Source organism: Mesorhizobium silamurunense (assembly GCF_014843905.1).
GTDB lineage: Bacteria > Pseudomonadota > Alphaproteobacteria > Rhizobiales > Rhizobiaceae > Mesorhizobium > Mesorhizobium silamurunense.
The window spans coordinates 1-45,310 of the sequence record NZ_LPVS01000078.1; the positions used below are offsets into that span (position 1 = coordinate 1).

Below are 45,310 nucleotides of genomic sequence, written 5' to 3' on the forward strand. Positions count from 1 at the left end.
GCGGCGGCCAGGCGCGCGGCGCGCGCCGGCGGCGGTCCGGGCACCCAGCTCACCTATATCAAGCGCAAGATCAACGTTTATGAGGTCCTCGACGAGGAAGGCCTGGCGCTGATCGAGAAGAACACCGACACGGTGCTGGAAGAGATCGGCATCATCTTCCGCGACGACGCCGAGGCGCTCGCGCTGTGGAAGGAGGCCGGCGCCGAAGTCAAGGGCGAGCGCGTGCATTTCCCCAAGGGGCTCTGCCGCTCGCTGCTCAAGACCGCACCCTCCATCTACACCCAGCATGCGCGCAACCCCGAGCGCTCGGTGCAGATCGGCGGCAATGCGACAGTGTTCGCCCCGGTCTACGGCCCGCCCTTCGTGCGCGACCTCGACGGCAACCGCCGCTACGCCACGATCGAGGATTTCCAGAATTTCGTGAAGCTCGCCTATATGGCGCCGTCAATCCACCATTCGGGCGGCACGGTGTGCGAGCCGGTCGACGTGCCGGTCAACAAGCGCCACCTCGACATGGTCTATTCGCATATCCGCTACTCGGATAAACCGTTCATGGGCTCGGTGACTGCGCCGGAACGAGCCGAAGATACGGTGGCGATGGCCAAGATCGTGTTCGGCGACGATTTCGTCGAGAACAACACGGTGCTGACCAGCCTGATCAACGCCAATTCGCCGATGGTGTTCGACGAGACCATGCTCGGCGCGCTGAAAGTCTATTCGCGCCACAACCAGGCTTGTATCGTCACACCTTTCATCCTTGCCGGTGCGATGAGCCCGGTGACGGTTGCCGGCACGCTGACGCAGGTCCTTGCCGAAGTGCTCGCCGGCGCCTCGTTCACGCAGCTGATCAGGCCCGGCGCTCCGGTGCTGTTCGGCACTTTCGCCTCATCGATCTCGATGCAGTCGGGCGCGCCGACATTCGGCACACCGGAGCCGTCGCTGGTCTCCTATGGCGCCGCACAGCTCGCGCGCCGGCTCGGCCTGCCGTTCCGCACCGGCGGTTCGCTGTGCGCCTCGAAGATCCCGGATGCGCAGGCGGCCTATGAAAGCGCCAACACGCTCAACTCGACCATCCTTGCCGGAACCAATTTCGTGCTGCATTCGGCCGGCTGGCTCGAGGGTGGTCTCGCCTCCTGCTACGAGAAGTTCATGATGGACATCGACCAGCTCGGCATGACGCAGAAATTCTCCGAGGGCGTCGACCTGTCGGAGAACGGGCAAGCCATGGACGCCATCCGCCAGGTCGGTCCGGGCAGCCACTATCTCGGCTGCGACCATACGCAGGCGAATTTCCAGACTGCCTTCTACCGCTCCAACATCGCCGACAACAATTCCTACGAGCAGTGGCTGGCCGAGGGCGAGAAGACGGCGCCGCAGCGCGCCAACGAGCTGGCCCGCCGCTGGTTGGAGAGCTACGAAGCGCCGCATCTCGATCCGGCCATCGACGAGGCGCTGAAGGACTTCATTGCCAAGAAGAAAGCCTCGATGGCCGACGCCTTCACTTGAAAGGAGCCCGAGTCAGGCCGGGCTAAAGTCGCCAACATCATTCACAAGGAAGTCTGGCGGAGCGCGTTCTCCGACCCGGACCGGAAGGGATGATTCTTTCGCGCGGCACGATTGAAGGGATCGCGGCCGCGCTTGCCGCCCATGGCCTGATCCTTCGGGGCGGCTTCCGCTTCGCCAGCGACGAAGCCGCGCCTGCGGGACTTTCGGGTGCGCCCGCGAAGTCCGCGCTCCTGGTCGGGCAAGCGGGCGCGGCGCCTTGGCCGCATTTCCAACGCTGGCTCGAGGGGCAACCGCACCCTATCGCCAATCCGCTCGACACCTGGTCGTGCGAGATGATCGGCGCGGTCGCGCAAGAATTCGGCGCCCGCGCGGTGTCGCCATCCGATCGCCCCTACCTGCCGTTCCAGCAATGGGCGATGCGGGCGGAAGGGTTGAAGCCGTCGCCGCTCGATATCCTCATGCATCCGCAATATGGGCTCTGGCATGCCTATCGCGGCGCGCTGCTGTTCGAGGAGGAAATTTTCCTCCCCGAACCTCGGGAAGCGATTCATCTGTGCGACACATGCGTCGAAAAACCCTGCATGAAATCCTGTCCGGTCGACGCTTACTCGGCGGAGGGTTTCGCACATCAAGCCTGTCTGGCGCATGTGCGCGGCGCCAACGGCTCTCCTTGCCGAACCGGCGGCTGTCTCGACCGCAACGCCTGTCCGTATGGCGCCGACTATCGCTATCCGGCCGAGATCCAGGCTTTTTACATAGCCGCGTTCGCCGGCCTGTGAGCGGTCCTCGCGTCGCACGGAATCTTGAATGCGATTGAGATGTCGTGGCTTGCCCTGACGAGCGGCGCGGATATCTATCGCGGGGCAGCAAGCGGAGCGGGCAATGACGAAGCAGGACATCGAGATCAAGACCCAGGACGGCACGGCGAAGGCGCGGCTGTTTCGTCCAGCCGCACCCGCCAAGGCCGGCGTCATCCTCTACATGGATATTTTCGGCCCGCGCCCGGCGCTCGACCTCATGGCCGAGCGCCTCGCCGAGCATGATTATGCCGTGCTCGCGCCAGACCTGTTCTATCGCAGTGTGCCCTATGGTCCGTTCGATCCCAAGACTGCGTTTGGCGACGACAAGACCAGGGCTCAGCTGACGGCGTTGAGTGGCGGCACGACGCAGGGGATGACAATCCGCGACGGTGCGGCCTTCCTCGACGCGCTCACTGCTGAAGGCATTGATGGGCCGGTCGGCGTCGTCGGCTATTGCATGGGCGGGGCGCGGGCGCTGAATGCGGCGGCAAGCTATCCCGACCGGATCGTTGCGGCCGCGAGCTTCCATGGCGGCAATCTGGCGAGCGATGCCGCCGACAGCCCACACCGCAAAGCGGCGTCGATCAAGGCGCGGGTCTATGTCGGGGTCGCCGGCGTCGATCGCAGCTTCCCGCCCGAGCAATCGGCGCGGCTGGCCGAGGCGCTCCGGATCGCCGAGGTCGACCATACGATCGAGAACTATGTCGGCGTCGGCCATGGCTGGTGCGTCAAGGACCACAGCGTCTACGACGAAGTCGGCGCCGAACGCCACTGGAAGCGGCTGTTGACGTTTTTCGGCGAAACGCTGGGCTGAGGTGTGCCGATAATCAGGTGATGCCGGCCTGCAAGCGGCGGCCTCCTGCGCTTCCGGGTCTCACGTGCTTTAAGTCCGCTCCGCTCCGGTTCTCGGAAGCCACCACTTTGGTCGCTTCGCGCCCGTCTTCGACTCCGGCTCGGCCTGACCTGAATCTCGACACACTTCGTCAGCTGGGCTGACTGGCTCCGCAAAAAAATCTTTCCATCGTCCCAAGGATTGGCCATTAGCCTTCGTCCAACGGGCAAATGACGGCGATGATGCTGGACGACAGCGAAGCCTCCGATGCCGAATTGATCGGGCGGGCGAGGGGCGGAGACAGGGGGGCTTTCGGCAAACTGCTCGAAAGGCACTATGGCTTCGTCTATCGCGCCGCCTATCGCTGGTGCGGCCGCAGGGCCGACGCGGAGGACATCGCCCAGGACGTCTGCGTGCGGCTCGGCCGGGCGATCCGCGACTATCAGGGCAGCGGCGCCTTCACGACATGGCTCTACGCCATGACGCTGAATGCGGCGCGCGACATGATGCGCAAGCGTGCCCGCGACACGGCCAAGACCGAGGCCTTTGGCACCTATGCGCTGATTGCGGGGGAGGGTACGGCGGAAGCCCAGGATCCTGCCGAGGCGCTGTGGGTGGCGGTGCGCATGCTGCCGGACAAGCAGCGCGACGCGGTGCTGCTGGTCTATGGCGAAGGTCTCAGCCACGCCACGGCGGCCGAGGTGATGGCGATCTCGGAGACGACAGTTTCCTGGCACATCCATGAAGCGAAGAAACGGCTGAAGGCGCTCATGCGTTCAGCCGGGGAAGTGTGACCATGGCCGACGACAACGAACTCGAAAGGCTGAGCGACATCGCAGTGCCGGCGCCCGACGGCGAGGCGAAAGCTCGCGCGTTCGCTGCCGCGATGACCGCCTTCGACTGGCAAGAAAAAATCTCGACCGCCCCCCAAGGAACTGCGGCAGGCCTTCGTCTCACGGAGCGAGCACAAATGCTCTGGAGAGAGATCATGCAACGGAAACTCATTGCCACACCGGCCATCACCGCGCTGGTTGCGCTGCCAATCGCCGGATATGCCGCTTTCGAGATGTTGAAGGAGCAGCCGCCCGTCATCGGCGGCAACGGGAAGGTGACCGAAACGGTGGCCGACAAGCCGGCGGCGCAGAAGCCTGCGCCGAACCAGCCTGTGATCAACGAACCGCTGGCCACAGCGCCCGCCAAGGAGAAGAAGGCCGACGCCGATAGTGAAAGACGCGATGAGGCGCAGGTTGAGCCTGCATCGCCGCCGAAGCCGGTGACCGAGGTCGACGGCCTGGTCAAGCAGGAAATGATGCCCGAGGCGCTGCCTGCGCCGGCGCCGGCTGAGACAGCTGGCGGCAAAGCTGCGGCGAGTAACGGGGCGGTTCGAATGGGCTTTTCGGCTCCGGGTGATGCAGCGAAGCTGAAACGCGCGCCTGGCGCGGTCGCCGATTCCAAGCTGATGGTGCAGCCCGTACCCATGCCGGACCAGATGCAGCCGCAGGAGGAAAACCGCGACCGCATCCAGACCTTCAAGACCAATCCGGTTCACGAAGCCGCCCAGGATCCGGTCTCGACTTTCTCGATCGATGTCGACACGGCGTCCTATTCCTTCGTCCGGCGCTCGCTGAAGGAAGGCATTCTGCCCGACCCAGACACCGTCCGGGTCGAGGAGATGATCAACTACTTCCCCTATGACTGGAAGAGACCGGATTCGGCTGCGACGCCGTTCAATTCGACCGTCACTGTCATGCCGACGCCCTGGAACGGGCGCACCAAGCTGATGCATGTCGCCATCAAGGGTTTTGACGTGAAGCCGGCCGAGCAGCCCAAGGCCAATCTGGTGTTCCTGATCGACGTGTCGGGCTCAATGGACGAGCCAGACAAGCTGCCGCTCTTGAAGTCGGCCTTCCGGCTGCTGGTCAGCAAGCTCAAAGCCGACGATACCGTCTCTATCGTCACCTATGCCGGCAATGCCGGCACGGTGCTGATGCCGACGAAGGCGGCGGAGAAGGAAAAGATCCTTTCGGCCATCGACAATCTGGAGCCGGGCGGGTCGACGGCCGGAGAGGCCGGCATCAAGGAAGCCTACAAGCTTGCGCAGCAGTCCTTCGTCAAGGACGGCGTCAACCGCGTGATGCTGGCCACGGACGGCGATTTCAACGTCGGCCAAACCGATGACGACGACCTGAAGCAGCTGATCGAGAAGGAGCGCAAGACCGGCGTGTTCCTCTCGGTGTTCGGCTTCGGCCGCGGCAATCTCAACGACCAGATGATGCAGACCATCGCCCAGAACGGCAACGGCACGGCGGCCTATATCGACACGCTTGCCGAGGCCGAGAAGGTGCTGGTCGAGGACGCGTCCTCGACGCTGTTCACCATCGCCAAGGACGTGAAAATCCAGGTCGAGTTCAACCCGGCCAAGGTCTCGGAATACCGCCTTGTCGGCTATGAGACCCGCGCCTTGAAGCGCGAGGATTTCAACAACGACCGTGTCGATGCCGGCGACATCGGCTCCGGCCATTCGGTGACCGCGATCTATGAGATCACGCCCAAGGGCAGCGGCGCCGAGCAGGTCGATCCGCTGCGCTACGGCCAGGCGAAGGTCGACAATGGCGGCGTCGCCAATGCGGACGAATATGCCTTCGTCAAGATCCGCTACAAGCTGCCGAACGAAGACGTCTCCAAGCTGATCACCACGCCGGTGACGGCCGCCAACGAAGTGTCGTCTTTTGACGAGGCGGGCAGCGACCAGCGCTTCTCGGTCGCGGTCGCCGCCTTCGGGCAGAAGCTGCGCGACGAGGACCAGACCGCGAATTTCGGCTATGACCGCATCCTTGAGATCGCCAATGCGGCCAGAGGCGCCGATCCGTTCGGCTACAGAGCCGAATTCCTGTCGCTCGTGCGGCTCGCCTCGTCGCTGGGAACCAACAAGTAGGACGTGCGGCGCATTTCTTGAACAAAAAGGCCGGCGTTGAGAACCGCCGGCCTTTTTGCCGATCGTTAAATTGCTCGGCTTTTCCGGAACTTCATCGCAATGCCCTCCTGTTAGTCAAAGCTGATAGACGACTTTGAGGGGATGGAATTGCATATCACCGGGAACGTGGCGTCGACTGCGGGTAACCCTCAGGCGCGAGCACCGTCCGCGCCATCGGCTGAATCCGCAGGTATCAAGAACGATGTCGACGCGGCCCGCAACACGGCGCTCTCAGCGCTCAACAACGACCGCTTCCGCGCGATGCTGGAACAGATCAGCGACCCGCGTGCCTCCGGCGAGCTGATGGCGATGGGCGCCGGCAACAAGAACAGCGTCGCTACCGACCTCAATACGGCACTGTCGCGTTACGCCGAAAACAGCGAATAGAGCGGGCCAGCTTTAAGCGCGGCTGCGCCGGCGCTCACGACGACCTTCGCCAGCCTCGGCTGAACCGGCCGAGGCGATCTTGTTGCGCATCGGGCCGATGCGCTCGACGATGGTTTCGACGGTCGGACGCGCCGACTTTTTATGCGCGTCGAGCGCCTTGCGCATGGCGGCAAGGTGGGCGAACGAGGTGCCGCAGCAGCCGCCGACGATTTTTGCGCCGGCATCGACCGCTAACCGGACATAGTCGGCCATCAGCTCGGGCGTGCCGGAATAATGAATCTCGCTGCCGCGGAATTCCGGAATACCGCAATTGCCCTTGACGATCACGGTCGCTTCCGGCTTCGCCTCGGTCATGTCGAGCAGCGAGGACAGGATATCGGCGGCACCGACACCGCAATTGGCGCCGACGCCGAGCGGAGCTTGCGACAGTCCATCGGCGACGCCATGGATGTCCTTCGGCAGCAGCCCCATCATGGTGCGGCCGGCGGTGTCGAAGGAGCCGGTGTAGGTATAGGGCAGGCCGACGCGGATCGCCGCTTCGGCCGCGGCGCGGATCTCGTCTGGCGCCGACATGGTCTCGATCCAGGCAACTTCGGCGCCGCCGGCCTTCAAGCCTTCGATCTGCTCGGCAAAGGCATCGACCGCGTCCTCATAGGTCATGGCGCCGAGCGGTATCAGCAGCTCGCCGGTCGGGCCGACGGAGCCGGCAACAATCACCTTGCGGCCGGCCTTGTCGGCGACCGACCGGGCAATCTCGGCGGCGCGCTTGTTCAGGTCGCCCACCCGGTCCTGAGCGTGATGCAGCTTCAGCCGGTGGCGGGTGCCGCCGAAGGAGTTGGTCAGGATGATGTCGGCGCCGGCATCGACGAAATTCTGATGCAGCGTGGCGATGGTGTCGGGCGCCGTCTCGTTGAGCAGCTCGGGCGCTTCGCCGGCCTCGAGGCCCATGGCGAACAAATTGGTGCCGGTGGCGCCGTCAGCCAAAAGCACGCCTTTTTCGGCAAGCAATGCGTCGATCGGATTGGTCGCGGTCATGGCTTTGCCTTTCGTATCCTGAATTCGGATAACGATATAAAGAAGTCTTTATGTCTAGTCAATGAACTTCCGGTCGCAACAGCGCGCCGAACAACCGCCTTTACGGCCTGGGAATGATCTCGACCTCGATCTCGGTGCAGACGCCGCCATTGGTCGGGTAATGGTCGACCGAGCAAGCGGTGACGACGACGAGCAGGTCTTGTTCGGCTCGCAACGTCACATAGCCGCCGGGCGGATTGATCGAGGCCTCGACAACCAGCGTGCCGTCCGGCTGCGGCATGGAGTTCTGGAAGAGGTCGACCGGGTCGGGCGCGAAGGGCAGTTCGATGCCTTCCGTGCTAAGCGCCTTCATCAGATTGTCGCGGCAGTTTGGATGGTTCGGCAATCCGGCCCGTTCATAAAGTGCGCTGTCGCAGGCAGGGTAAAGCATGTCGTGCGGCCCGGGCGAGGCGTCCTCGATCAAGGTCAGCATCGGCTTGCCGGCGGCGCTGTAGAAATGGTCGCCGGGTTTCGGAAACAGCCTTTCTGTGATGTCGCGGGTCTGTGAGGTGGTCAGCCAATCGAGCCTGCCCTCGGTCGAGAAGGCCCAGAGGTCGGAGACCTGCTGGCCCTTGGGATCGATGATGCGGATGCGGTCGCCGGCCTTGACGCGAAAGGAGCGGCCGGATTGCGGCGGAACGACAACACGATCTGGTTCTTGCATGGATTTCCCTGAAACGATTGTATGCGGCCAGACTGCTGGCCGCATGCCAGGATGACGACGATCGCAGCGTTCAGACAGAGCCTGACGGGAAGGACATACCGGCCAGCTTTTGCGTGAAGCTCGCCGTCTCATGCGCGTTGATGTCGGCGGCGCGGATCAGATTGTCGAAATGGCTGGTCAGGGTGCGGACCGGCTGGGTGGCGTTGAGCACCAGATACATGTCGCCGACATAGATCGCGGCGCGGTAGGGGCCGAAGATCGTGTAGGGGATCGAATAGCGCATGCGGCCGTCGTAGAGGAACAGGCGGAAGGTCGGGTAAAGGTCGTCGAGCAGCGTTGCCATGTGCAGCAATTGCCTGCGGCGTTCGACTTCCGGGAAACGGTCCCAGACGCCGAGACCGCGCGCGAAGATCTCCAGCGTATGACGCGGCATGCAGACCTCCATGTCGGTCTCGGGCCGCCTGTTGTAGTCGATGCGGTATTGCGTTTCGCCGGCCTGTGCCTCGCGGCTCTTGTTGGCAATGCCGGCCTCGTATTCGACCAGCGCCTCGGTGCGCAGGAGGTCCGGAATGCCCGCCGGCACGTAGCGGATCTTGGTGCCGACCGCCTCGGCGTGCCATTTGGCGAGCAGCGTGCGGTCGAAGCCGTCCGGCGCCTCCTCGATTTCCAGGCTTTCGCGAATCTCGCCCGTGACGCCTTCGTCCTGGCTCAGACCCAGCAGCCAGTCGAGCGATACCTTGAACTCGGCGGCGATGTTGAGAAGCGTCTCGGCGCGGGGCAGGCGCGTCGAAGCGCCGGACAGCAGCTGCGACAGCGCCGAACGGTCGATACCGACGGCCGTCGCGAAGGCCGACTGGTTTAAGTCGGAGCGTGTCAAGAGCAATTTCAGGCGCTCCCGAAAGACCGTCGACAGATCGCGCTTGTCCATCACGTCACTCCTGTTCCGAGGAGGAAAAATTTGCGCTGCGGCCTTTCTGACGGCCGCTCAGGCGCAAATGAATCCCCAAGTTTGTTTACAAAGTATAACACATGCGGCCAAGAATGCGCATTCGCAACAGTTTGTGCGCTTTGTCGCGTTGCGACAACGGCAGGCTCCTGACACAATGTTGTCAGGAATCAAACTGGTTCCGGCGACTGGAAGGCAGTGGTCGATAGCATGACTGGCATAAGCAAGAGACGTAGCAGCACACCGGCCGTGGAATGGCCGACGGTATTCCTCATACTCTTCTGCTATGGCGCCTGGCTCGCCACCGGCTTCCTGCTCTGGTCTTCCTATCCGCTGCTGGCGCTCGCAACCCTCACGTTGATACTGGCCCTGCAATCCTCGCTGATGCATGAAGTGCTGCATGGCCATCCGACCCGCAACGCCAGGATCAATGAAGCCCTCGTCTTCCTGCCGATCGGCTTGGTCTGGCCGTTCCGCCGCTTCAAGGCGATCCATCTTCGCCATCATGCCGACGAGCGGCTGACGGATCCGCTGGACGATCCGGAAAGCTATTACCAGGCGCTCTGGATGCATGAGGAAATGCCGCCGGCGATGAAGTTCCTGCTCAAGATCAACAACACCATGGTCGGCCGCTTCTTTCTCGGCCCCTGGTTGTCGTCGATCGGCTTCTTCATCGACGACGTCAGGCAGATGGTCGCGGGCGACAGGGCGATCCGTAAGGGCTGGCTGCTCCATGCCATCGGCCTTGCCGTGGTTGTGCCGATCGTGACCTTCGGCTTCGGCATTCCGCTCTGGCTCTACATTCTGGTGCCGGTGTGGCTCGGCCAGTCGCTGATCTCGGTGCGCACCTATGCCGAGCATCAATGGTCGGAGCACCCGGAGGGCCGCACGATCATCGTCGAGCGGTCGCCGCTGTCCTTCCTGTTCCTCAACAACAACCTGCATTTCGTGCACCACAAGAGCCCGACGGTTGCCTGGTACAGACTGCCGAAGATGTTTCGCGATCGCCGCGAAGAATGGCTGCGGATGAACAATGGCTATGTCTATCCGAATTATTTCGCGCTGATCAAATCCTTTGCCTTCAAGGCCAAGGAACCGGTGGTGCATCCGGTGCTGCGCCGCGCGCCCGGACTCGGCCGCGCCTTCAAGCCGCGCATCAGAGCGCGTAATGTGAATGGACTTGGAACGGCCCCAGTGCCGGCTGAGCCGCCGAAGGAGTGATCTCCGCGACAGCGCTGCCGGCACGCGCTATGCTGGCGCGGGATCTCAATGGTTTCTTCAACCTCTGGACATGGCGGTCAGACTGACGCATGAGTGAATTCATTGCGGCCTTGCCGATGTATGACTGGCCCGAGGTGAGGGCTGAGGTCGATGCCCAATGGGCACGGCTGCGCGATGCCATCAGGCAAAGAGGCATCGAGGCGCCGGAGACCGTCGTGCGCGTCAATGGCGATCTGCCGCCGGTGCCGGGCGGCATTCGCGATGCCGCCGGCAAGATCATTGCGGCTGACCCCGCGACGCTGCCGCCGGACGAACTGAATTTCCCTAGCCTTTGGCTGCATCCGGCGCTGCTTATTGGGCAGACCTGTTGGGGTCCGATGGAATTCGGCCTGTCGAAGCATGTCCAATTAGTTGGCCAGCCGAGTTATGATGCCTATGAGGGCGGTAAGGGTGAACTCTATTCAAGTGCCATCGTCATGCTTGCGGACGGCGGGATGTCGGTACCTTCGCCTACAGACGGTCGGGCTGTAATCCCGATCGATCTGATCCGGGACAAACGATTTGCCTTCAACAGCCTCGATTCAATGTCAGGTATCATCGCCTTGTCTCGCGACCTCGAAGACATGGAAGACATAGAGTTTTCGCAACACCTGCAAAGCGGCGGCCATCGCGCCTCGATCGTCGCCATCGCCGAAGGCAGGGCCGACATCGCCACGATCGATTGCGAAAGCTGGGCATTGGCGCAGCGTTTCGAACCGGCGGCCCAGCGCGTGAAGGTCGTCGGCTGGACGGCGAGGCGCAAAGGCCTGCCGTTCATCACCGCCCTGTCGACGCCGCAAGAGACCGTAGCGGCTCTGCGTGAAGCCGTCGCCAGTCTCGGATATGCTCAGCCGAGCAATCGTTCGTCGAGCGGGTAGGCTGAGAGCTTTTCGTTGCCGGTATCGGTGATCAGGATCTGCTCCTCGATCTTGACGCCCTCGCGTCCGCCCAACCGGCCGATATAGCTTTCCACGCATAGCACCATTCCGGGTTCGAGCACGCCGTCAGGCGTGTCGTCCGTCCAGTCGCTGGCATGCGGCAGAGTCGGATACTCGTCCGCCAGTCCGACGCCGTGGTAGAGCACGCCGTAGCGTGTCGGGAAACAGTCGCCAGGCGGCACCGCCGAGCGTTCGACGAGATCGCGGAAGGAGATGCCCCGCCGCATCAGGCTGGTGTTGTGGGCGATCTGGTCGGCGGCGATGCGGAACAGGTCGCGCTGCTCGTTCGTCGGTCTGCCATCCCCGCAAAGCCAGGTGCGCGAAAGATCGGCGCAAAATCCATAGGGGCCGATGAGGTCGGTGTCGAAGGCGACGAGATCGCCGTCCTCGATGATGCGCGACGAGCATTCCTGGAACCAGGGATTGGTGCGCGGCCCGGATGACAGAAGCCGGGTCTCGATCCATTCGCCGCCACGCGCGATGTTGCCGCGATGGAGTTCCGCCCACAGTTCGTTCTCGGAGATGCCGGGCTTCAGCGCCGCTTCCATCTCGCCCATCGCCGCCTCGCAGGCGACAATGGCACGGCGCATCGCAAGGATTTCGTCCGGCGATTTGATCAGGCGCGCATTCTCCATCACCGCCTCGCCATTGCCGACCGTGATGCCGCGGCGGGCGAGCTCGTCGACGCCTTCGGGATTGATGTGATCGACAGCGATGCGGCGATTGCCGCCGCCGTGCTCGGCAAGGAGCTCGGCGATGCCGGCCGCCCAGCGGCGGACCTTTCGGCCGGTCAACTCGCCGCTGTAGAGATACATCCACGACACCGCCGGCCGCACCTCGTCGACGACGCCCGCATGATCCGATAGATGCTGGCAGGAGAAATAGTCGAACAGCACCACCGGACCGTCTGTCGCCACGAAACAGTGGCGGGTCGGATTGTGTGCGACCCAGGGCTGCATGTTGGTCGAGTCGGTCGCGTAACGGATGTTGACAGGGTCGTAGAGCAGGGCGCCGGCATAGTCGCGGCGCTTGAGCTCGGCGCGAATGCGTTCAAGCCGGAATTTTCGCATGGCAGGCAGGTTGGGAGCGGCAATGCCTGCCGCTGCCCATTCGGCTTCGGCCTGCGCGCCATAGCCCAGCACATGCTGGTTGAGCGCGGCAGCCTTCTCGCGGGACGCCGCGCGCAGCGCGTCGACCGAGCCCGGTTCGAACGGCATGATCTTGCGGTGGCGGCCGAAGCGAAGTTTGTTCATGCAGTCTCCCAGGTGCTTACTGCGCCGTCATCTTGCGCAGCCTGGTGATCGTCACCTGGCGCGGTGCGCCCCCCAGCAACTGCGGCACCGCGATGCGCCGATGGACGGTGTCCATCACATAGCCGGCCTTGGCGATCCTGTCGAAAATGACCGAAGCCGGTTCCTCGTCATCCGCCAGGACAAGCACGGCAGGCTCGCGGATCGACTCGGCGAAATCGGGGATCTCGTCGTCGAGCACGACGAGATCGGGATCGACCAGACGGAGATTGCCGATCCAGAACCAGCTCGACACCACTGTGCCGACCGGCCCGTTGGCCGCCAACTGGCGATGGAGCGAAGCGTAGTCCATCCGCACGATGCCACCGCGGTTGTCGCCGCCGTGGACGTGCATGTACCAGCTCACTGGCAGCACCAGGATGGCGATCACCGCGCCGACAAAGACGATCGTGGCTTGCGTCTTCCTGCCTCGTTCCCCCATCGCGTCCAGCCGCATGGCAAGCGCAGCCGGCAGCAGCACAAACACGGGAAGCATCCAGCGATCGCGAAATTGCGTCACGCCGCCCGCCAACACCACCAGGAGCGTGATCAGCAAGGCGAAGGCGATCGCCCGCCAGACCAGCTTCTCTGGCCACGGTGCGGTCTCGGGCGGCGGTGCGGGTTTCCCGCGTGCCAGGAAAAACGCGACGGCAAAGATCGCCGCCGGAAGCCCGGCGAAGTTGAGTATCGCATTGCCCAGGCCGAGGATGCCGCCAGACAAGCTCTTTGCTACGCTGCCGCCCTCGGCGACGCCCAGGCCACTGCTGTGCGCCAGCAGATCGCTCAGATGCGTGAGGCTCCAGTAGAATGTCGGCAGGCAGGCAAGGATCGCCACAACCACGCTGATCAGGAAACGGCGATCGAAGATCGCCTCACGCGTTTCGCGAAGCGACAGCGCCGCAAGGAACAGCGCGGCGAGAAAGATCACCATATTGTATTTCGACAGCATGGCGGCGGCCGTCGCCAGGCCGAGCAGCACATAGGCGGCTGTCGAGCGCCGTTTCTGCAGCTCGACCAGCGCCAGGAGCAGCAGCGACGAAAAACAAAAAACCGCGACCGAGTGGGTGAGGGCATGCTGCATCTCCCACGCGATCTGCGGAAAAAGCAGCAGGCCGAACATGGCGGCGGTCGCCGCACGGTTCGAGTAGCCCAGGCGGCGCACCGCGGCGAAGCACGCGATCAATCCGCCTGCCAGCAGGGCGTATTTCACGATCTTGAGCGCAAGGACGTCGGTTCCGACCAGCGATGCGGTGAGGATGCCGAGCCAGGTGTATAGAGGCGGCTGCGAGCTGCCGTAGCCGGCCGCGAGGAAGCGCATCGCCATCAGCTGCTCGGAGTCGTCGACGCCGACACCGGTGCCCATAAAGTGCGACGAGAACGTCATCACCACGATCTGGACAAGGCAATATGCAAGGGCAAATGCGATTGCGGCGCTGAAGGGGCCGACCCGTTCATCGCAGAGCCAGTCGGTCCATTTCTCCAGCTGCCGCAAAGGGGTCGTCGTCTCATCTGGTGCGTTAGTGGCCGGTTGCTATATAGCCGACCACCCACACGATCCGAAAGCGGTGCCGGACCTTATGTGCGCATCTTTTCGCCGCTCGGGTCGAAGGGTGGCTCGACATTGATGCGGGCCGGGCGGCGATGGCCGAGGATCTCGATCTCGAACAGGCCGGCGCTCTCGTCTTCCGCGAGGGCCGCCGGCACATAGCCTTGCGCCATCGACTTCTGCACGTAATGCGCATAGCCGCCCGAGGTCACCCAGCCGACGACGCGCCATTCGCCGTCGACGATGCCGCGTACGGCCGAAGCGCCTTCCGCGGCCTTGGAGCCACGCACTTCCTTGCCGGTCTCATCGAAGCGCGGCGCACCGTAGCCATGCGGCTTTTCCACCGTGCCGTAGTCCTTGCTGACCTTGGCCCAGATCGGCTCGTCGCCCATCACGTCGGCGTCGGCAGCATCGACGATGAAGGAGACGCGGCGCAGCTTCGGCCCTTGCGCCTGCTCCTTGGCAGCTGCTTCGCGGCCGATGAAGTCGTTCTTCTCCAGCTTGATGAAGCGGTCCATCGAACCTTCGAACGGCCCATAGATCGGCCGCAACTCGCGGAACCAGGTCGGGAAGTTCTTCTCCAGGCGCATCGACAGCAGCGCGCGCATACCGAAATCGACGAGACCGAATTCCTCGCCGGCTTCCTTGATCGCCTTGTAGACCAGGCGCTGATAGGCCGGCGCCATCCAGATCTCGTAGCCGAGGTCGCCGGTGTAGGTGATGCGGTTGACCATGCAGGGCGCTCCGCCGACCGCCATCTCGCGGAAATCCATGAAGCGGAAGGCTTTGGTGGAAACGTCGACATCGACCAGCTTCTGCAAAAGGTCGCGCGATTTGGGGCCCGCAATCGACAGGCCCACCAGCGTCTGGTCGAAGCGATGGATGCGCACCGATCCGTCCTTCGGCAGATGCTTCTCGAACCAGCGCATATGGTATTTCTGCGCGGCCGACGAGCCCCAGATCATGAAGCTGTCGTCGCCTGATTTGGCGATGGTGAAGTCGCCGATCAGCTTGCCGAATTCGTTGACCATCGGCGTCAGCACGATGCGGCCGGTCTTCGGCATGCGGTTGGTCATCAGCCGGTTGAGGAAATCCTCCGCGCCCGGGCCGGACACCTCGTATTTGGCGAAGTTGGCGATCTCGGTCACGCCGACCTTCTCGCGCGTCGCGCGCACTTCCTCGCCGATCGGACCGAAATCGTTGGAGCGATGGAACGAGACGATGTCCTTCGGCTCGGTGCCCTTGGGCGCGAACCAGAGCGGGGTTTCCAGACCCCAGCTGTCACCCATGACGGCGTTGTTGGCGAGCATGGTGTCGTAGAGCGGCGTCGTCTGCGCCGGACGGGCGGCAGGCAGTTCCTCGTTCGGGAAGCGGATCGAGAAGCGCCGCGAATAGTTCTCGCGCACCTTGGCGTTGGTGTAGCGCAGGCTCGCCCATTCGCCGAAGCGGGCGACGTCCATGCCCCAGACGTCGAAGCCCGGATCGCCATGCACCATCCAGTTGGACAGCGCGAGGCCGACGCCGCCGCCCTGGCTGAAGCCGGCCATGACGGCGCAGGCGCACCAGAAATTGGTCAGGCCCTGCACCGGGCCGACCAGCGGGTTGCCGTCGAGCGCGAAGGTGAAGGGGCCATTGATGATCTGCTTGATGCCGGCCTTCTCGATGCCGGGGAAGTGCTTGAAGCCGATCTCCAGCGACGGCGCGATGCGGTCGATGTCGGGCTGCAGCAGTTCATGGCCGAAATCCCAGGGCGTGTTGACCGGCGACCACGGCTTGCAGGCCTTCTCATAAGTGCCGAGCAGGATGCCGTTGCGCTCCTGGCGAGTGTAGATCTCGCCCTTGAAGTCGAGCACGCCGATCATCTCGCGGCCAGTCGACTTGTTGAATTCCTCGACCTCCGGCATCGGCTCGGTGAGCAGGTACATGTGCTCCATCGCCAGCACCGGCAGCTCGACACCGACCATGCGTCCGATCTCGCGCGCCCACAGGCCGCCGCAATTGACGACATGCTCGGCGTGGACCGTGCCCTGCTCGGTGACGACGTTCCAGGTGGCGTCAGGCTGTTGCGTCAAGTCGACGACACGGTTGCGCAGCACGATCTCGGCGCCGAGTTTCTTCGCCGCCTTGGAATAGGCGATGGTGGTGCCGGAGGGGTCGAGATGGCCCTCGACCGGGTCCCACATGGCGCCGACAAAATTCTTCTCGTCCATCAGCGGAAACATCGCCTTGGCTTCCGAAGGCGTGATCAGCTCGGTGTCCATGCCGAGATAACGGCCCTTGGCGTGGGCAAGCCGCAGGAAGTCCATGCGCTCGGGCGTATCCGCCATCATCACGCCGCCGGTCAGATGCAGCGAGCACGACTGGCCGGAAAGCTCCTCGATCTCCTTGTAGAGCTGGACGGTGTAGGCCTGCAACTTGGCGACGTTCGGATCCCCGTTCAGCGTATGGAAGCCGCCCGCCGCATGCCAGGACGAGCCGGAGGTCAATTCCGAACGCTCGATCAGCATGATGTCGGTCCAGCCGGCCTTGGCGAGATGATAGAGCACCGAGCAGCCGACGACGCCGCCGCCTATGACAACCGCTTTTACGTGGGATTTCATGAAGATAGGTCCGTTTTTGTAGAGACTGAGTCGGGTGAGCAGGGTCCCCCCTCCGGAGGGAGAGGAAGGGGGCCGGTTGGAATAAGCTCACGCCCTTCCTCTACCCCGTCGATCGGGGGAGAGGTGTCGAGCGAAGCTCGACGGAGTGGGGGTCGACTATTCATCAGCCCAATACAGATGATCAGAAGTCGGTCGGCGCGCCGCCTTCGGCGCGGCGCTTGTCGACGAAGTCGTTGAGCTCCTCGCGGACGGCCGGGTCCATATAGGGCTCTTCGTAGGCGGCCAGGCGCTCCTTCCATACCTTGTTGGTCCGCTCCAGCGCCGTCGGCGAGCCGGCTTCGACCCAGGTCTCGAAGTTGCGCCAGTCGGAAACGATCGGCGAGTAGAAGGCGGTCTTGTAGCGTTCCTGCGTGTGCTGGGTACCGAAGAAATGGCCGCCCGGGCCGACCGACTGGATGGCGTTGAAGCCGAGCGCATCCTCGGAGAGGTCGAGCGGGGTGAGGAACTCGGCCACCATCTGCAAAAGATCGATGTCGAGAATGGTCTTTTCGTAGGAACAGCGCAGGCCGCCTTCCAGCCAGCCCGCCCCGTGCATCATCAGATTGCCGCCGCCCTGGATGGCGCCCCAGAGCGAGAAGACGCTTTCATAGGCGGCCTGCGCATCGACCGTGTTGGCGGCGCAGGTGTTGGACGTGCGGTAGGGAATTTGATAGCGGCGGGCGAGCTGCCCGCCGACGAGCTGCGCCTTCATATATTCGGGCGTGCCGAAGGCCGGCGCGCCCGACTTCATGTCGACGTTGGAGGTGAAGCCGCCATAGCCGACCGGCGCGCCCTTCTTCACCATCTGCGCGAAGGCGATGCCCGAGAGCGCCTCGGCGTTCTGCTGCACCAGCGCGCCGGCGACGGTGACGGGCGCCATGGCGCCGGAGAGCGTGAATGGTGTCACGATCACGGCCTGGCCCATGCTCGCCATCTGGATGATGCCTTCCATCATAGGCACGTCGAGCTTGAGCGGCGAATTGGTGTTGATGATGGTGAAGACCGACGGCTCCTGCATCAGCTGCTCGCGGCTGATGCCGCGGGCGATGCGGGCGATCTCGATGCCGTCGACATTGCGTTCCTTGCCGAGCGAATAGATGTGGAAGACCTTGTCGGTCAGCGTGGCGAGGTCGCGGATGCATTCGAGATGCCGGACCGAGGGATGGATGTCGATCGGCTCGACCGGATAGCCGCCGGTGCACTGCAGGATGTTGTGCATCTGCGCCAGGCGCAGGAAGTTGCGGTAGTCGGCCTGGTTGCCGGGCCGCCGGCCGCGATCGAGGTCGGAGCAATTGGGCGCCGAGGCCATCATCGAAAGGATGACGTTGTTGCCGCCGAAGCGCAGATTGTGCGCGGGATTGCGGGCGTGGAGCGTGAATTCGGGCGGGCAGTGCGCAATGAGCTCGAGGATCATGTCGCTGTCGAAGCGTACGCGCTCGCTGACTTCACGCACATCGGCGCCATGCGCCTTCATGATGCGGCGGGCTTCCTCATGCAGAACGTCGACGCCGATCTCCCTGAGCACGCGCAGCGAGGCGATGTGGATCGATTCCAGCTCGTCGTCGGAGACGAACTTCGTCGGCGTCAGCGGGTTCTTCAACTGGCGGAAAGCAGGCTGCTCGAAGGTAGCCGATCCGCCGGCACGCTTTCCCGCACGGCCGCCGCGGCGGGCGCGATCGGTTGCCAATGCCGGTTCGGCAGGATGAAGGGCGGCAGTCATGAGAAGCCTCGTGAGAATGCGAAAGTGGCCGGCATAATGGACCGGCGGCAATGCCGCCGGTAAGGAGGCGGCGACCACTAGGGCGAGGGAAGCGACATGACGGAAGGGCAACCAGCTGACCCCGGTCTGCTAACCCAGTCTCAGGCAGCGCTGCTCTTGAATGTTCGCGCCGCGAACGCGATGTAGGCAGGGCCTGCCAGACGACATCCCGGAGACCCGTATGACCACCCCGATGACCAGAACCCAGCCCGAATTTGCGGCCAAGGATCCTTTCCTGTGGCTGGAAGACCGCAACGGCAAGGAAGCGCTCGACTGGGTTCATCGCCAGAATGCGGTGACGGTCGCCGAGTTGCAGGGCGATCCTTCATACCAGCAGGCATTCGAGACCGCGCTCGACCTGATGACCGCCGAGGACAATATCCCGGTCGGGGCCGCACTTGCCGGCCATGTCTACAATTTCTGGCAGGACAAGACCAATGCGCTGGGCCTTTGGCGTCGCACGCCGGCTGCGTCCTACAAGACCGATAAGCCGGACTGGGAAACGATCATCGACTTCGACCAGCTCTCCGCCAAGGAAGGCGTGAAATGGGTGTTCGGCGGGGCGAGCCGGCTCTATCCCGATTTCGACCTCTGCCTGCTCTCCATGTCGCCGGACGGCGGCGACGCCAGCGAGATGCGCGAGTTCGACATCGCGACGAAATCATTCGTCGATGACGGGTTTCGGGCGCCGGCTTCGAAGTCGGGCTTTTCCTGGCTGGACAAGGACACGGTGATCGTCTCGGCGGCGTTCGAGGAAGAAGACAAAACCCAGTCCGGCTATCCGCGCGTGATCAAGCTCTGGCGGCGCGGCACGAAGCTGGAAGACGCAACGCCGATTTTCGAGGCCGGGAAGGAGGACCTTGCTGTCGGCGGCGGCGTCGAATTCGACGGCGACAAGCGGCACGTGCTGCTGGGCAGAACGATCGACTTCTTCACCTCGCACAGTTTCCTGTGGCTCGCTTCGGGCGAGAACCGGCGCATCCCGCTACCCGATGATGCCACCGACACGGCGATCTTCAAAGGACAGCTCGTCTTCAGCGTTCGTAGCGCTTGGATGGCGCCCGACGGCACGCGCTGCCTGCCCGACGGGCTCTACTCGGTGGATTTCGACCACTGGATCGACACCGGCACGTTCGGACCTTTCGAAACCTTGCTCGAACCGGCGCACCGCGTCTCTATCGCCGGCCTCGCCAGGACGCAGGACCGGCTGTTCATCAACCTGATGGACAATGTGCGCGGCAAGGTCGTCGTTTGCGATCGCATCGACAATCGTTGGTCGCTGAAGTCGGTCGGCCTGCCTGACAACGGCAATGTCGGCATCAGCCATGCCGAACATTTCGGCTCCAGCGTCTCCTTCTCCTTCACCGATTTCCTGACGCCGAGCTCGATCATCTGGTCGGACGACAATGGCGAGGCACTGGCAACCGTGAAGGCGCAGCCGGCCAGATTCGACGCTTCGCCTTACGTTTCCGAGCGGTTCGAGGCGCGCTCGAAGGATGGCACGATGATCCCCTATTTCGTCGTCAGGCGGAGGGATCAGAAAGGGCCGGTGCCGGCGCTGCTTTACGGTTACGGTGGTTTCGAAGTGCCGCTGCTGCCCGGCTATGCCGGCATTCGCGGCAGGCTCTGGCTGGACAGGGGCAACGCCTATGTGCAGGCCAATATCCGCGGCGGCGGCGAGTTCGGCCCGGCCTGGCACCAGGCGGCCCTCAAGGGCAAGCGCCAGAAGGCCTTCGACGATTTCGCGGCGGTGGCCGAGGATGTGGTCAGGCGCGGCATCACCACGGCTGCCCAGCTCGGCATTCAAGGAGGTTCGAATGGCGGCCTGCTCACCGGTGTGTCGCTGACGCAGCGACCGGAGCTGTTCGGCGCCGTCATCATCGATGTACCGTTGCTCGACATGCTGCGCTACACCGAATTGCCGCCCGGCGCTTCCTGGATCGCCGAATATGGCGATCCCTCGAAGCCGGACGAGGCGGCCTGGCTTGGCGCCTATTCGCCCTATCAGCGTGTCGCGGCGGAGGTTGCCTATCCGCCCGTGCTGTTGATGACTTCGACCGCCGACGACCGCGTCCATCCCGGCCATGCGCGCAAGATGGCGGCGCGGCTGCAGGCCGCCAGTCACGGCAAGACGCTGTTCTTCGAGGAAACCGAAGGCGGCCATGGCGGGCGCGGCGATCGCCGTCCGCAGGCGGCGCAAACGGCGATGCGCTATGTCTTTCTGCAGCGGGCGCTTGCCGGTGTAGCTTGAATTTGTGGCCGTTGGCGGCTTAATGTGCCGCCATGGTCCGCATCAGCACTTCAGGCGCCTTCGGGGTCGCGGTGACGCCGTCACCGCGCACGCTGCGTGCCGAGCTTTTGCGGCTATGCGCCCGCATCGGCTATTCGCCGCCCCGTTTCCTCTGACGAATCCGCCCCGGCTGCTGCCGGATTGATTCAAGAGGAAAGATCAAACCAATGACCTATCAGAACTATTCGCTGAAGCAGCTTCAGCAGATCGATGCCGCACATCACCTTCACCCCTTCACCGACCACAAGGAACTGCGCGAGGCAGGCTCGCGCATCATTACCCGCGCCGACGGCCCTTTCATCTACGATTCCGAAGGAGCGGAAATCCTCGACGGCATGGCGGGCCTCTGGTGCGTCAATGTCGGCTATGGCCGCGACGAGCTGGCGGATGCCGCCTATGCCCAGATGAAGGAACTGCCTTACTACAACTCCTTCTTCAAATGTTCGACGCCGACGCCGGTGCTGTTGTCGAAGAAGCTGGCGGAGCTTGCGCCCAAGCATGTCAGCCAGGTCTTCTACGGCTCGTCCGGCTCGGAGGCCAACGACACCGCGCTGCGGCTCGTGCGCCACTACTGGGCGCTGGAAGGCAAGCCCGAGAAGAACCGCATCATCTCGCGCAAGATGGGCTATCACGGCTCGACGATCGCCGGCACCTCGCTCGGCGGCATGGAGCCGATGCACAAGCAGCTCGGCGGCGCCGTGCCCAACATCGTCCACGTCATGATGCCCTATGCCTATGAGCTCGCGCTGCCCGGCGAAAGCGACCATGATTTCGGCATCCGCGCGGCAAAGGCGGTCGAGGACGCGATCCTCGAAGCCGGCGCCGACAAGGTCGCCGCCTTCATCGGCGAGCCGGTGATGGGCGCCGGCGGTGTGAAAATCCCGCCGATGAGCTATTGGCCGGAGGTGCAGCGCATCTGCCGCAAATACGATGTGCTCCTGATGCTGGACGAGGTCATCACCGGCTATGGCCGCACCGGCGAATGGTTCGCGGCCCAGACCTTCGACGTGGAACCCGACACCATCACCACCGCCAAGGCGCTGACCTCCGGCTATCAGCCCCTGTCGGCGCTCCTGGTCGGCGACCGCATCAGCAAGACGCTGGTCGAGCAGGGCGGCGAGTTCTACCACGGCTACACCTATTCCGGTCATCCGGTGGCCTGCGCGGTGGCGCTGAAGAACCTCGAGATCATCGAGCGCGAGGGCCTGGTCGATCGCGTCAGGAACGACACCGGTCCCTACTTCGCGCAAGCGCTGCAGGAACGCATCGCCGGCCACAGGCTGGTCGGCGAGGTGCGCTCGATCGGCCTGATGGGGGCGATCGAGATCGTCAAGGACAAGGCGACCAAGGAACGCTACCTGCCGTCGGGAAGTGCTGCTGTGGTCGTGCGCGACCACGCGATCTCGCAAGGCATGATGCTGCGCGCCACCGGCGACACGATGATACTGTCGCCACCGCTGATCTGGACGCGCGACACAATCGACATGGCCTGCGAGCGCATCGCCAAGGCGCTCGACCTCGCCGAGGTGGATCTGCGGAAGCGATAACCAATGCGCCTGGGCGCCCTTCCACAAGGGCGCCCAGAGATCCGAATTCAGCAGTGCAGCGTGGCCAGTCCGAAACGCAAAAACCGCGTCCCAAAGGGAACGCGGCTTTGCCAGATACGCATGGCGTTTCGCTACAAGAGACTTGCGAAACTTACGGGCTCCGGTACGCGAGACCTGATCCGGAGCGCCGGGCGGTTGCGATGTCCGCCTCGCAGTCCGTTTTAAAGGCACATCGTTACCGGTGCGTTATCGAGAGCTTAAGCAAATCTAAATTTGCCGGCTTTCTGTCGAAAAAATCCGCTAATAACCCTTTGAAAGCCGGCATTTAGTTTTTATCGCCGCGGAGGAAATTTATGATGCCGGAAAAATCGACGCCGGCATTCCCTTGCGCGTTGAACAGTCCGTAGAGTTGCGTCGCCTCGGCGCCCAACGGCGTCACCGCGCCGGCGCTTTGCGCGGCTTCCTGCGACAATTTCAGGTCCTTCAGCATCAGCGCCGCTGCAAAACCTGGCTTGTAGTCGCGGTTGGCGGGTGAAGCCGGAACGGGGCCCGGCACCGGGCAATAGGTGGTGAGCGACCAGCACTGGCCGGAGGAGGTGGAGGCGACGTCGAACAGCGCCTGATGCGAGAGGCCGAGCTTTTCGGCGAGCACGAAGGCTTCGGCTACGCCGATCATCGAGATGCCGAGGATCATGTTGTTGCAGATCTTGGCGGCCTGGCCGGCGCCGTCGCCGCCGCAATGAACGATGCGGCCGGCCATCGGCTTCAGGATCGGCTCGGCAGCGGCAAATGCCGCGTCCGAGCCGCCGGCCATGAAGGTGAGCGTGCCGGCCGCGGCGCCGCCGGTGCCGCCGGAGACCGGCGCGTCGATCGACGGCAGGCCATGCTTGGCTGCGATCGCGTGAGCCTTGCGCGCCGATTCGACATCGATGGTCGAGGAATCGATGAGCAGCGCGCCTTTCTTGGCCTTCGGCGCAATGTCCTCGTAGACCGACAGCACATGCTTGCCAGCGGGAAGCATGGTGATGACGACATCGGCGTCCTTCACCGCTGCGACTGCGTTGGCCATCACAGTGACGCCGTGCTCTTTCGCTACCGTCAAGTTCTCGGGAACGAGATCGAAGCCCAGCACGGCATGGCCCGCCTTGACCAGGTTGGCGGCCATCGGATTGCCCATATTGCCGAGGCCGATGAAGGCGATGGTTGCCATCGTTTTCTCCCGAATTGTTACCGTCAGCGGCCGATCAGCGTGCGTGCGATGATGACGCGCATGATCTCGTTGGTGCCTTCGAGGATCTGGTGGACGCGCAGGTCTCGCACCAGCTTCTCGATGCCGTAGTCGTGCAGGTAGCCATAACCGCCATGCAGTTGCAGCGCCTGGTTGGCGACGTCGAAGCCGATATCGGTGACGAAGCGCTTGGCCATCGCCGACCATTTGCCGGCATCGGGCGCCTTGCGGTCGAGCTTCGCGGCGGCGGCGTAGAGGAAGATGCGGGCGGCCTGCAGCTCCGTCTCCATGTCTGCCAGCCTGAACTGCAGCGCCTGGAACTGGTTGATCTTCGAGCCGAAAGCCTTGCGCTCGGCGGTATAGGCAAGCGCCTCGTCGAGCGCCGACTGCGCGCCGCCCAGCGAGCAGGCGGCGATATTCAGCCGGCCGCCGTCGAGCCCGGCCATGGCAATGCCGAAACCGGCGCCTTCGCCGGCGAGCAGGTTCTCGGCCGGCACCTTACAATCCTCGAAGATCACCTGACGGGTCGACTGCATGTGCCAGCCCATCTTGTGTTCGTTGGCGCCGAAGGAAAGGCCGGGCGCATCCTTCGGCACGACGAGGGTCGAAATGCCTTTCGGCCCGTCGCCGCCGGTGCGCGCCATCACGACATAGAGATCGCTGTCGCCGGCGCCGGAGATGAACTGCTTGGCGCCGTTCAAGACATAGTCGTCGCCTGTCTTCACCGCCCGCATCTTCAGCGCCGCGGCATCCGAGCCTGAACCTGGCTCGGTCAGGCAATAGCTTGCCAGCCATTCCATCGAGGTCAGCTTCGGCAGGAAGCGCTGGCGCTGCTCGTCGCTGGCGAAGCGGTCGATCATCGAGGCCGCCATGTTGTGGATCGAGATGAAGGAGGAGAAGGCCGGATCGGCGTGGGCGAGCGCTTCGAAGATCAGAACCGCATCGAGGCGGCCGAGCGCCGAGCCGCCAACATCGTCGCGGACATAGATGCCGCCGAGCCCGAGCGGCCCGGTCTCGCGGATCACATCGGCGGGGAAGTGCTTTGCCCGGTCCCAGTCGAGCGCGTTCGGCGCCACGCGATCGGCCGCGAAAGCCTGAGCCATCTCCTGGATGGCGCGCTGTTCCTCTGTGAGTTCGAATTGGCCAGTGCCCGCATCGACTGCCGCGTCCATGGCGTGCTCCCTGTCGTTTCAGGCCTTATGGCCTGTCGTTTTTGGCTTTGCGCGCCGTTCAATCTAGACCAATGATGCCGCCGCGCAACCCGGCCCCCTGCGGACCGGCTGTGCATGGAATGATCAACGGAGCCTTGCGTGCCGACAGTCTTCGATCAGTTGCTGGACCGGTTCCACTTCTATCTCGCCGGCGTCGACAGCGATCTGGTCGCGGACGCGGTCGCGTGCATTGATTGGCACATGCCCTTTCGCCCGCTCAAACCGCACACTCTCGACTGCCTTCGCCATCTCGATCGCATCGCGGAACTTGCGCCGCGGGACGCCAAGCCGTTGACGCAATTCGTGGCCGAGCATCGGGACGAGCTGCGCTGGGGGCAGACCTATACCGCTTCCGATTTCGGCCAGGCCTTCATCGACAATTATGGCTGGCTGGAAGTGTTCGGCACGCGCGGGCATTTCGTCAATGACGCGATCGCGGCCGGTTTGCTGATCCTTGGGCCCGGCATCGTCTACCCCGACCATCATCACATCGCCGAGGAGGTCTATATTCCGCTGACCGGCGGCACGGAATGGCGCATGGGCGAGGGCGGTTTTCACGTTCGTGCGGCCGGCGAGGTCGTCCACCACGCGTCCGACGTCAGCCACGCCATGCGCACCGGCAAGGAACCGTTGATGGCGCTGTATATCTGGCGCGGCGGACCGCTGGCGCAGAAGTCGATCATCGGCTCGGAGGGCGGGAACTGATGGCCAAAGCGATCATGCTGCAGGGCACCGGCTCGGATGTCGGCAAGACCGTGCTGGTGGCGGGGCTCTGCCGCGCGGCGCAGAACCGCGGATTGAAGGTCAGGCCGTTCAAGCCGCAGAACATGTCGAACAACGCCGCCGTCGCCGACATTCCGGGCGACAACAGGACGGGCGGCGGCGAGATCGGCCGTGGGCAATGGCTGCAGGCGCTGGCCTGCGGGGTTAGGCCGACCGTGCACATGAACCCCGTGCTGCTCAAGCCGCAGAGCGATATCGGCTCGCAGGTGGTGGTGCAGGGCAAGGTGTTCGGCGAGGCGCGGGCACGCGATTACCAGGCAATGAAGGGCCGGCTGATGGATGCGGTGCTGGAGTCCTGGGCGAAGGTCGGCGAGGGCGCCGACCTCGTCATCGTCGAAGGCGCCGGCTCGCCGGCCGAGATCAATCTCCGCAGCCACGACATCGCCAATATGGGCTTTGCGACGCGCGCCAACTTGCCGGTGATCCTGGTCGGCGACATCGACCGCGGCGGCGTCATCGCCTCGGTCGCCGGCACGCATCTGATCCTGCCGGAGGAAGACCGGTGCATGATCGCCGGCTATCTCATCAACAAGTTCCGTGGCGACGTCTCCCTGTTCGACGAGGGCATAAGCGCAATCAACAAATTCACCGGCTGGCGCTGCTTTGGCGTCGTGCCCTGGCTGAAGGCGGCTGCGCGCCTGCCGTCCGAGGATTCGGTCGTGCTAGAGCGTCTCGCCTCCGGCGAGAGGCAGGCGCTGAAAGTGGCAGTGCCGATGCTGGCCCGCATCGCCAATTTCGACGATCTCGACCCGCTCAAGGCCGAGCCCCAGGTCGAGGTGGTGTTCGTGCCGCCGGGCAAGAAGCTGCCGGAGGATGCGGGGCTGGTGGTCATCCCGGGCTCGAAGTCGACGATCGGCGATCTGATAAAATTCCGCGAGAACGGCTGGGATCGCGACCTCATCGCCCATCGCAAGCGCGGCGGCCATGTGGTCGGCATCTGCGGCGGCTATCAGATGCTGGGCCGGAGGGTAACCGATCCAGACGGTATCGAAGGCAGTGTCAGGGAAGTGGAAGGCCTCGGCCTGCTCGACATCGAAACGGTGATGGAGCCGGAAAAGACGGTGCGCAATTCAAACGCCCGTTCGGTGCAGTTCGGCTTGCCGCTCGAGGGCTACGAGATCCATCTCGGCCGCACCACCGGTCCGGATACGGCGAGGCCATCGGCGATCATCAACGGCGTCGAGGATGGCGCGGTGTCGGCCGACGGCAAGGTGATCGGCACCTATCTGCACGGGCTGTTTTCGGCGGATGCCTTCCGCGCCGCCTATCTGGAGAGCCTTGGCGTCAGAAGCGGTGGCATCGACTACCGCGCCGAGGTCGAGAAGGCGCTGGACGAGGTCGCGGCCGAGCTGGAGGCCCATCTCGACTGCGACGCCATCTTTGATCTCGCGCGCTGAGATTCAGGCTTTCTCCCCGGCCTTGGGCCAATAGGTGCCGAAGGACCAGACATTGCCTTCCGGGTCGAGGCAGGTGAACTCGCGGCTGCCGTAGTCGCGGTCGACCAGTTCCTGAATGATTTTGGCGCCGGCTTTCTTGGCCTTGGCATAGGCGGCATCGGCGTCGTTGACGGCAATGTAGATCGACTTGCCGCCACCGCCGCCAGGCTCCCCGACCATCTTGCCGTAATCGTCGTCGCGGGCCGTGCCCAGCATGATCATCGAGGAACCGAAGGTGAGCTCGGCGTGATGGACGACATCGCCTTCGCCGTAGCGGGCGCGTGTTTCGAAGCCGAAGGCGTCGCATAGCCAGTCGATCATCTTGGCCGCGTTCCTGTAGCGCAAGGCGGGATAAATACGTGGTGCTTCCGTTGCCGTGGGCATGACAAACTCCCTGGTGACTTGATGGAAGCCAGCCTCGGGCAAAAGCGTTCCGGTGTCTTGAAGAAATGTTACCTGCCGCAGACAGCACCCTAGAGCGGTTCGCGTTTCGGAAACGCCGAACCGCTCTATCTCTTTGTTTTTACGCAATTCCGGACGGAAAACCGTTTCACACTTTTCCTGGAATTGCTCTAAGCCAGCGCGGCGAGCGTGGTCGGTGTTTCGCCGGCGAGCTGGCGGAATTCGTGCACGAGATGCGCCTGGTCGGCATAGCCGCAATCGGCGGCGATGCCGGCCCAGTCGTCTTCCTGCCGCTTCGATAGCGAAAGCGCGCGGTTGAAGCGCACGATGCGGGACAACGTCTTCGGGCCGATGCCGATCGCGTCGGAGAATTTTGCCGCGAGGTGCTTGCGGCTCCAGCCGAGTTCTTCGGCAAGCGCCGAAATCCGGGTGCGGCCGCCCGATGCGATGAGCGTCCTGTAGGCCCAGGCGACTTCGGTCGAATGCGCATTCGCCTCCGCAAGCCGGTTGGTGATGAAGCCCTCGGCAATGGCAAAGCGCGTGTCCCAATCCGGTGCTTCGCCAAGCCGTTCTCGCAATGCAATGCCCTCGAAGCCCAGCGCATCGTCGAGGCCAACCATGCGGTCCCGCAGCTCGCTCATCGGCACGCCGAAGAACTGCCTGGCGCCGAGCGGCGTGAAATTGACCTGGACACAGCAGGAGCCGCCGAAGGATTCGATCACGACAGGACCGGCATAGAGGCCGGCGGCGAAGCTGGCGAAACGGTCGTTGTCGCCTGGGTCGCGGCCGAGCCCGATGGCGAAGGCCTCGGCGAAGCTGATCACCAGCGGCACGGTCAGCGAGGCATATTCGACGATGCGGAAATGGCCGAGACATATCTCGCGGTAGCCGCAGATATCGGTGACAATGCCTGCGAGCGAGGCGGCGGGCTCGCGCCGGACCATCTCGAAATGGAGGGCTGGGGACCGATTGTCTTGTCGATGGCGCTCTGTCTCGTCGGACATCGGTTGAGCCTAGCAGACCATGCCCTCAAATCAAAAGCGCCCGGCGGGGCCGGGCGCTTCGAGTTGCCAGAGATTGCCTAAAGCGGTTCACGCAATTCCGGACGGAAACCGCTACACACTTTTCCTGGAATTGCTTTCAGGCGCCGCGCATCAGGCAACCGGCGGCGAGCACGATATAGGCGATGAGCATGATCCACACCGCCGCAAGAGGAATGAACGCAAGCAGGCCAAGAGCGGCGAGAAGGCCGATGATGGCGATGACCAACGAAATAATGAACACGATTTGGGTAGGTGCACTGAGATTCATGTCTGGTCCCTCCAACATGATTCGCAACACCCGAATTCTACCAGCAGGGGCGTCACACACCAATTAGCTGGCGTAGGGGATTGGTTGGATCGGCCAGGAGCTTGACCGCCAGCGCCACGCACACGACCACCAGCAGCGGCTTGATCAGTTTCGCGCCGATCTTGATGGCGAGGCTCGCGCCAAGGCGTGCGCCGAGGAACTGCGCCACGCCCATCATCAGACCGATCTTCCAGTCGATGACGCCGACGGCGGCGAAGACGACGAAGCCGCCGATGTTGGAGGCGAAGTTGAGAAGCTTGGTGTGCGCGGTCGCCTTGAGCAGACCGTAGCCGGCAAGGGTGACGAAGGCGAGCATAAGGAATGAGCCCGTGCCTGGGCCGAACAGACCATCGTACAAGCCGATGGCAGGCACAATCGTAAGCCCGAACAGAAGCGGAGACAGGCGTTCTGCGCGGTCGACGTCGTTCATGTTGGGTTTGAACGCGAAGTAGAGAGCGATCGCGATCAGGAGAACCGGCAAGAGGGCGCGCAGGAAATCGCCGGGCACGACCGTCGCCAGCAGGGCGCCGATGGCACCGCCGACAAGGGCCAGCAGCGCGGAAGGCAGTTGCCGACGCAGATCGACCTGGCCATTCGCGGCATAGTGGATCGTGGCCGAGCCGGAGCCGAACATGCCCTGCAGCTTGTTAGTGCCGAGCGCTGCGACCGGCGAAAAGCCCGCCAGAAGCAGTGCCGGGATGGTGATCAGGCCGCCGCCGCCGGCGATCGAATCGACGAAGCCGGCCGCGAAAGCGGCAGCAGTGAGTATGAGGACAGTCTGCAGCGTAAGGTCGATCATCGGCTGTGGATCAAGGCGAGGGGGAGCCGCAGCTTCCATCATGCCTGCCCAGTTTGCGCAAGACCGATTCCACGCTAGATCGGTTCACCGTTTCACGGAAACGCCGAACCGCTCTATTTCTTTGTTCTCACGCAATTCCGGACGGAAAACCGCTTCACACTTTTCCTGGAATTGCTCTAACAATCAGACCGGAAACGCAAAGGGAGGCTTATGGCGATGGCGCTGCTCGACCAGATACGCTCGATCTTCGACGGCGACCCGGGCGTTCGCAAGGTCGCGGACGATCCGGTGCTGTCGGCGGAGCTTTTGATGCTGTTCCGCATGATCCTGGCCGACGGCTCGGTCTCGGAGAGCGAGATGGTCGCCTTCCGGCGCATCTGCAAGGAAGCCTTCGGCATTCCCGAAGCCTCGATCGACAGCGTCATCGAATATCTCAACGACTACGGCTACGAGACCAACGGCTCGCAAGCGATCGCGCTGTTCCGCGACCTCGATGTCGAGCGGCGCAAGCTGCTTGCGCGCCATATGGCAGAGATCGCCAAGGCGGATTCAAAGTTGGCCGAGAGCGAAGTGAAGCTGCTGCGTCGCACGCTCGACCTGCTCGACATCAGCCCCGTCGACGTCGTTAAGCCGGAGAGCTGAAAGGCGCCGCTCACCCCTGTTCCTGCATACGCCGCGCGATCGCGCGGTGAAGGTCGGGCGCAGCCGCGACCAGCGCCTGCGTGGCTTCCGAGCGCGGGCTGTCGAGCACCTCGGCCGTCCTGCCTCGCTCGACGATCTTGCCTTCATGCATGACCAGCACCTCGTCGGACATGGCGCGGGCAACCGTCAGGTCGTGCGTGATGAAGAGCCAGCACCTCGTCGGACATGGCGCGGGCAACCGTCAGGTCGTGCGTGATGAAGAGGTAGGCGATGCCGAGCTTCTGATTGAGCTCGGCGAAGAGGTCGAGGATCTGGGCGCGGATCGAGACATCCAACGCCGAGACCGGCTCGTCGGCCACCACCAGCTTCGGGCGGGTGATGATGGCGCGGGCGATCGACAGGCGCTGGCGCTGGCCGCCAGAGAATTCATGGGGATACTTGTCCATGTCGCGCCGGCCGAGCCCGACTTCGTCGAGCGCATGCGCGACCATCTCGCGGCGCTCGATCCTGGCCGGTTGCTTCTCCAAAAGATGCAGCGGCTCGGCCACCAGTCTCTCGACCTTCTGGCGCGGGTCGAAGGAGCCGTAGGGGTCCTGGAACACCACCTGCATGTCGCGCCGGGCCGGCCTCAACACTGCCTCCGCCTTGCCGGTGATGGTCTCGCCGCGAAACCGGATCGCGCCGGCCGTCGGCTTGTCCAGCGCCAGGATCATACGGGCAAGGGTGGACTTGCCGCAGCCGGAACGGCCGACGAGGGCCACCGATTGGGCTGGCTCGATGGTCAGCGAGACGTCGTCGACGGCACGGATCGGCTCTGCCGGTCTGAACAACGATTTGCGCCGGCCCGGATAATCCCGGCTGATGCTTTCGACCTCGAGCAAGGGCTTTGCCGAACCGGCAGGGTGCGTTTTAGGCCGCGCCGGCACATGCATGGAAGCCAGCGCCAGCTCACGCGTGTAAGGATGCGACTGCTTCGACAGCGTGCGGGCGGTGTCGCCGGCCTCCATCACCTCGCCGTGGCGCAGGATGGTCAGGCGATCGGCCATCTCGGTCACCACCGCGAGGTCGTGCGAGATGAGCAGCAGGCCCATGCGGTTTTCGCTTACGAGGTCGCGCAGCAGGTCGAGGATCTGCGCCTGCAGCACCACGTCGAGCGCCGTCGTCGGCTCGTCGGCGATCAAGAGCTTGGGCTTCAGCGCGCAGGCAATGGCGATGACGACGCGCTGGCGCTGGCCGCCGGACAGTTCATGCGGGTAGCGCGACAGCGGGAATTTTGCTTCCGGCAGGCCGACGCGGTCGAGCATTTTGCGCGCGCGTTCCTCAGCCTCGGCGCGGCCAGCCTTGGTGTGCCAGCGAATGCCTTCGGCCACCTGCTCGCCGATCGTCTTGACCGGATTGAGCGCCGTCATCGGCTCCTGGAAAACCATGCCGATATCGTCGCCGCGCAGCGCGCACATCTGATCCTCGCTCGCGCCGAGGATGTCGATGCCGTCAAAGGCGACGCGCCCATCGGCGCGCGCCAGATGCGGCAGAAGCCGCATCACGGTCAGCGCCGTCATCGACTTGCCGGAGCCGGATTCGCCGACCAAGCCGACCACTTCGCCGGGCGCGATGGCGAGGTCCACGGCTTTGAGGATCGGCGTCTCGCCGATGACAAGCGACAGGTTCTCGATCTCGAGCAGGCTCATCGCTGCCGCCGTGATTTCGGGTCGAGGATGTCGGCGATGCCGTCGCCGAGCAGGTTGAGCCCAAGCACGGTGATGACGATCGCCATGCCGGGAAAGATCGCCATCCAGGGCGCCGTCACCATGCGGGTCTGGGCGTCGAACAGCATGCGGCCCCAGCTCGGCATCGGCGGCTGTGCGCCGAGGCCAACATACGACAGCCCGGCTTCGGCGAGGATGCCGAGCGCGAACTGGATCGTGCCCTGGACCAGCAGCAGCGTGGCGATGTTTGGCAGGATGTGCTCGACGGTGATCTCAGTCATGCCCTTGCCGGCGGCGCGCGCGGCGAGGATGAACTCGCGCGGCCAGATCGCCAGCGCGCCGGCGCGAGCGACGCGCGCGAAGACCGGTATGTTGAAGATGCCGATGGCGATGATGGCGTTGACGGCGCCGGGGCCGAAGATGGCGGTGATCATGATCGCCGAAAGCAGCGCCGGGAATGCGAAGACGAGATCGTTGATGCGCATCAGCGCCTCGTCGGCAATGCCGCCGCGCGCCGCTGCGAAGGCGCCGAGCGGCACGCCGACGCCCATGCCGATGCCGACCGCGACCAGCGCCACGGCGATCGAGTTGCGCGCGCCGACCATGATCATCGACAGGATGTCGCGGCCGAAATGGTCGGTGCCGAACCAATGAGCCCACGACGGCGCCTGCGTCTTGTCGGCGATCACCAGTTTGGTGACGTCATAGGGCGTCCAGACAAAGGAGAGCAGCGCAATCGCGGCCACCAGCAGCGTGATGGCGAAGCCGACCAGGAACGAGCGGTTGCGGAAGGCCTTGGCCAGAACCCCGGCAAGCGTTTCCTCGGGCAGGTCGACGCGCATCGTCATTGCCGGCCCCTGAGCCGCGGATCAACGACCGCATAGGAGAAGTCGACAAGTAAGTTGACGGCGATCACGGCGGCGACCAAGAGCATCACCACGCTTTCGACGACGATCAGGTCGCGCTGGGTGATGGCCTGGAACACCAGCCGGCCGAGCCCCGGCAGGTAGAAGACATTCTCGATGATGATAGTACCGGCAAGCAGGAAGGCGAATTGCAGGCCGAGGATGGTCAGCACCGGGATCATGGCGTTGCGCAATGCATGACGCCAGAGCACCGCGCGGTAGGGCAGGCCCTTGGCGCGGGCGGTGCGGATATAGTCCTCGTTGAGCACCTCGATCAGCGCCGAGCGGGCGACGCGCGCCAGGATCGCCGCTTGCGGCAGGGCCAGCGCGACGGCCGGCAGCAGCAGCGACTTCACCGCCGGCCAGGCTCCGGCGCCCCAGCCGGGAAAGCCGCCGGCCGGCACCAACCGCAGCCAGACGGCGAAGAGGTAGATCAGCATCAGCGCGAACCAGAAGTTCGGCACGGCGACGCCGAGCTGGGCGGCGCCCATGGCAAGCGCGTCGCCGGCACGGCCTTGCCGGCTGGCGGAGAAAAGGCCGACCGGAATGGCGATGACGGTCGACAGCGCCAGCGCGATCAGCGCCAGCGGCAGAGAAACCACAACGCGCTCACGCACGAGATCGATGACGGGAACCGAGTAAGTGTAGGAGCGGCCGAAATCGAGACTGAGCAGCCCGCCAGCCCAATGCAGGTAGCGCAGGGCGAGCGGCGCGTTCAGTCCCATCTGGTTGCGCAGCAGCTCGATCTGGTCGGCGCTGGCGTTGAAGCCGAGCATCAGGCGCGCCGGGTCGCCGGGCAAAATCTCCATCACCGCAAACACCACCATCGAAGCCAGCACGAGCGTGACGGCCGCGATGATGAAGCGCTTGAGGAGGTAGGCGGTCATGGGAGGCGATCAGGCGATCGCGGCGGCCGTCAGTCCGTCCACTTCACCTTGGTGAGGTCGTTGGCCTGGATCGGCGCGTTCTCCCACAGGCCTTGCAGGTTGGCGTCCCAGACACCGACCTTCGGCAGCTCGTAGAGGAAGCCGACCACGGCGTCGTCGGCGAGGATCTTCTGCGCCTCTCCCAGCAGCTCTTTCCGCTTCGCTTCGTCCGAGGTCAGGTTGAGCTTGGCGATGATGGCGTCGAAGGCCGGGTTGTCGTAATTGAAGTAATAGTCCTTGCGCGAATAGATATCGATGTCGTTGGGCTCGGTGTGGGAGACGATGGTGAGATCGTAGTCTTTCTTGGTGAAGACCTGATCCAGCCATTGCGCCCATTCCACGGGCACGATCTCCAGGTCGATGCCGATCTCGCGAAGCTCGGAGGCGATGATCTCGCCGCCAAGCCGCGCGTAGGAAGGCGGCGGCAGCTTCAGCGTCGCCTTGAAGCCTTTTTCGAGACCGGCCTCCTTCAGCAGTTCCTTCGCCTTGTCGACATTGTGCGGATAGAGGCCGGTGAGGTCGACATAGTCCTTGTTGGCGGGCGACATATGCGAGCCGATCGGCACGCCGAGGCCCGCCGAGGCGCCGTCGATGATCGCCTTGCGGTCGAGCGCGAAGGAGATCGCCTGCCTGACCTGCAGCTTGTCGAAGGGCGGCTTCTTGTTGTTGATCGCCAGGATGGTCTCGCCCTCGGTCGAGCCGATCACCACATGGAAGCGCGGATCGTCCTTGACCTGGGAGACGCTGTCGGGATCGAAGAAGGGGAAGGCCTGGATGTCGCCGGAAAGCAGCGCCGGCACGGCAGCGGCCGCGTCCGGCACGATACGGAACTCGACCTTGTCGAGGAAGACCGGGGCGCCCCAGTAATTGTCCGATTTCACCAAGGTGATCGACGAACCCTTGGCCCAGCCCTGGAATTTGAAGGGACCGGTGCCGATCGGCTTTTCCTTGTTGGTATCGGCCGATTTCGGCGACACGATCACCGCGTCGCCCCAGCCCATATTGTAGAGGAAGGAGCCTTGCGGGTTCTTCAGCGTGACCTTCACGGTCGCCGGATCGACGACGTCGACCTTGTCGATCTGCGCGAACAGGCCCTTCTGAGCGTTGACCGAATTGTCGGCGCGGGCGCGGTCGAGCGAGAATTTCACGTCGTCGGCGCCGAAGTCGCTGCCGTCGTGGAATTTCACGCCGGTATGCAGCTTGAAGGTGTAGGTCTTGCCGTCATCCGAGATGGTCCAGCTTTCGGCAAGGTCGGGCAGCACCTCGCCGTTCGGGCCGATGCGGGTGAGACCTTCGAAGACATTGGCATAGAGCACCTCGTCGATGGCGGCGGCGGCACCCGCGGTCGGGTCGAGATGCGGGGGTTCGAGCGGAATGCCGATGACGAGGTCGGCGCGCGCCGCAAATGCCGACGTGGCGGCAGCGAATGTCAGCACGGCCGCGGCGAAAATGGTCTTCCACAATTTCATCGCTGAACTCCCATTTGCTCAAAACATGCTCAAGCCAGCGGATAGAAGCGTGATTTGGCCTGTGAGTAAATTGCGTTTCGTGCTGCCGGGCAGCACCGGGGGAAATGTTTTTCCGGATCAGCCGGTCGTTCCGCGCAGCAGCACGTTGAGGCCGATCGCCATTACCTTGGCCGATTCCACCATGTCGGCGATACCCACCCATTCGTCCGGCCGATGGGCGAGATCGAGGATGCCGGGGCCGTAGGCGATGCAGTCGTAGATATGGCCGATGCGGGCGACGTGCTTCTGGTCGTAGGTGCCGGGCGAGATCACGTATTCGGGCTCGCGGTCGAAGATCGCCATGATGCCTTGCGCGACGGCCTTGACCACAGGCGCGTCGCGCTCGGTCATCAGCGGCAGGACTTCCATCAGGTCGCGGATCTCGTAGTCGAATTTTTTGCGCTCGCGCTTCAGCCGATCGAGGATGCCGGTGACTTCGCCCTTGACGGTGGCGAGGTCCTCCTCGAGCAGGAAGCGGCGGTCGATGGTCAGCCGGCAGGAATCCGGCACGTTGGGCGAGGGCAGTCCGGGGCGGAAGTCCTCGGTCTGTCCGCCATGGATGGAATTGATGTTCATGGTCGAACGCCGGGCGCCCTCGGGCACGACCGGCATGCGCGTCACCTTGCGGTCGAGCGCCGGGAACAGCTCGTCCTCGAAGGCCTGCAGCACGGCGCCCATATGGCGCACCGCATTGTCGCCGAGGAACGGCATCGAGCCATGCGCGATCTCGCCCTTGGTCTCGATCTCCGCCCACCAGACGCCGCGATGGCCGAGGCAGATGCGGTCCTTGTTGAGCGGCTCCGGGATGATGACGTGGTCGACCTTCGGCCTGGAGAAATAGCCGAGCTTCGCCAGATGGGCGACGCCGCCGAAACCGCCGGACTCCTCGTCGACCGTGCCAGATATTTCGATGGCGCCGGGAAACTCGGGATAGACCTTCATGAAAGCTTCCGCGGCGATGACCGAGGCGGCGAGCCCGCCTTTCATGTCGCAGGCGCCGCGACCGTAGACCCGGCCGTCCTTCACCAAGCCGGCGAAAGGATCGACGGTCCAGCCTTCGCCGGCCCCGACCACGTCGATATGCGAGTTGAAATGCACACAGGCGCCGGGCGAGCGGCCGTCGAAGCGGGCGACGACGTTGACGCGCGGGTAGCGGTTGGTATCGCCGGGCGCGCCTTCGGCGCGGATGAACTCGGTCTCGAAGCCGAGCTTTTCCAGCCGCGCGCCGAGATATTCGGCGCATGGCCGGTAGGCCTCGCCGGGTGGATTGACGGTCGGAAAGCGGATCAGGTCGGCGGTCAGCGCGACCAGGTCGTCGACCCGGTCATCGACGGCCCGAAGGAGTCGTTCGTTCATCCGGCGGATTGAAAAAGCAATGCGGCGCTTTTGCAAGCCGCCTTTCGCCGGTTGCCGGACAATGATTGAGGCAGGCTCACAGGTTAAACCGTCGAGAGCGCGTGGTGTGCCAGCAACCATGGCGGGAAAATCGTTCAAATTCGCCGCGTCGGATTGGCGGTTTCGTCAACGAGTGTGTGGTACTTAACGCACCTGCCGGCAAAATGATGGAAAAGACCACGTGATGGCAGGGGCAATCGAAGGGGTTTGATCGCATGAAAAAGTCCGTTCTCATGGCAGCCGTGCTGGCAACCGCGTTGCTCGGCACGTCGATCGCAAGTCGGGCGGCCGCGCTGGTGGCCAGTATCGACGTTTCCACTCAGACGATGACCGTCAGCAAATATGGTCAGGTGCTCTACCGATGGAACGTATCTACCGCGCGCAGGGGCTACTTCACGCCGCGCGGCAGCTACCGGCCGCAGTGGACCGCGCGGATGTGGTACTCGCGCAAGTACGACAATTCGCCGATGCCGTATTCGGTGTTCTTCCGCGGCGGCTACGCCATCCATGGCACCGGCGCCGTGAAGTATCTCGGGCGTCCGGCCTCGCATGGCTGCGTGCGCCTGCACACAGCCAATGCCGCAACCTTCTATTCGATGGTGAAGGAAGCCGGCTACGGCAACACGCGGATCGTCGTCACCGACTGAAACGGGCCGGAGAGGGCGCCGAAAGTCGCAGGCAGGAATTGCTGCCTGCGCGCCTGCTCCGTTCGGGCGTTGCAGCAATGCCTCACATGCTTCGAAAAACAACGGCTTATACTACCGTAAGGAGTGCCGAATCTGGTTTGTATGACACGGCCGTGGTAATTACGACGCGTTAATTCTGGCTGCTTGGGGACTATGATGTATCGATTTCTTTTGAGTGCTGCGATCGCGGCAACGGCAACTTCGGCTTTCGCTGCCGACACGCCGGTTGTTCTGGACCAGGAACTGGCCCAGCCGCATATATCAGGTTATGGCGAAGTTTATCTCGGCGGTATCTATTTCGCGACTCCCGGGGACGATGCAGACGGCACGACTGCCGGTGGCGCCGCTCGTATCAATTTCCCGATCGACGCCCGCTGGAACATCCAGACCGACGCCGTTATCGATTCGCTTTGGATCGAAGGCACGAACATCTACAGCTACGGCGGCGCGATCCATGGCTACTGGCGCGATCCAAGCTCATATGCCCTCGGCGGCTTTGCCACGATCAACGGATATGGCGGCGACGAGTTTGTAAGTGATGCCGATCTGTATACTTTCACGGTCGGTCCCGAAGCGCAGGCTTATTTCGGCAATGTGACCCTCTACGGCCAAGTCTACTACGGCCAGTTGCGTGCAAGCGGCGAGTCCGAGCATCTCGACAATTGGGGCGGCCGCGGTGTGGTGCGCTACTTTGCCCAGGATGACCTTCGGTTTGACGGCGAACTTGGCTTTTCGAGACTCTCGGAGAGTGGCGTGCACTTCGATACGGTTAGCGCGGCACTCCAGGCCACCTATAGGTTTTCAGGCACGCCATGGTCCGTATTCGGACGTTACCAGCTGGATCACGTGACTTTCTCCGAAGCGTCGGGCAGCGTGAACATCCACAAATATGTGGTCGGGCTGCGCGCAAGCTTCGGCTCGGATACGCTGCTCTCGGAAGACCGCAATGGCGCCACCATGGATACGTATCGACCCAACTTTACGGTGCCGTTCCTCTAGGATTGTTCAGCCAGTTCAGGTCACCTGAAATCAGAGCCGCGAAGAGCGATCTTCGCGGCTTTTCCTTGCGCAGACACCGGCTTTCTTGCGCTCGGGCTGAGTTGATCGAACCGCTGAGCGATTTTGAGATACGGCCCGAAGGCTCAGCCGGCCTCCTTGGCCTGCCTACGCCGCTTGCGGCGGCGGCCGCTCATCTCCCAACGCTTGTGGAACCACATCCACTGTCCGGGATCCTCGCGCACCCAGCGCTCGACGACGTCGGCGAGCAGCTGGGTGGTGGCGTGAACATCGACGCTGCCGCCTTCGGTGCGTGGCAGGGTGAGCTTATCTTCGATTTCGAGGCGGAACCGGTTTCCCGGCAGCCTGACGCAGCGGGCGGGATAGACATCGCAATCATAGTGGCGGGCGAGCATGCCCAGCACCGGATTGCTCTGGCAGGGGCGGCCGAAGAAGGTCGTCTCGTCGCCGTTCGTGAATTTCTGATCGACCAGCACGCCGATATTGCCGCCGTTTTCCAGGATGGCGGCGAGCGCGAACGACGAGCCGGTCGAAGAGGGGAGCAGCCCTCCCATCGTCGAGCGGCGTGTCGAGTGGATGTAGTCGGCGAGGTAGGGGTTGTTCGGCGGGCGGAACAGCGCCGTGATGTTCATGCCGAAGGTGGCAGCGGCGACGGGCAGCAGCTCGAAATTGCCGAGATGGCCGGTGAACAGGATGTGTGGCTTCTTCTCGCCGGCTATCTCGACGAAATGGTCGATGCCGCGGACCTCGACCCGGCCCGGCTTGGCGGCATTCGGGTCGAAATCGAAGAGGGCATCAAGGAAAATGTATTCGGCGGCAAGCCGGGCCATGTTGCCCCACATGTCGGACGCGATGGTCTCGATTTCGGCATCGCTCTTTTCCGGATAGGCAAGGCGCAGATTGTTGACGGCCACCCTGTGCCGCTCGACCAGCGGCCCGATGCGGCGGGCGACGCGGTCAGCAAAGTTCAGCGCGCTGTCCGGCGGCAAAAGGCGCAGCAGGCCGATCATCGCCATGGCGAGCCGCGCGACCAGCCAATGCTCCATCTGGCGCAACCGCCGGCCGTAGCGGAACATGAAGTCCCGGCGGGCTTTCTTGAGCACCTTGGCGACCATCTTGGCTTAGGAGACGCGCAGGATGATCTTGCCGAAGACGTCGCGGCCTTCCATGCGCTTCAGCGCGGCGCCGATGTCGTCGAAGCCGACTTCGGTATCGATGACCGGGGCGACAAGGCCGGCCGCCATCTTCTGCATGGCATCGGCCATGTTCTCCATGCGGCAGCCGAAGGAGCCAAGCAGCTTCAGCTGCTGCTGGAAAAGCTGCATCAGATTGACCTGCGTAGACACGCCAGAGGTCGAGCCGCAGGTGACGAGACGGCCGCCACGCCTCAAGGAGAGCATCGAGCCGGCAAAAGTGTCGGCGCCGACATGCTCGAAGACGACATCGACGCCCTTCTTCTTCGTCAGCTTGCGCACGACGCCTTCGAAGCGGTCCTCGCGATAGTTGATGACATGGTCGGCGCCAAGCGCCTTCGCCTTGTCGATCTTGTCGTTCGATCCGACCGTGGTGATTACAGTGCAGCCCATCTTCTTGGCCAACTGGATCGCGGCGGTGCCGATGCCGGAGCCGCCGGCATGGACGAGGATGGTCTCGCCGGGCTCCAGCTTCGCGTTGTCGAACAGCATGTGCTCGACGGTGCCGAAGGTGACGGGCGCCACGGCGGCGCCGATCTCGGTGACGCCGGGCGGCGCGGTTACCAGCAGGCGGGCCGGCAGGTTGATCCTTTCCTGGGCAAAACCGTCGAGGTGAAAGCCGTGGACGCCGGACACATGCTCGCAAAGATTGTCGCGGCCTTCGCGGCAGGCTCGGCAAAGCCCGCAGGTGCGCGCGCCGTAGATCGATACCAACTGGCCTGGCAGGAGGTTGGAGACGCCGGGCCCGACCGCCTCGACCTCGCCGGAGGCTTCGGCGCCGACGACCAGCGGCAGCTTGCGCTTGGCGAATGCCATGCCGCGCCAGCCCCATACGTCGATATGGTTGAGCGCCACCGCCCTGATGCGGAGCGTCACTTCGCCGAGCGAAGGCGGCGGGGGCGGCGGCAGGTCCACCGTTTCAAGGCGGCGGTCCTCGATAAGTTGCAATGCGCGCATGGGGCCTGTCGGGTTCTGTCAGAGCGGAAAGAGGTCCGCTTAGACCGGTTCCCGCGCCATGACAAGGCAGGTGTTCTGGCCGCCGAAGCCGAAGGAATTCGACAAAACCGTGCCGACCGCGGCGTTGCGCTTCTTGTTCGGCACCACGTCGAGCACGATCGCAGGATCGGGATTGTCATAGTTGATCGTCGGCGGGATGACACTTTCGCGCATCGTCATCAGCGAGAACGCGGCCTCGACCGCGCCGGCGGCCGACAGCGTATGGCCGATCATCGACTTGTTGGAAGATATAGGCATCGAGCCGATCCGCTCGCCGAATACGGTCGACAGCGAGAGGTGCTCCATCTTGTCGTTTTCCGGCGTCGAGGTGCCATGCGCGTTGACGTAGTCGATCTCGTCTTCGCCGAGGCCCGCGTCGGCAAGGGCGGCTCGCACGGCGGCGATCGCCGGCGAACCGTCGGGCTTTGAACGCGTGCGGTGGAAATCGTCGGCCTTTTCGCCGCAACCGCGCATGATGCCGAGGATGGTGGCGCCCCGGGCCAGCGCCGCCTCAAGCGATTCCAGCACCAGCGCGCCGGAGCCTTCGGCCAGCACGAAACCGTCGCGATCCTTGGAAAAGGGCTTTGACGCCTTTTCCGGGATGTCGTTGTGGGTGGAAAGCGCCGACAGCAGCGAGAAGCGGATCAGCGCCTCGGCGGTGGCGGACCCGTCCGCGCCGATCGACAGCGCCTTGTCGCATTCGCCGCGGCGGATCGCCTCGACACCGAGCTGGATGGCGGTCGCGCCGGAAGCGCAGGCGGTCGACAGCGTGATCGGCAGGCCGCGCGTGCCGAAACGGTCGGCGAGACGATCGGCAATCGAGCCGAACTGAGTGGTCTCGAAAACGTCGAGCTCCTTCAACGCGCGGGCCACGCGCAACAATCTCTCAGCGCCGCTTTCCTGCTTGTCCGAATTATAGAGCGAGAAGCGGTCGGCCCAGTCGAGCTCGACCGGCGGCGAGGCGAGGAACAGCGGGCCGCCGAAATCGCCGGAATCGAGGCCGGCTTCCGACACTGCCTCCTGAGCCGCCGTCTCGGCCAGCTCGTAGGTGAGGGGGCTGGCACCCTTGGAGCTCGACGGCAGGAAGTCGACCATGCCGGAGATGCGGGTGTTGAGATGATCGATGGGAAAGCGGGTGATCGGATGGATACCGGATTTTCCGGAGGTCAGCGCCGCCCAGTTGTCCGCCTTGCCGACGCCGAGCGAGGTAACGACGCCGATGCCGGTCACGGCGACGATCGGCCTGCCCATGTGATCGCGGAGATTGGCCATGTTTCCTATCTGCCTCGGTCCAGAGCAATTCCAGGGAAAGTGTATCGCGGTTTTCCGTCCGGAATTGCGTAAAACAAATCTATGCGGCCTTGATCAGTCCCAGGCCCTCGAATTGGTGATAGCCGATCGCCGTTGCAAGGACGGCAGCAGGAGTACCGTCGAATGGCCGCTCCACTGTTGCATCGAAGACAGGGTAGGAAGCCTTGCGGTCGACGGCGAGCGCTGCGAGCGCCACGGCAAAGGGAAACTGCGCTTCCTTCATGTGCCCGGTGAACGTCGAGAAAGCGCGCGCGGCAATCGCCGGATTTGCGTCGAGCGCCGCCTTTTCGGCCGCCGTGGCGGCATGAGCGCCGGAGGCCCCGGAAATCGTCAGCAATTCGCCGGCGGCGGGCAGCGCCGCCTGCTTCAGCAGGGCAGCGATCTCGGCGTTCAACTCGCCGCGCCGGCGCCGGGCGCGGCCGGAAATGACTGGGCCAAGTTCAGCATAGATTTTGCGACCGCGGCTCACCGCGTGCTCGCGCTGTTCGAGCACCAGGAAAGCGCCGCCTGAGCCCGTCACCACGCCGCCGCCTTCGGCGCCCTGCCGCTGCCAGAGCGGCCGCCAGGGGCCGCGGTGCAGGTAGCCGGCAAGCTCGTAGCCGAGCAGCATGTCGGAATGTTCGGTCTGGAACGCGCCGCCGACCAGCACATGGGTCGACTGGCCGGAACGGATGCGCGCGGCCGCCGTCTCGACGGCGGAGACGCCGGCGCCTTCCTCGCCCATGAAGGTGCGGGACGAGCCGGTGACCTTGTGAACGATGGAGATATTGCCTGCGAGCAGGTTGGAAAGCTGGGCCAGGAACAGCGTCGGCCGCAATTCCGTGGTCAGCTTCTCGTTGAGCAGCACGTCGCGGTCGTTGCGGCTCTCGGAAGCGGCGAGGATCGCGCTGTCGACAGCCTCGTCGCGCTCGCCGCCGCCGGCCGCCACCACCATGTCCATGGTGGCGCAGAGCTCGTCATTGCCCTTGATGCCGGCGTCGTCCAGCGCCAGGCCGGCAACATAGGTGCCGAGCCTCTGCCAGGTTTCCATCTGGCGCTGGTCGCCGCGCTTGGCGATCTGCAGGTTCCAGTCGATCTCGGGCAGCGGATGGATGGTGTAGGGCGCAAAGCGCGTCGCATCGAGCACCGGCTCGACGCCCGGTCGGGTCAGCTTCTGCCAATGCGCGTCCGGTCCTTCTCCCAGCGAGGAGACAAGGCCGATGCCGGTGATGACGACGTCGTGAGAACTCATGGGCGCCTGTTGTTGGGGCGGCTGTTGTGGGTCAGGTGACCGGGCACGTCAAGACCGTGCCCGAGCCGCCTCAGGCGGCCTTGGCTGCGACCAGCGCGTCGATCTTGGCGCACAGGTTCTTCATGACGAAGTAGTCGTCGGTCGAGGCCTTGCCGTCATTGACCTCCTGCGTCCACTTTTCCAGCGGCACTTTGATGCCGAATTCCTTGTCGATGGCAAAGACGATGTCGAGGAAATCGAGGCTGTCGATGCCGAGATCGTCGATGGTGTGGCTTTCGGGCGTGATGGTGTCGATATCGATCTCGCTGGTGTCGGCAATGATCTTGGCGACTTTCTCGAACGTGGTGGACAAGGGCTCTTCCTTCGGTTGCGGGCGGAATCTGTCCGCATCTTGTTTGGGCGCTGTCTAATCGGTTTTTCCGGGCAGGAAAAGGCCTGAGGCGCCGGGCGCAGATGGGATGCCGGCTTTCTAGACGCAAGAAGGGCCGCTGAATGACTAGCGGCCCTTCCCATTTGACGTCACGTCAGTCTCTGTTTCGATGCATGTCGCTGTCCCAAAACCGGAACCACTTTTGGGCGACATGCATCAGCCCTCGCGGAGCTTGACCAGGTCGTTCAGCAGCCCGCCCGTTCCGTTGTGGACGGTCAGCCGCTCGACCTTGCCGGCGATGGCCTCGAGAGCTTCGAGCTCCTTCAGCCGCAGCATCACCGGGTTCTCGGCCATCACCTTGGCCGTGTTGAGCAGCGAACGCGTGGCGTTCGTCTCCTCGCGGCGGCGGATGACGTTGGCCTCGGCCTGCTTTTCGGCCGAAACCACCTGGTTGAGGATTTCACGCATATCGCCCGGCAGGATGACATCCTTGAGCGCGATATCGCTGACCTCGAGGCCGATCGCGGCCATGTCGGCACGCACCTTGGCCGCCGCCTCATCGTCGACCATCACCTTCTTGTCGAGGATCTGGTCGAGCGTGAGCGCGCCAAGCGTCTTGCGGAAGGCGTACTGCAGGGCGCGGTAGAGGGCTTCGGAGAAGTCCTTGACCGTGCTCACCGCCGTCACCGGATCGACGACCCGGTATTCGGCGGCGATGTTGACGCGGATCGTCACGCGATCCTTGGTCAGCATCTCCTGCCCGGCGACATCGAGCGACTGCCGCTTGAGGTCGACGACCTTCACCTGGACGATGCGCCCGACATTCCAGAAGGCGTGGACGCCCGCCGCAAGCGTGCGGGTGTAGACGCCGTCCACGAACAGCAGCCCGACCTGGCCGTCCACGACCGGATGCAGGAACATGTGTTCCGTCTTCCGGGCCTGGCCGATCCGGCGCATCAAGGCCGGATCGACGGCGAGATCCGCCGCCGTGTCGACGGACGTCACCTTCCACGGGCCGGCATCCGTCCACAGCACGAGCTTGCGATCCGGAGTGAGAACGGCATGGAGGGCGCCGTCGCGCTCGATGACGGCAATGTCGGTGCGCCCGGTGCGAACGACGGTGAAATGACGCGCGGCCACATCCGGGAGCTTGTCGAACAATGCCTTCTCGTAAGCCGAAACGAATTCCGGATTCTTCAGGTCGTGCCTTGACACTTCCAGGTTCCCGCGCCGGCTGGCGAGCCAGTGCTCGCCCGGCATCAGGACAGCCTGGATCTCGCCCTTGTAGAGGGCGACGGCACGCTCATTTTCCTTCACGAGGACGCGCTGGCGTCCAAGAAGCTTTTCGAGAATGATCTTCATTGTCTTTACTCCTGTCGGGCATGGCCCCATGCGAGGCGTCACGTCATGCGTCGATCGTCCTTTCGTTGCTTGTTTCCATCGTCTCTTTTCAGTTCCGGCCACGAATGATCCGGAGACCGGTGGCATCCGCGCACGACGGGCCTTCGGGAGCGGATCGCAGGGGCGGCGAAGCGGGCGCCGGAGCCCGAAGGCTCCTTTGCTGGCACTGCCGCGCCTTGATCGTCACCGCGGGCCTGGCCGCGAGCCGATGGCGCAGGACATCGCGGGCCGGTGGGGCCGAAGCCCTGCCGTCCTTGAAATCCTTGCATTCCGGTCCCCGGACCGTTTTGGATAACACCACCAAAAGGTGTCGTGCCCTTCCCGAGAGATGGGTGACAGTTCATTCCGGATAGATGGGTTACA

At 63.8% G+C, this 45,310-nt stretch carries 39 protein-coding genes and 1 pseudogene; 16 read left to right on the forward strand and 24 right to left on the reverse strand.

Annotation, left to right across the window (positions count from 1 at the left end; all coding sequences use genetic code 11):
* The 6 genes from AU465_RS22150 to AU465_RS22175 form a co-directional block, all read left to right on the forward strand.
* The coding region (locus AU465_RS22150) for a trimethylamine methyltransferase family protein (RefSeq protein ID WP_192252980.1) at positions 1-1,506 on the forward strand (1,506 nt) is incomplete at its 5' end.
* Positions 1,507-1,595: 89 nt separating this feature from the next.
* On the forward strand, positions 1,596-2,285 hold the full coding sequence (locus tag AU465_RS22155) for a 4Fe-4S dicluster domain-containing protein (protein WP_192252983.1): 690 nt from the start codon (positions 1,596-1,598) through the stop codon (positions 2,283-2,285).
* 103 nt (positions 2,286-2,388) lie between these two features.
* Positions 2,389-3,120, forward strand: coding sequence for a dienelactone hydrolase family protein (locus AU465_RS22160; RefSeq protein WP_192252986.1), 732 nt, complete (start codon positions 2,389-2,391; stop codon positions 3,118-3,120).
* A 248-nt stretch (positions 3,121-3,368) separates the two neighbouring features.
* Complete coding sequence (locus tag AU465_RS22165) at positions 3,369-3,932, forward strand: RNA polymerase sigma factor (RefSeq protein WP_192252989.1); 564 nt, start codon at positions 3,369-3,371, stop codon at positions 3,930-3,932.
* 2 nt (positions 3,933-3,934) lie between these two features.
* A complete protein-coding gene (locus tag AU465_RS22170; protein WP_192252992.1) occupies positions 3,935-6,073 on the forward strand; it encodes a vWA domain-containing protein in 2,139 nt (712 codons plus the stop codon).
* 141 nt (positions 6,074-6,214) lie between these two features.
* Positions 6,215-6,499 (forward strand): hypothetical protein, encoded by a 285-nt coding sequence (locus AU465_RS22175; RefSeq protein ID WP_192252995.1) that lies wholly within the window; start codon positions 6,215-6,217, stop codon positions 6,497-6,499.
* 12 nt (positions 6,500-6,511) lie between these two features.
* Here AU465_RS22175 and bmt read toward each other — a convergent pair whose 3' ends face one another.
* The 3 genes from bmt to AU465_RS22190 all read right to left on the reverse strand — a co-directional run bounded on the left by bmt (position 6,512) and on the right by AU465_RS22190 (position 9,165).
* A complete protein-coding gene (gene bmt, locus AU465_RS22180) occupies positions 6,512-7,534 on the reverse strand; it encodes a betaine--homocysteine S-methyltransferase (protein WP_192252998.1) in 1,023 nt (340 codons plus the stop codon).
* A gap of 100 nt (positions 7,535-7,634) precedes the next feature.
* The gene (locus tag AU465_RS22185; RefSeq protein ID WP_192253001.1) at positions 7,635-8,237 is read right to left on the reverse strand and encodes a DUF1989 domain-containing protein; all 603 of its coding nucleotides are present in this window, start codon (positions 8,235-8,237) and stop codon (positions 7,635-7,637) included.
* A 70-nt stretch (positions 8,238-8,307) separates the two neighbouring features.
* The gene (locus AU465_RS22190) at positions 8,308-9,165 is read right to left on the reverse strand and encodes a helix-turn-helix domain-containing protein (protein ID WP_192253004.1); all 858 of its coding nucleotides are present in this window, start codon (positions 9,163-9,165) and stop codon (positions 8,308-8,310) included.
* Between the two features lie 228 nt (positions 9,166-9,393).
* On the opposite strand from AU465_RS22190, the gene AU465_RS22195 reads away from it, so the two are divergent.
* Complete coding sequence (locus AU465_RS22195; RefSeq protein WP_192253007.1) at positions 9,394-10,404, forward strand: fatty acid desaturase; 1,011 nt, start codon at positions 9,394-9,396, stop codon at positions 10,402-10,404.
* Positions 10,405-10,493: 89 nt separating this feature from the next.
* Positions 10,494-11,321 carry a phosphate/phosphite/phosphonate ABC transporter substrate-binding protein gene (locus tag AU465_RS22200; RefSeq protein ID WP_192253010.1) on the forward strand — a complete coding sequence of 276 codons (828 nt, stop codon included), beginning with the start codon at positions 10,494-10,496 and terminating at the stop codon, positions 11,319-11,321.
* On the opposite strand, the gene AU465_RS22205 is transcribed toward AU465_RS22200, so the two are convergent.
* The 4 genes from AU465_RS22205 to AU465_RS22220 form a co-directional block, all read right to left on the reverse strand.
* Positions 11,291-12,634 carry a M24 family metallopeptidase gene (locus tag AU465_RS22205; protein ID WP_192253013.1) on the reverse strand — a complete coding sequence of 448 codons (1,344 nt, stop codon included), beginning with the start codon at positions 12,632-12,634 and terminating at the stop codon, positions 11,291-11,293. The two genes, AU465_RS22200 and AU465_RS22205, sit on opposite strands and share 31 nt — an antisense overlap.
* Before the next feature lie 16 nt (positions 12,635-12,650).
* On the reverse strand, positions 12,651-14,162 hold the full coding sequence (locus tag AU465_RS22210; RefSeq protein ID WP_192253016.1) for an ArnT family glycosyltransferase: 1,512 nt from the start codon (positions 14,160-14,162) through the stop codon (positions 12,651-12,653).
* A gap of 83 nt (positions 14,163-14,245) precedes the next feature.
* Positions 14,246-16,816: a GcvT family protein gene (locus tag AU465_RS22215; RefSeq protein WP_192253019.1), complete on the reverse strand. Its 2,571-nt coding sequence runs from the start codon at positions 16,814-16,816 to the stop codon at positions 14,246-14,248.
* A 181-nt stretch (positions 16,817-16,997) separates the two neighbouring features.
* Positions 16,998-18,575 carry a trimethylamine methyltransferase family protein gene (locus tag AU465_RS22220; protein ID WP_192253022.1) on the reverse strand — a complete coding sequence of 526 codons (1,578 nt, stop codon included), beginning with the start codon at positions 18,573-18,575 and terminating at the stop codon, positions 16,998-17,000.
* 220 nt (positions 18,576-18,795) lie between these two features.
* Between AU465_RS22220 and AU465_RS22225 the strand changes: the two genes are divergently transcribed.
* Genes AU465_RS22225 through AU465_RS22235 form a run of 3 tightly spaced genes read left to right on the forward strand, consistent with a single transcriptional unit; the run spans position 18,796 to position 22,451 of the window.
* The gene (locus AU465_RS22225; RefSeq protein WP_192253025.1) at positions 18,796-20,865 is read left to right on the forward strand and encodes a prolyl oligopeptidase family serine peptidase; all 2,070 of its coding nucleotides are present in this window, start codon (positions 18,796-18,798) and stop codon (positions 20,863-20,865) included.
* A gap of 32 nt (positions 20,866-20,897) precedes the next feature.
* A complete protein-coding gene (locus tag AU465_RS22230; RefSeq protein ID WP_066999731.1) occupies positions 20,898-21,020 on the forward strand; it encodes a capsid protein in 123 nt (40 codons plus the stop codon).
* Between the two features lie 51 nt (positions 21,021-21,071).
* On the forward strand, positions 21,072-22,451 hold the full coding sequence (locus AU465_RS22235; protein WP_192253028.1) for an aspartate aminotransferase family protein: 1,380 nt from the start codon (positions 21,072-21,074) through the stop codon (positions 22,449-22,451).
* Between the two features lie 325 nt (positions 22,452-22,776).
* On the opposite strand, the gene mmsB is transcribed toward AU465_RS22235, so the two are convergent.
* Both mmsB and AU465_RS22245 read right to left on the reverse strand, forming a co-directional pair.
* Entirely contained in the window at positions 22,777-23,688 is a 912-nt protein-coding gene (gene mmsB / locus AU465_RS22240; protein WP_376774881.1) for a 3-hydroxyisobutyrate dehydrogenase, read from the reverse strand.
* Positions 23,685-24,851, reverse strand: coding sequence for an isobutyryl-CoA dehydrogenase (locus tag AU465_RS22245; RefSeq protein WP_192253034.1), 1,167 nt, complete (start codon positions 24,849-24,851; stop codon positions 23,685-23,687). Before AU465_RS22245 ends, mmsB begins: the two co-directional genes overlap by 4 nt.
* A 138-nt stretch (positions 24,852-24,989) precedes the next feature.
* Here AU465_RS22245 and AU465_RS22250 point away from each other — a divergent pair, with 138 nt between their 5' ends.
* Together AU465_RS22250 and AU465_RS22255 are read left to right on the forward strand one after the other, a co-directional pair.
* A complete protein-coding gene (locus tag AU465_RS22250) occupies positions 24,990-25,595 on the forward strand; it encodes a dimethylsulfonioproprionate lyase family protein (protein WP_192253037.1) in 606 nt (201 codons plus the stop codon).
* Positions 25,595-27,070 carry a cobyric acid synthase gene (locus AU465_RS22255; protein WP_192253039.1) on the forward strand — a complete coding sequence of 492 codons (1,476 nt, stop codon included), beginning with the start codon at positions 25,595-25,597 and terminating at the stop codon, positions 27,068-27,070. Before AU465_RS22250 ends, AU465_RS22255 begins: the two co-directional genes overlap by 1 nt.
* 3 nt (positions 27,071-27,073) lie before the next feature.
* Here AU465_RS22255 and AU465_RS22260 read toward each other — a convergent pair whose 3' ends face one another.
* The 4 genes from AU465_RS22260 to AU465_RS22275 form a co-directional block, all read right to left on the reverse strand.
* Positions 27,074-27,493, reverse strand: coding sequence for a VOC family protein (locus tag AU465_RS22260; RefSeq protein ID WP_192253042.1), 420 nt, complete (start codon positions 27,491-27,493; stop codon positions 27,074-27,076).
* A 188-nt stretch (positions 27,494-27,681) separates the two neighbouring features.
* Positions 27,682-28,515 carry a helix-turn-helix domain-containing protein gene (locus tag AU465_RS22265; protein WP_192253045.1) on the reverse strand — a complete coding sequence of 278 codons (834 nt, stop codon included), beginning with the start codon at positions 28,513-28,515 and terminating at the stop codon, positions 27,682-27,684.
* A 136-nt stretch (positions 28,516-28,651) separates the two neighbouring features.
* A complete protein-coding gene (locus AU465_RS22270; protein WP_126093321.1) occupies positions 28,652-28,822 on the reverse strand; it encodes a hypothetical protein in 171 nt (56 codons plus the stop codon).
* Positions 28,823-28,874: 52 nt separating this feature from the next.
* Positions 28,875-29,660: a TSUP family transporter gene (locus AU465_RS22275; RefSeq protein ID WP_192253048.1), complete on the reverse strand. Its 786-nt coding sequence runs from the start codon at positions 29,658-29,660 to the stop codon at positions 28,875-28,877.
* 210 nt (positions 29,661-29,870) lie between these two features.
* Here AU465_RS22275 and AU465_RS22280 point away from each other — a divergent pair, with 210 nt between their 5' ends.
* The gene (locus AU465_RS22280) at positions 29,871-30,302 is read left to right on the forward strand and encodes a TerB family tellurite resistance protein (RefSeq protein ID WP_126088709.1); all 432 of its coding nucleotides are present in this window, start codon (positions 29,871-29,873) and stop codon (positions 30,300-30,302) included.
* A gap of 10 nt (positions 30,303-30,312) precedes the next feature.
* On the opposite strand, the pseudogene AU465_RS22285 reads toward AU465_RS22280, so the two are convergent.
* The 5 genes and pseudogenes from AU465_RS22285 to AU465_RS22305 all read right to left on the reverse strand — a co-directional run bounded on the left by AU465_RS22285 (position 30,313) and on the right by AU465_RS22305 (position 36,703).
* A pseudogene (locus tag AU465_RS22285) lies at positions 30,313-31,990 on the reverse strand (ABC transporter ATP-binding protein).
* A complete protein-coding gene (locus AU465_RS22290; protein WP_192253051.1) occupies positions 31,987-32,856 on the reverse strand; it encodes an ABC transporter permease in 870 nt (289 codons plus the stop codon). The pseudogene AU465_RS22285 and the gene AU465_RS22290 overlap by 4 nt, the downstream one beginning before the upstream one ends.
* Complete coding sequence (locus tag AU465_RS22295) at positions 32,853-33,800, reverse strand: ABC transporter permease (RefSeq protein ID WP_192253054.1); 948 nt, start codon at positions 33,798-33,800, stop codon at positions 32,853-32,855. Before AU465_RS22295 ends, AU465_RS22290 begins: the two co-directional genes overlap by 4 nt.
* Before the next feature lie 29 nt (positions 33,801-33,829).
* Complete coding sequence (locus AU465_RS22300; protein WP_192253057.1) at positions 33,830-35,308, reverse strand: ABC transporter substrate-binding protein; 1,479 nt, start codon at positions 35,306-35,308, stop codon at positions 33,830-33,832.
* 117 nt (positions 35,309-35,425) lie between these two features.
* Positions 35,426-36,703 (reverse strand): acetylornithine deacetylase/succinyl-diaminopimelate desuccinylase family protein, encoded by a 1,278-nt coding sequence (locus tag AU465_RS22305; protein ID WP_192253060.1) that lies wholly within the window; start codon positions 36,701-36,703, stop codon positions 35,426-35,428.
* 254 nt (positions 36,704-36,957) lie between these two features.
* Here AU465_RS22305 and AU465_RS22310 point away from each other — a divergent pair, with 254 nt between their 5' ends.
* Together AU465_RS22310 and AU465_RS22315 are read left to right on the forward strand one after the other, a co-directional pair.
* A complete protein-coding gene (locus AU465_RS22310) occupies positions 36,958-37,389 on the forward strand; it encodes a L,D-transpeptidase (RefSeq protein ID WP_192253063.1) in 432 nt (143 codons plus the stop codon).
* A gap of 195 nt (positions 37,390-37,584) precedes the next feature.
* The gene (locus tag AU465_RS22315; protein ID WP_192253066.1) at positions 37,585-38,427 is read left to right on the forward strand and encodes a hypothetical protein; all 843 of its coding nucleotides are present in this window, start codon (positions 37,585-37,587) and stop codon (positions 38,425-38,427) included.
* A 143-nt stretch (positions 38,428-38,570) separates the two neighbouring features.
* Here the strand turns inward: AU465_RS22315 and AU465_RS22320 are convergent, their stop codons facing one another.
* The 6 genes from AU465_RS22320 to AU465_RS22345 all read right to left on the reverse strand — a co-directional run bounded on the left by AU465_RS22320 (position 38,571) and on the right by AU465_RS22345 (position 44,908).
* Complete coding sequence (locus AU465_RS22320; protein ID WP_192253069.1) at positions 38,571-39,560, reverse strand: lipid A biosynthesis lauroyl acyltransferase; 990 nt, start codon at positions 39,558-39,560, stop codon at positions 38,571-38,573.
* 6 nt (positions 39,561-39,566) lie between these two features.
* Complete coding sequence (locus AU465_RS22325; RefSeq protein WP_192253072.1) at positions 39,567-40,595, reverse strand: zinc-binding dehydrogenase; 1,029 nt, start codon at positions 40,593-40,595, stop codon at positions 39,567-39,569.
* A gap of 39 nt (positions 40,596-40,634) precedes the next feature.
* Positions 40,635-41,906, reverse strand: a complete 1,272-nt coding sequence (locus AU465_RS22330; protein WP_192253075.1) for a beta-ketoacyl-ACP synthase — start codon at positions 41,904-41,906, stop codon at positions 40,635-40,637.
* A gap of 79 nt (positions 41,907-41,985) precedes the next feature.
* Positions 41,986-43,176 carry a beta-ketoacyl-ACP synthase gene (locus tag AU465_RS22335; RefSeq protein ID WP_192253078.1) on the reverse strand — a complete coding sequence of 397 codons (1,191 nt, stop codon included), beginning with the start codon at positions 43,174-43,176 and terminating at the stop codon, positions 41,986-41,988.
* A gap of 70 nt (positions 43,177-43,246) precedes the next feature.
* Complete coding sequence (locus AU465_RS22340) at positions 43,247-43,528, reverse strand: acyl carrier protein (protein WP_027167184.1); 282 nt, start codon at positions 43,526-43,528, stop codon at positions 43,247-43,249.
* Between the two features lie 234 nt (positions 43,529-43,762).
* Positions 43,763-44,908, reverse strand: coding sequence for a slipin family protein (locus tag AU465_RS22345; protein ID WP_192253081.1), 1,146 nt, complete (start codon positions 44,906-44,908; stop codon positions 43,763-43,765).
* Positions 44,909-45,310 lie beyond the last annotated feature (402 nt).

Excerpts from the sequence above, each read along its gene's own strand:
- AU465_RS22155 (WP_192252983.1), top strand. The coding sequence starts at position 1,596 with ATGATTCTTTCGCGCGGCACGATTGAAGGGATCGCGGCCGCGCTTGCC.
- AU465_RS22160 (WP_192252986.1), top strand. The coding sequence starts at position 2,389 with ATGACGAAGCAGGACATCGAGATCAAGACCCAGGACGGCACGGCGAAG.
- AU465_RS22165 (WP_192252989.1), top strand. The coding sequence starts at position 3,369 with ATGACGGCGATGATGCTGGACGACAGCGAAGCCTCCGATGCCGAATTG.
- AU465_RS22170 (WP_192252992.1), top strand. The coding sequence starts at position 3,935 with ATGGCCGACGACAACGAACTCGAAAGGCTGAGCGACATCGCAGTGCCG.
- AU465_RS22175 (WP_192252995.1), top strand. The coding sequence starts at position 6,215 with ATGGAATTGCATATCACCGGGAACGTGGCGTCGACTGCGGGTAACCCT.
- bmt (WP_192252998.1), bottom strand. The coding sequence starts at position 7,534 with ATGACCGCGACCAATCCGATCGACGCATTGCTTGCCGAAAAAGGCGTG.
- AU465_RS22185 (WP_192253001.1), bottom strand. The coding sequence starts at position 8,237 with ATGCAAGAACCAGATCGTGTTGTCGTTCCGCCGCAATCCGGCCGCTCC.
- AU465_RS22190 (WP_192253004.1), bottom strand. The coding sequence starts at position 9,165 with ATGGACAAGCGCGATCTGTCGACGGTCTTTCGGGAGCGCCTGAAATTG.
- AU465_RS22195 (WP_192253007.1), top strand. The coding sequence starts at position 9,394 with ATGACTGGCATAAGCAAGAGACGTAGCAGCACACCGGCCGTGGAATGG.
- AU465_RS22200 (WP_192253010.1), top strand. The coding sequence starts at position 10,494 with ATGAGTGAATTCATTGCGGCCTTGCCGATGTATGACTGGCCCGAGGTG.
- AU465_RS22205 (WP_192253013.1), bottom strand. The coding sequence starts at position 12,634 with ATGAACAAACTTCGCTTCGGCCGCCACCGCAAGATCATGCCGTTCGAA.
- AU465_RS22215 (WP_192253019.1), bottom strand. The coding sequence starts at position 16,816 with ATGAAATCCCACGTAAAAGCGGTTGTCATAGGCGGCGGCGTCGTCGGC.
- AU465_RS22220 (WP_192253022.1), bottom strand. The coding sequence starts at position 18,575 with ATGACTGCCGCCCTTCATCCTGCCGAACCGGCATTGGCAACCGATCGC.
- AU465_RS22225 (WP_192253025.1), top strand. The coding sequence starts at position 18,796 with ATGACCACCCCGATGACCAGAACCCAGCCCGAATTTGCGGCCAAGGAT.
- AU465_RS22230 (WP_066999731.1), top strand. The coding sequence starts at position 20,898 with ATGGTCCGCATCAGCACTTCAGGCGCCTTCGGGGTCGCGGTGACGCCG.
- AU465_RS22235 (WP_192253028.1), top strand. The coding sequence starts at position 21,072 with ATGACCTATCAGAACTATTCGCTGAAGCAGCTTCAGCAGATCGATGCC.
- AU465_RS22245 (WP_192253034.1), bottom strand. The coding sequence starts at position 24,851 with ATGGACGCGGCAGTCGATGCGGGCACTGGCCAATTCGAACTCACAGAG.
- AU465_RS22255 (WP_192253039.1), top strand. The coding sequence starts at position 25,595 with ATGGCCAAAGCGATCATGCTGCAGGGCACCGGCTCGGATGTCGGCAAG.
- AU465_RS22260 (WP_192253042.1), bottom strand. The coding sequence starts at position 27,493 with ATGCCCACGGCAACGGAAGCACCACGTATTTATCCCGCCTTGCGCTAC.
- AU465_RS22265 (WP_192253045.1), bottom strand. The coding sequence starts at position 28,515 with ATGTCCGACGAGACAGAGCGCCATCGACAAGACAATCGGTCCCCAGCC.
- AU465_RS22270 (WP_126093321.1), bottom strand. The coding sequence starts at position 28,822 with ATGAATCTCAGTGCACCTACCCAAATCGTGTTCATTATTTCGTTGGTC.
- AU465_RS22275 (WP_192253048.1), bottom strand. The coding sequence starts at position 29,660 with ATGATCGACCTTACGCTGCAGACTGTCCTCATACTCACTGCTGCCGCT.
- AU465_RS22280 (WP_126088709.1), top strand. The coding sequence starts at position 29,871 with ATGGCGATGGCGCTGCTCGACCAGATACGCTCGATCTTCGACGGCGAC.
- AU465_RS22290 (WP_192253051.1), bottom strand. The coding sequence starts at position 32,856 with ATGACGATGCGCGTCGACCTGCCCGAGGAAACGCTTGCCGGGGTTCTG.
- AU465_RS22295 (WP_192253054.1), bottom strand. The coding sequence starts at position 33,800 with ATGACCGCCTACCTCCTCAAGCGCTTCATCATCGCGGCCGTCACGCTC.
- AU465_RS22300 (WP_192253057.1), bottom strand. The coding sequence starts at position 35,308 with ATGAAATTGTGGAAGACCATTTTCGCCGCGGCCGTGCTGACATTCGCT.
- AU465_RS22305 (WP_192253060.1), bottom strand. The coding sequence starts at position 36,703 with ATGAACGAACGACTCCTTCGGGCCGTCGATGACCGGGTCGACGACCTG.
- AU465_RS22310 (WP_192253063.1), top strand. The coding sequence starts at position 36,958 with ATGAAAAAGTCCGTTCTCATGGCAGCCGTGCTGGCAACCGCGTTGCTC.
- AU465_RS22315 (WP_192253066.1), top strand. The coding sequence starts at position 37,585 with ATGTATCGATTTCTTTTGAGTGCTGCGATCGCGGCAACGGCAACTTCG.
- AU465_RS22320 (WP_192253069.1), bottom strand. The coding sequence starts at position 39,560 with ATGGTCGCCAAGGTGCTCAAGAAAGCCCGCCGGGACTTCATGTTCCGC.
- AU465_RS22325 (WP_192253072.1), bottom strand. The coding sequence starts at position 40,595 with ATGCGCGCATTGCAACTTATCGAGGACCGCCGCCTTGAAACGGTGGAC.
- AU465_RS22330 (WP_192253075.1), bottom strand. The coding sequence starts at position 41,906 with ATGGCCAATCTCCGCGATCACATGGGCAGGCCGATCGTCGCCGTGACC.
- AU465_RS22335 (WP_192253078.1), bottom strand. The coding sequence starts at position 43,176 with ATGAGTTCTCACGACGTCGTCATCACCGGCATCGGCCTTGTCTCCTCG.
- AU465_RS22345 (WP_192253081.1), bottom strand. The coding sequence starts at position 44,908 with ATGAAGATCATTCTCGAAAAGCTTCTTGGACGCCAGCGCGTCCTCGTG.